44 protein-coding genes (2 of these 44 only partly in view) are annotated in these 57671 nt (G+C 46.9%); 17 read left to right on the top strand and 27 right to left on the bottom strand.

From position 1 onward, the window contains the following. Positions 1-1694, top strand: the 3' portion of a protein-coding gene (locus T495_RS0110700; RefSeq protein ID WP_033148696.1) for a SulP family inorganic anion transporter. The gene continues 4 nt to the left of window position 1, outside the view; the window shows 1694 of its 1698 coding nt (coding positions 5-1698); its start codon lies beyond the left edge, outside the window; the stop codon is at positions 1692-1694. Positions 1695-1710: 16 nt separating this feature from the next. Here the strand turns inward: T495_RS0110700 and T495_RS0110695 are convergent, their stop codons facing one another. From T495_RS0110695 to T495_RS0110685, 3 genes are read right to left on the bottom strand one after another with little or no spacing between them, the layout of a single operon-like run. Further along, on the bottom strand, positions 1711-2358 hold the full coding sequence (locus tag T495_RS0110695; protein ID WP_033148643.1) for an MBL fold metallo-hydrolase: 648 nt from the start codon (positions 2356-2358) through the stop codon (positions 1711-1713). After that, entirely contained in the window at positions 2355-2981 is a 627-nt protein-coding gene (gene rsmG, locus T495_RS0110690; RefSeq protein WP_028903101.1) for a 16S rRNA (guanine(527)-N(7))-methyltransferase RsmG, read from the bottom strand. Before rsmG ends, T495_RS0110695 begins: the two co-directional genes overlap by 4 nt. Beyond that, positions 2978-3745: an RsiV family protein gene (locus tag T495_RS0110685; protein WP_028903102.1), complete on the bottom strand. Its 768-nt coding sequence runs from the start codon at positions 3743-3745 to the stop codon at positions 2978-2980. Before T495_RS0110685 ends, rsmG begins: the two co-directional genes overlap by 4 nt. Positions 3746-3893: 148 nt before the next feature. Between T495_RS0110685 and T495_RS0110680 the strand changes: the two genes are divergently transcribed. Next, positions 3894-5069, top strand: a complete 1176-nt coding sequence (locus tag T495_RS0110680; protein WP_033148642.1) for an MFS transporter — start codon at positions 3894-3896, stop codon at positions 5067-5069. 4 nt (positions 5070-5073) lie between these two features. Further along, the gene (locus T495_RS0110675; protein WP_033148641.1) at positions 5074-5856 is read left to right on the top strand and encodes an ion transporter; all 783 of its coding nucleotides are present in this window, start codon (positions 5074-5076) and stop codon (positions 5854-5856) included. Here the strand turns inward: T495_RS0110675 and T495_RS0110670 are convergent. From T495_RS0110670 to T495_RS0110625, 10 genes are all read right to left on the bottom strand, one after another. Next, the gene (locus tag T495_RS0110670) at positions 5839-8472 is read right to left on the bottom strand and encodes a PD-(D/E)XK nuclease family protein (RefSeq protein WP_033148640.1); all 2634 of its coding nucleotides are present in this window, start codon (positions 8470-8472) and stop codon (positions 5839-5841) included. The genes T495_RS0110675 and T495_RS0110670 overlap by 18 nt on opposite strands. Next, a complete protein-coding gene (locus tag T495_RS0110665; RefSeq protein ID WP_033148639.1) occupies positions 8469-11690 on the bottom strand; it encodes an exodeoxyribonuclease V subunit beta in 3222 nt (1073 codons plus the stop codon). Before T495_RS0110665 ends, T495_RS0110670 begins: the two co-directional genes overlap by 4 nt. Then, positions 11684-13717 carry a DUF5686 family protein gene (locus T495_RS0110660; RefSeq protein ID WP_155993586.1) on the bottom strand — a complete coding sequence of 678 codons (2034 nt, stop codon included), beginning with the start codon at positions 13715-13717 and terminating at the stop codon, positions 11684-11686. The genes T495_RS0110665 and T495_RS0110660 overlap by 7 nt, the downstream gene beginning before the upstream one ends. 15 nt (positions 13718-13732) lie before the next feature. After that, positions 13733-16528, bottom strand: a complete 2796-nt coding sequence (gene uvrA, locus T495_RS0110655) for an excinuclease ABC subunit UvrA (RefSeq protein ID WP_033148637.1) — start codon at positions 16526-16528, stop codon at positions 13733-13735. Between the two features lie 6 nt (positions 16529-16534). Then, positions 16535-17974, bottom strand: a complete 1440-nt coding sequence (locus tag T495_RS0110650) for a tagaturonate reductase (RefSeq protein WP_028903108.1) — start codon at positions 17972-17974, stop codon at positions 16535-16537. A 112-nt stretch (positions 17975-18086) separates the two neighbouring features. After that, positions 18087-18680: a response regulator transcription factor gene (locus tag T495_RS0110645; protein ID WP_369699746.1), complete on the bottom strand. Its 594-nt coding sequence runs from the start codon at positions 18678-18680 to the stop codon at positions 18087-18089. Further along, complete coding sequence (locus T495_RS0110640) at positions 18677-19834, bottom strand: sodium ion-translocating decarboxylase subunit beta (RefSeq protein WP_033148636.1); 1158 nt, start codon at positions 19832-19834, stop codon at positions 18677-18679. Before T495_RS0110640 ends, T495_RS0110645 begins: the two co-directional genes overlap by 4 nt. 31 nt (positions 19835-19865) lie before the next feature. After that, positions 19866-20318 carry a biotin/lipoyl-containing protein gene (locus T495_RS0110635; RefSeq protein WP_028903111.1) on the bottom strand — a complete coding sequence of 151 codons (453 nt, stop codon included), beginning with the start codon at positions 20316-20318 and terminating at the stop codon, positions 19866-19868. A 5-nt stretch (positions 20319-20323) separates the two neighbouring features. Then, positions 20324-21349, bottom strand: coding sequence for an OadG family protein (locus T495_RS0110630; protein ID WP_033148635.1), 1026 nt, complete (start codon positions 21347-21349; stop codon positions 20324-20326). Between the two features lie 41 nt (positions 21350-21390). Continuing rightward, positions 21391-23082: a putative transporter gene (locus T495_RS0110625; protein WP_028903113.1), complete on the bottom strand. Its 1692-nt coding sequence runs from the start codon at positions 23080-23082 to the stop codon at positions 21391-21393. A gap of 226 nt (positions 23083-23308) precedes the next feature. Here T495_RS0110625 and mutA point away from each other — a divergent pair, with 226 nt between their 5' ends. From mutA to T495_RS0110610, 3 genes are read left to right on the top strand one after another with little or no spacing between them, the layout of a single operon-like run. Beyond that, the gene (gene mutA, locus T495_RS0110620; protein WP_033148634.1) at positions 23309-25171 is read left to right on the top strand and encodes a methylmalonyl-CoA mutase small subunit; all 1863 of its coding nucleotides are present in this window, start codon (positions 23309-23311) and stop codon (positions 25169-25171) included. A gap of 19 nt (positions 25172-25190) precedes the next feature. Then, positions 25191-27356 (top strand): methylmalonyl-CoA mutase, encoded by a 2166-nt coding sequence (gene scpA, locus T495_RS0110615; RefSeq protein WP_028903115.1) that lies wholly within the window; start codon positions 25191-25193, stop codon positions 27354-27356. Further along, complete coding sequence (locus tag T495_RS0110610; RefSeq protein WP_081773266.1) at positions 27357-28403, top strand: NAD(P)/FAD-dependent oxidoreductase; 1047 nt, start codon at positions 27357-27359, stop codon at positions 28401-28403. It begins immediately after the preceding gene. A 62-nt stretch (positions 28404-28465) separates the two neighbouring features. Here the strand turns inward: T495_RS0110610 and T495_RS0110605 are convergent, their stop codons facing one another. The 9 genes from T495_RS0110605 to T495_RS0110560 form a co-directional block, all read right to left on the bottom strand. Next, positions 28466-28699, bottom strand: coding sequence for a hypothetical protein (locus T495_RS0110605; RefSeq protein ID WP_155950052.1), 234 nt, complete (start codon positions 28697-28699; stop codon positions 28466-28468). A gap of 213 nt (positions 28700-28912) precedes the next feature. Then, positions 28913-29713 (bottom strand): polysaccharide biosynthesis/export family protein, encoded by an 801-nt coding sequence (locus tag T495_RS0110600; protein WP_028903118.1) that lies wholly within the window; start codon positions 29711-29713, stop codon positions 28913-28915. Positions 29714-29746: 33 nt separating this feature from the next. After that, positions 29747-30151: a BT0820 family HAD-type phosphatase gene (locus tag T495_RS0110595; RefSeq protein WP_033148633.1), complete on the bottom strand. Its 405-nt coding sequence runs from the start codon at positions 30149-30151 to the stop codon at positions 29747-29749. Next, a complete protein-coding gene (locus tag T495_RS0110590) occupies positions 30148-32703 on the bottom strand; it encodes a tyrosine-protein kinase (RefSeq protein WP_033148632.1) in 2556 nt (851 codons plus the stop codon). The genes T495_RS0110595 and T495_RS0110590 overlap by 4 nt, the downstream gene beginning before the upstream one ends. 235 nt (positions 32704-32938) lie before the next feature. Beyond that, a complete protein-coding gene (locus T495_RS15280; protein ID WP_051651997.1) occupies positions 32939-35242 on the bottom strand; it encodes a BT4734/BF3469 family protein in 2304 nt (767 codons plus the stop codon). A 164-nt stretch (positions 35243-35406) separates the two neighbouring features. Then, on the bottom strand, positions 35407-36096 hold the full coding sequence (locus T495_RS0110575) for a hypothetical protein (protein WP_155993584.1): 690 nt from the start codon (positions 36094-36096) through the stop codon (positions 35407-35409). Between the two features lie 38 nt (positions 36097-36134). Beyond that, positions 36135-36791 (bottom strand): hypothetical protein, encoded by a 657-nt coding sequence (locus tag T495_RS0110570; RefSeq protein ID WP_033148630.1) that lies wholly within the window; start codon positions 36789-36791, stop codon positions 36135-36137. 704 nt (positions 36792-37495) lie between these two features. Next, a complete protein-coding gene (locus T495_RS0110565) occupies positions 37496-37837 on the bottom strand; it encodes a HigA family addiction module antitoxin (protein WP_028903123.1) in 342 nt (113 codons plus the stop codon). Between the two features lie 7 nt (positions 37838-37844). After that, positions 37845-38162: a type II toxin-antitoxin system RelE/ParE family toxin gene (locus tag T495_RS0110560; RefSeq protein ID WP_028903124.1), complete on the bottom strand. Its 318-nt coding sequence runs from the start codon at positions 38160-38162 to the stop codon at positions 37845-37847. A 489-nt stretch (positions 38163-38651) separates the two neighbouring features. Here T495_RS0110560 and T495_RS0110555 point away from each other — a divergent pair, with 489 nt between their 5' ends. From T495_RS0110555 to T495_RS15275, 8 genes are all read left to right on the top strand, one after another. Next, on the top strand, positions 38652-39248 hold the full coding sequence (locus tag T495_RS0110555) for a hypothetical protein (protein WP_155993581.1): 597 nt from the start codon (positions 38652-38654) through the stop codon (positions 39246-39248). Between the two features lie 21 nt (positions 39249-39269). Continuing rightward, positions 39270-40505 carry a tetratricopeptide repeat protein gene (locus T495_RS0110550; protein ID WP_033148628.1) on the top strand — a complete coding sequence of 412 codons (1236 nt, stop codon included), beginning with the start codon at positions 39270-39272 and terminating at the stop codon, positions 40503-40505. A 13-nt stretch (positions 40506-40518) separates the two neighbouring features. Continuing rightward, on the top strand, positions 40519-41739 hold the full coding sequence (locus T495_RS0110545) for a sel1 repeat family protein (RefSeq protein ID WP_033148627.1): 1221 nt from the start codon (positions 40519-40521) through the stop codon (positions 41737-41739). 21 nt (positions 41740-41760) lie between these two features. Next, positions 41761-43389 (top strand): WG repeat-containing protein, encoded by a 1629-nt coding sequence (locus T495_RS0110540; RefSeq protein ID WP_033148626.1) that lies wholly within the window; start codon positions 41761-41763, stop codon positions 43387-43389. A 9-nt stretch (positions 43390-43398) separates the two neighbouring features. Further along, positions 43399-44196 carry a membrane lipoprotein lipid attachment site-containing protein gene (locus T495_RS0110535; protein WP_033148625.1) on the top strand — a complete coding sequence of 266 codons (798 nt, stop codon included), beginning with the start codon at positions 43399-43401 and terminating at the stop codon, positions 44194-44196. Between the two features lie 234 nt (positions 44197-44430). Beyond that, positions 44431-45216, top strand: a complete 786-nt coding sequence (locus tag T495_RS0110530; RefSeq protein ID WP_033148624.1) for a carboxypeptidase regulatory-like domain-containing protein — start codon at positions 44431-44433, stop codon at positions 45214-45216. Positions 45217-45235: 19 nt separating this feature from the next. Beyond that, the gene (locus T495_RS0110525) at positions 45236-46009 is read left to right on the top strand and encodes a hypothetical protein (protein WP_033148623.1); all 774 of its coding nucleotides are present in this window, start codon (positions 45236-45238) and stop codon (positions 46007-46009) included. Positions 46010-46013: 4 nt separating this feature from the next. Continuing rightward, positions 46014-47378 carry a caspase family protein gene (locus tag T495_RS15275; protein ID WP_081832095.1) on the top strand — a complete coding sequence of 455 codons (1365 nt, stop codon included), beginning with the start codon at positions 46014-46016 and terminating at the stop codon, positions 47376-47378. A gap of 14 nt (positions 47379-47392) precedes the next feature. Here the strand turns inward: T495_RS15275 and T495_RS0110515 are convergent, their stop codons facing one another. After that, positions 47393-48163 (bottom strand): hypothetical protein, encoded by a 771-nt coding sequence (locus T495_RS0110515; RefSeq protein ID WP_033148622.1) that lies wholly within the window; start codon positions 48161-48163, stop codon positions 47393-47395. A gap of 173 nt (positions 48164-48336) precedes the next feature. Here T495_RS0110515 and T495_RS16305 point away from each other — a divergent pair, with 173 nt between their 5' ends. Then, a complete protein-coding gene (locus T495_RS16305; protein ID WP_197020386.1) occupies positions 48337-49374 on the top strand; it encodes an NAD(P)/FAD-dependent oxidoreductase in 1038 nt (345 codons plus the stop codon). Between the two features lie 91 nt (positions 49375-49465). Here the strand turns inward: T495_RS16305 and pgk are convergent, their stop codons facing one another. Further along, positions 49466-50737: a phosphoglycerate kinase gene (gene pgk, locus T495_RS0110505; RefSeq protein WP_033148620.1), complete on the bottom strand. Its 1272-nt coding sequence runs from the start codon at positions 50735-50737 to the stop codon at positions 49466-49468. A 149-nt stretch (positions 50738-50886) separates the two neighbouring features. Then, complete coding sequence (gene radA / locus T495_RS0110500) at positions 50887-52269, bottom strand: DNA repair protein RadA (RefSeq protein ID WP_033148619.1); 1383 nt, start codon at positions 52267-52269, stop codon at positions 50887-50889. A gap of 75 nt (positions 52270-52344) precedes the next feature. On the opposite strand from radA, the gene T495_RS0110495 reads away from it, so the two are divergent. Together T495_RS0110495 and T495_RS0110490 are read left to right on the top strand one after the other, a co-directional pair. Next, positions 52345-53262, top strand: a complete 918-nt coding sequence (locus T495_RS0110495; RefSeq protein WP_033148618.1) for an ABC transporter substrate-binding protein — start codon at positions 52345-52347, stop codon at positions 53260-53262. A gap of 3 nt (positions 53263-53265) precedes the next feature. After that, entirely contained in the window at positions 53266-55452 is a 2187-nt protein-coding gene (locus tag T495_RS0110490; protein ID WP_033148617.1) for a tetratricopeptide repeat protein, read from the top strand. Here T495_RS0110490 and T495_RS15270 read toward each other — a convergent pair. Continuing rightward, complete coding sequence (locus T495_RS15270; protein WP_051651995.1) at positions 55406-56551, bottom strand: acyltransferase family protein; 1146 nt, start codon at positions 56549-56551, stop codon at positions 55406-55408. The two genes, T495_RS0110490 and T495_RS15270, sit on opposite strands and share 47 nt — an antisense overlap. An 8-nt stretch (positions 56552-56559) precedes the next feature. Then, positions 56560-57671, bottom strand: the 3' portion of a protein-coding gene (locus T495_RS0110480) for a phosphatidylserine/phosphatidylglycerophosphate/cardiolipin synthase family protein (protein WP_033148616.1). It continues 124 nt past the right edge of the window; only the last 1112 of its 1236 coding nucleotides appear in the window; its start codon lies off the right edge, out of view; it ends in the stop codon at positions 56560-56562.

The following is a 57671-nucleotide window of genomic DNA, read 5'->3' as shown; positions in this document are numbered from 1 at the left end:
CAACATTTGCATTCAAGCCGAAACTTTTGTCGACACTTCGGCACTACAACAAACAACAGTTTACCACCGACCTGCTGGCCGGTATCATCGTAGGTATCGTGGCACTGCCATTGGCCATCGCATTCGGTATCGCATCAGGTGTAACCCCTGAGAAGGGTATCATCACCGCTATCGTAGCCGGACTGATCATCTCGCTGCTGGGTGGATCGAAGGTACAGATAGGTGGACCTACAGGAGCGTTTATCATTATTATCTATGGTATTATCCAGCAGTATGGTTTCGAGGGACTGACCATTGCCACACTGATGGCAGGTGTGTTCCTGATTATGTTTGGAGTGCTGCATCTGGGCACCATCATCAAGTATATCCCATATCCTATTGTAGTAGGTTTTACCAGTGGTATCGCACTCACCATCTTTACCACACAGATCAAGGATCTGTTTGGTCTGACGATGGAGAGCGTGCCCAGCGACTTCATTGAGAAATGGGGAGCCTATATTGGCGACTTCGGCACAATCGACCTGTGGAGTACGGCTGTGGGTATTGGCTCTGTAGCAGTGATTGCTGGCTGGCCAATGATTGCCAAGTACAACAGTGTGCTGAAGAAACTGCCTGGATCGCTGATTGCCATCATCGTGATGACTATAGCTGCACTGCTGCTGAAGCAGTATGCTGGCGTGACGAGTATTGAAACCATTGGCGACAGATTCTCGATTTCGAACCAGTTGCCTGATGCAGAGATGCCCGCCTTGTCGTGGGACGTGATTAAGGGCCTGGTGTCGCCAGCCATTACCATCGCTATCTTGGGTGCTATAGAATCTTTGCTTTCAGCCACAGTGGCCGACGGTGTGATTGGCGATCGCCACGACTCTAATACAGAATTGATTGCACAGGGTGTGGCCAATCTGGCCAGTCCTATATTTGGCGGTATCCCCGCTACAGGTGCTATCGCGCGTACCATGACCAATATCAACAATGGTGGTCGTACACCTGTGGCTGGTATTGTGCATGCTGCCGTGCTGCTGCTCATATTCCTCTTCCTCATGCCGCTCGCCAAGTACATCCCTATGGCTTGTCTGGCTGGTGTGCTGGTTATCGTAAGCTACAATATGAGTGGATGGCGCTCGTTTGCCTCAATCATGAAGAACCCCAAGAGCGATGTGATTGTGCTCTGTGTGACCTTCCTCCTGACGGTCATCTTCGACCTCACCATCGCTATCGAGGTGGGACTGATCTGCGCTTGCTTGCTGTTCATGCGTCGTATGGCTGAGACTACCGATGTGAAGGTGATCAGCGACGAGATTGACCCAGAAGAGGAAGATAGTGACTTCCAGATGGGTAATCTGGAGCACCTGACCATCCCTGAGGGCGTAGAGGTGTATGAGATCAACGGTCCTTACTTCTTCGGTGCCGGTAACAAGTTCGAAGACTTGATGAGTACCATGGGGCACCAGCGTCCTAAGGTCCGTATCATCCGTATGCGTAAGGTGCCTTTCGTGGATTCTACAGGTATACACAACCTGACCAACCTCTGTGCCATGAGCCAGAACGAGGGTATCCAGGTTGTCCTGTCGGGGGTGAACCCAACAGTACAGGCTGTACTCCATAAGGCGGGATTGGATAAGATGTTAGGCGAGGAAAATATTTGCTCGCACATCAATATAGCATTAGAAAGAGCAAAAGAGTTGGTTTAAACACCAACTCTTTTTTTTATGCGTTCATATAAGGATTATACTGTTTCTCGTCGCCGATATTGGATTGCGGCCCATGACCAGTATAGACTCTGGTATCGGCAGGCAGGGCAGCAAGAACAGACTGCAGACTGTGCATGATATCGGCATAGCTGCCACGTTCGAAATCGGTGCGGCCTATGCTCATGCGGAACAATGTATCGCCTGTAAACACACTTTTTTCCTCGGCACAATAGAAACTCACGCCGCCTGGGGTGTGGCCTGGGGTGCGTAGTACCTGTAACTGGTGGGTACCGAAACGGATGACCTCATCCTGCCTGAAGTAACGGGCTGGCGCTGGATAGCTACGCTTGAGACGGATACCTGCCATCGCTTCGAACTGACCTGGAATATCGCTGATGAGCCATTCGTCATCAGCTGAAATCTCTGGCTGAAGACCATACTGCTGATAGATGGTGTCGATGCCGAAGTTATGGTCGAAGTGACCATGGGTACACAACAGATGGACAGGTTTGAGCCCCTCGTTGTTGATATAGTTGACCAGTGCCTGGCGCTCTTCTTCATAGTAGGCGCCACAATCAATGACAACACACTCGTGTGTATCGTCGCTCACCACATAGGTGTTTTCCTGAAGGAGATTGAAACAGAACGACTTGACGGTGATCATAGTGGCAGATAGATAATGTATTTCTCCTTAAACCACTCCTCACTGAAGAACTGTGAGATGTCCGTTGTCTCTACGATGCGCTGGAAAGGTTTCAATTCTGCTTCCAGATGACCACCCTTCAGACAGATGACACCATTGGGCAGTGCGTTCTGTTGGGTTTTAGAGACGTTCTTACGCATGAGCTTGACCAGATCGGATAGGGGCATCACAGCACGTGAGACAATGAAATCGTACTTGTCCTTCTCGTCCTCACCACGTAGATGGGTTGGGGCGCAGTTTTTCAGGCCGATGGCATTGCATACCTCCTGTGCCACACGAATCTTCTTGCCTGTGCCGTCGATAAGTTTGAACTGGCACTCAGGGAAGAGTATGGATAAGGGTACACCAGGGAAGCCGCCGCCTGTTCCAAAATCGAGGATGCGCGTGCCTGGACGGAAGTTTACAATCTTGGCAATAGCCAATGAGTGGAGCACGTGGTGCTCGTAGAAGTGGTCGATATCCTTGCGCGAGATCACGTTGATCTTGCTGTTCCAATCGCGATAGAGTTCGCCTAAGGCGGCAAACTGTTTCAGCTGTTCGTCACTCAGATGGGGGAAGTATCTGTAGATAATCTCTGCGTTCATTGTAGTGTCTTGATAAATGATGTCTTGATGAATTTCTGCATCTGGGCATAGGTGAGTACCAACTCGATGGTGCCCAGCTCGAGTGAGGCAATCTCTGAGGGATTGAAGATGAAGGTGATGGTATTGTCGCTCACAATCATATTCTCGGGCACGTACATGTCGACAGTGGTCAGATAGCCTTTCTCCTTCAGCTGGCTCAGGTCGTTGACCTCTGCTTTCTGCATAAGGGCTTCAAGTAGCAGGCGTGGCAACTGGGTCTCGTAGCCTGCCACGAAGATATCCTTTGGAAGAATCTCTTCGCCAGTGGCTGAGTAGAAGTTGAAAGGCACAAGTTGGTGAATGCTGTTGGCATGCCCCTCGCTGTAGTCGATGGTAGCCAGATAGGCTAATGTGCGGCGTGAGGTTTGTTCGGCTGTGGCATTGATGATGTAGTGGAACTCATACCACGAGCGTTTAGTGGTATCGGCGCGATCCTCGTTATAGAGTGGCAGCATGTGCTGCTTGTATGAAAGGGTATAGGCATCAGTATACTGATTCATAGCAGCCTGCATGCTGATGCCGTCCTGATTAAACAGACGGTACACGATGGTGCTATTAATCTTTTCGCCTACCTTACCACTCTCCTTGGTTGCGCAATCCATCTTCAGACTCACACTGCATAGCGGTGAGAGTTCCTCGTTAGAGAGTTTGACGCTCTTTTCCGCCTCCAGGCGTTCGAATGTGAGCTTGCCGTCGTTCTCGTTGCTACAACTACAGAGAACCATCAGTAAAAGCAGAAAAAACGTCCATTTTATTCGATAAGACATGTTGTTTTACTTATTTTTTGCGCAAAAATACACTAAAAATACGAAAATAACAAATTTCTCGCAGAAAATTACTAATTTTGCACCCGAAATAGTTTCAAATCGTAAAATGAATTCTCAGAACACGCCCGTACACATCAGGTTGTGGCATAAGGATTTCTGGCTGATGGCAATTGCCAACTTCCTATTGGCTATGACCATCTATATGCTGGTGCCTACCATGCCGCAATGGCTGCTGGAAGAACAGCAGTTCTCGCCACAGGATGCTGGCATCGCCATGGGAGCATTCGGCGTAGGACTTTTCGCACTTGGCGCATTCATATCGTATATGGTTCAGCACTATCGTAGAAATCAGGTGTGCATCATTGCGGTAATGGTCGAAGCTCTTTTAATAGCTACCTTGTATTATCTTGATGGGCTGCATATGCATGTAACTTCGCCTGTAGTCATCTTTGTGCAGCGATTTGCCTGGGGGGCAGTCTTCGGATTGGCACAGATGGTGCTGACAAGTACACTCATCATTGATACCAGCGAATCGTTCCAACGCACGGAGGCTAACCACTCGGCAGCCTGGTTCTCGCGTTTCGCCTTGTCGATGGGACCAATGGCAGGACTGCTGTTCTGGCGCATTGGTGGTTTCCACCTCGTAGTGACAGCCGCCATGGTGTGCGCTGTGGCTGTGATGGTGTTGGTATTGTTGGTGAACTTCCCTTTCCGTGCGCCTCAAGATGATATCCCAACGATGAGTTTAGACCGTTTCTTCCTGCCTCACGGATTCCCCCTGTTTGTCAATTTGCAGTTGGTGACTCTGGCCATAGGCCTGATCTTTTCTGTAGTGCTTTCAGAGCATTTCTACTCTACAATGATGATGGGTTTTGTGCTCGCAATCCTATCGCAGCGCTTCGTTTTCAAGGATGCAGAGTTGAAGAGTGAGGTGGTGACTGGCTTGATTCTGATAGGTGCTGCGCTGCTCATGATGATTACGCGCGACCTGCCTATTGTGATGGTGGCAGCTCCTCTGTTCATAGGCATGGGTATCGGACTGATAGGTTCAAGATTCTTGTTGTTTTTTATCAAGTTGAGTCGACACTGTCAGCGAGGCACTTCGCAGAGTACCTTCCTGCTTGGTTGGGAAAGTGGTATAGCATGGGGCGTGGGTATTGGCATAGCCTTGTTTCATGGCGATACCATCACAGCACTGATAGTAGCGTTGGTATTGGTAGTGCTGGCACTGGGCATGTACCATTTTACACACAGCTGGTTTACTAATAACAAAAACAGATAATACTATGGAGACAAATTGGAGAAAAATTGTGTACGATATCGTGAAGACACCCAGGCTGAGTGCACAGGCACGGATCTATAGCTTTGTGATGCTGCTGGCTATCGTGATTGGCGTGTTCCCACTCATGTTCAGACACTATAACAAGTGGTTCTGGTGGATGGATCTGATCTCCAGTCTCCTCTTTATCATCGATTATGTCCTGAGATGGGCTACTGCAGACTTTGAGTCGAAATACAAGGATTGGCGTGCGTATGTGGTGTATCCGTTTACGCCTATGGCTATTATTGACCTGTTGTCAATCCTGCCTGTCTTCAATATGATATCACCTACGTTCAAGGTTGTGCGTGTGTCGAGACTGCTGAAACTGTTGCGTATCTTTAAGGTGGTGCGTTACTTCGAACCGCTGATGCTTATTGTAGCCGTGGTGCGCAAACAGGGGAAAATATTGTGGACAGTAGCTTCGTTGGCTCTGTTCTATATTTTCATTACAGCTCTCATTATGTTTAATGCTGAGGATATCATTAATCCCATGACAGGGCAACCATTGTTTAGAAATTTCTTCGACGCCTTCTATTGGGCAGCATGTACGCTGACTACCGTGGGCTATGGCGACCTGTATCCTATCTCGAATACAGGACGTGTTATCAGTATCCTTTCGTCGATTGTGGGTATTGCCATCATCGCGCTGCCTTCTGGTATCATTACCGCTGGCTATATGGATGAGCTGAAACTGCGTAAGGAGCTGAAAGAACGTGAAGAGAATGCACCCTTAGCCTCGGCAGAGTGAGGCATAAGGGCATGACTCGCAACGATGACGATCATCGGTAGGACAGAAGGATATCTGTGGATTGAACATCTCGTCCAACTGACGCTTGAACAACGCGATGAATGCATCTGCATACGTCGCTATATCTGTGACCGTTTCTTTTCCGAGTTTTAAAGTGGGATCATAGTCCTCACTACCTGCATGCTGGATGAACAATAGGCAGGGTGACACTGGCTGCGCCGTATTAGAGCGTATGATATGGGCATATAAGAAGGTCTGTAAGAAGTAGTCGCTATGATCCTTGATGGCTTCCTGAGAGAAGATGGCCTCTACGTCAGGCATGGCCTTCAGGTGGCGCGCACCTGTCTTGTAGTCGATAACACGGATACGTTCCTCACCCGTCTCAGGATCGGTAATGCTGTCTAAACGGTCAATAATACCGCCTATCTTCCAACCTCCAATATGGATGTCGACCCACTTTTCGAGACCCAGTATGCGGAAGGGGGTCAAACGACGATCGGCCTCCACCAGTTGGCGCAGGTACTTGATGATTACCTCACGATTGATGAGTTGCAGACCATCGAGTGGAGGCAATGGACGCGAGGGATCGTTGATTTTGAAGAACTCCTGCTTGATAGCCTCGTCGACAGTGCGCTCAATGGTGACAGCCTCTTTTAGCAGATCATCGAGCATCATCGAGGTGATAGTGGTCGATGTCATGTTCTGGTACAGTAGCTGGGCGGCCTTATGGAAGATGTTACCAAACAGGCGATTGTCTATCAGATCGTCCTCTGTGGTATCAGGTTCAATCAGTTCACATACATAGTGGTAGAAGAAGCGTAGCTGACAACGCAGATAGGTGTTGATGGCCGTAGGACTGATACCGCCACGCTTAGGCTCGAAGCGTTTCTGCATCTGCAACATGACTTCTGGTGTCTTCTCAATAACCTTGGGGGCGTGAAGCTGAGGTGTCTGACCTGCCTTTAACGATTGATACGAAATAGGAATCTTGTTCTCAACCATCAGCTGTAGCATAAAGCGCGACATCTCGGCTGTTTTACCATCGCTGGTGGCATTGTTATACAGGATAGTAACATCTTTTGCACGTTGTAAAAGACGATGGAAATAATGTTCGTAGATAGATACCTTGTAATCGATAGTGGTCAAGCCGTAGGCCTTACGCAAGGCGTAGGGGATAAACGATGTGTCGTTAACGCCACGTGGCATGTTACCCTCGTTGCACGAAAGCAGAAGCACATGGTCGAAGTCGAGGTTTCGCGTTTCGAGCACACCCATCACCTGGATACCTTCGGCAGGTTCGCCATGGAAGGGGATAGAGGTGGTTGATATCAGCTGTACAATCAGGCGTTGTAGCGTAATTACATCAACCTGAAGATCGCCACTATCCACCAGTCCACTTAATCTATTAAGCAAGGTGTACATGCGGAAGAGGCTCTCTGTATCGAGTGGGGAGTCGATGATAGGACTCTTGGAGGTTGCGATGGTTTGTGTGAGACTGATGAGCCAATGCAGTAAGGGCTGGATATCGGTATAGCGCTGACTGGCAAAATCGTTGGGCATCAGTGTGGCGTAAGGATGACGCTTGATGCTCTCAACCCATCTACGCGCAAAGGTCTGCTTGCGCAACGAATAACCATGCACCTGCATATTGATGAGCGTATTAATGAGCGAGGCTATCGATGTCTGTCCAAGTGGATAACCTGTGGTGATATTGATTTTGTCAACATTCTCAGGCAGACAATGGATAACCGTTTGCAGCAAGCCCTCGTTGCAAAGCACAATGGCCGTTTTGCGACCATCGTTTATGCGATCGGCGTCCAACCATTCGCTGATGTAGCGTGCCTGGATATTCTCGGTAGGAGCCGAAATCAGGTTGATATGGCATGGTGGTACCTCAGCTGTATCCTGATAGAAAATGGCCTTGCCCTGCTTCTCTAATCGGCTGAAGAGTGTTTGCTCTACTTGCTGCAACAGGTTGAAACCAATAAACACATAGGTGTCGTATTCAAATTCCAACGTCTCGTCCGTTGCCACCTGGCGATAGAGGGCACCCTCGTAGGCCAGTTGCTGTTCGGCCAGTTTTTGGTTGAATTGGTGATAGATATCGCCAATATGGCTCCACAGGTGCAAGAATCGCTCCTTGAGCTCTGAGTTGTGCTCTTCTGAAAAATTACTGAAAAAGCGCTTAATCATCTCACGCTGTTCTGGGGTGAGATACGAGGTGTCGTCGAGTTCGTGGATATCGCGCAGGTTGGCCAATACCTTATCGGCAGGCGCCATATTCTTATCAAGATCGTCGAAGTCGGAAAGCAACAGCTGTCCCCAACCATAGAAATGGTCGAGCGTCTCGTCGATACCTGTACAGGCTGTAAACACACGGTGCAGTTCGCATACCAGCAGGATAGGGTCGGCTACCTGCAGTTTAGAGTGCGAGCGGAACAAATCGCTGATGGTAATATAAGCAGGGCTCCACAGGGGCTTCTGCGCCAAGCGTGCCAAGTGCTCGTTAAGGAACAACGATGCACGCTTGTTAGGGAACACCACAGCTACTCGTGATAGATTGGTGCCATATCTGGAAAGCAGGTCTTCTGCTACATGTTCAAGGAAACTTTTCATACTTCTTCAATCTTATTACTGTAAACATACCACAGGTAGCCTTTGATGTTCTGATGCCCCATCGACTGCAAAAGGTCCATATAACGGCGCACCTGGGCATGATAATCAGAGTTGGGGTGGCCGAACTTAAAGTCGACCACAATCCACTCGTTGCCATCAGTCATCACACGGTCGGGACGATGCTCCTTAACCTCGCCATCTTCAACAGAGAGAATGGTACACTCGTTAAAGAGCGTCCAGCGGGACGAGAACCACGAGGCTACACGTGGGTCGGCCAGACGTTTACGCAGCATGGTGGTAATCTTATCGGCTGTCATCTCCTCGTCGTACAGAATACCCTCGAACTGCAAACGCTGCAGAGCTTCTGGAATATCCTTCTCAGTTTGGATAGTGGAGAATATTTCGTGCAATACGCTACCAGCTTGGATGTAACGATGCTGCTGATCCAGCTCGTCGCCCTCGATAAAGTCGCGACTGCGATTACTCTGACGGAAGTTCACCTTACTTTCGAAGTTACGGATGGCCACATGCACAGCCTCTGATTTCTGTAGGAAGGGGTTCTGGCTGGGAGCTGTTTCTTCCTGCGCTGTCGGACCAATAGAGAACGAGCCCATAGAGAATACAATCGTCGCGTCATTGTTCTCCATACCCTCCAACTGGGCATCAGGCATATCGCCAGCCACTAAAGGCAGACAGAGCTCAATCAAAGCCGAACGTGAGGTCTTAGCACCACGCTTGCCAATTACAAACAGACTCTTGGCAGCACGGGTAAAGGCCACATACAGCAGGTTCAGGTTATCAACTATGTTCTGCAGGTGTTCGTGCAGGTAGTCGCCTTCGTAGATGGTGCCTATCATTGCCTTCTGACTATAGTCGATAGGTACGATGGGCAGGTCGTTGAAAGGTGCCTCGTCAGGCTGGCACCAGATGATGTTGTCAGTTGTTTTTTCCAAGGGCCAGTCGCAGAAGGGGATAATCACATGATCGAACTCCAATCCTTTTGATTTGTGGATGGAGATCAGACGGATACCGTTGGTTTCATCGCTTTGGATAGTCTTCTTGCAAAGCGACTCTTCCCACTCTGTCAGGAATGCCTGGATATCTGTAGTATTCTCGTTAACGTAGTTGGCCAACTGGTCGTAGAAGGCACACAGGTAGGCGCCCTGACCCTCTAAGCGATGTAACTCGAAGATAGCATATATCTTCTCGGCCAACTCGTAGAGTGGCAAGGTAGATAGCTCATCAAAGTGGGCTATATACGCCTCGGGCAGGTAGGCATCGAGGTCGGCACCTGCTATCATGAACTCGTTATCGCTCAGTTCCTTACCCTGAACGGTGCAGAGCCAGGTTTTTACAATGGCTGCCTTAGTAAGTTGGTCATCGGGCGTTAGCAAGAGTTGCAGAGCCAGAATCATCAGACATACAGCGCCCGATGCATCTAAACGGAACGCTTCATCGCTCACAATGCTTACTTCAGGCAGATGCTCCAGAAAATACTGGGCAATGATGGGGATATGGAAGTTATAGCGCACCAGGATGGCGATATCCTTCTGACTAACGCCTTGGTCGATGAGCTGACTCACGTTGTCAGTCATGTGAGCCAGAACTTCTTCCTGATACTCTTCGTTAGGAAGCAGTTCTATGGTAATCCTGCCTTCTTGTGGCTTGCTCTCAGGAACTTGCTGCGTTACGTCGGCATAGGCCTTCTTTAGCTGGTCGCGCTCGTTACAGTTCAACTCCTCGAGTGCTGCATACTCTAAGTTGGCAGCATGGGTAAAGAACTGGTTGTTGAACTCGATGACGTTACGTGTAGAGCGGTAGTTGGTTGAGAGCGATTTTATATCCATGAGCATGGCGTTGAACTGGTGCTCGATACCATTCAGTAAGCGCCAGTCGCCTGAGCGCCATCGATAGATACTCTGTTTTACATCGCCCACAATCAGGTTGCTCCCATCTTCATGACTCATGGTCTCTGAAAGCAGCACCTTGAAGTTCTGCCACTGGATGGTAGAGGTGTCCTGAAACTCATCGATCATCACGTGCTTGAGTTGGGTGCCTATTTTCTCGAAGATGAAAGGTGAGTCGCTGCCATCAATGAGCGAGTGGAGCAACTGCTGGGTATCGCTCAGCAGAAAGCGGTTATCTGTCTCGTTAAGTTCGCGTACCTTTTTCTCAATACTGCTTAGAAGGCGTAGCTGGTTAAGATGGCGTAAGGTGAGGTTGGCTGACTGATAGACTTTCCATTGCTGTTCGCGCGCATCTACTGCATATCTGAGTATTTCACCCAGTGTGCTTTCGGCTAACTGGATAATAATATCCCGCTTGGGATGTGTCTTGGCACACCATTTCTCTGGATTCTCAAGGTGGTTGGCTACGGTAGTGTTGACGATGCTGGGATCGAAATCGCCTCGCCTCAGTTTGTTGAAGAAACTGGCAATGCCGCGTTGTTTGTTCGACAGATCGTCGGGGGTAAGCCCTTCACCTTCGAGCGTGTCGAAAAATGATTCGCCAATCTCCTTCATGTGCTCCTCGGTCGAGTGGCGTAACTCGCGCAGGCAGTTGGTATAGTTCTCAAAGAATCCTTCCTCGCCCATCTTCTGTTCGAGGGTGAGACTCACCTCTTTATAATAGTCCTTAAAGATGTTCTGACCAAACTTTTTAATCTGTGCTATCACGTTCCACGATTTATCATCAGAGATGTTCTCCATGATGTACTTCAGAATCCATTGCAGCATCACATCTGTTGTGGTCAGATCTTCTATCAGCTGATCGACAGCCAACTCTTCTACCTGATAATCGTTCAATCCAATACGTAGGTTGGTGGTCAGGTCGAGTTCGCGAGCCATGTTACGCAGCACGCTTTGGAAGAATGTGTCGATGGTCTCCACACGGAAATAGTTATAGTTGTGAGTCAGATTGTTGAGTGCCAACCCGGCTCGCTCGCTGATAACCTCTGGCTTAAGACCTGTTTTCGCTTGGATGTTCTGCAGATAGTTGTCTGACTCAGGCAACTGTTTCCAGATGCCATACAGCTGACTGAGAATACGCATTTTCATCTCTTCTGTGGCCTTGTTGGTGAAGGTCACTGCGAGAATGTTGCGATAGCTCTGCGGATTCTCTACCAGCAGACGGATATACTCTGTAGCGAGCGTGAAAGTCTTACCGCTTCCAGCACTGGCCTTATATACTGTGAGTGATTTCTGTGTTTCGTTTACCATCTTCTGAAAAGTTCAAATTCCACCTCTATGCCAATGCGGTCGAAGTGGGTGTTATGGAAACTGGCAAAGGCACCAACAGAGATATACCTATTGGTAAAACCATAGCCTAATTCGTAATAGGGACGCGAATCCTGAAGCAATACTCCACTCAGGTAAAAGCGCTCTTTCTCAATATATTTTCCCAAGTAGGGAATCCATGTGGCCACCAGCATGGGCGATTCATACGACACGTTGCCACGCAGATAGTAATCTGACTGGTTGTACACACGACTACGTAGCAGTTGGAAGTTACCACTCCAGTCGTCGTCCCATCCTTCTGGCAGGTTTTCATCGCGGAAGTTCGCATAATCCACAAACAGGTTGTCTTTCTTATTGGTATAGAAACCTGCACCAGCACGCATGTTGAGCAATCGCAAACCAGGAATCTTTTTCTTCCATTGGGCATCAAACTCCCAGCGTTCATATTCTAAATCCGACTTGTTAACACCCTTAACACCTCGTTCGTAGTCGGCCGACAGAACAGGGCCACGATTCAGCCAAGGCGAGAATTTCAAACCGATGCTCGGGGCAAAGCTGCGATATTCTGTTGGCATGTTGTAACACTTCATCAACTCTTTGTTAACAGCTGAACGGCGATGGTATATGAAACCTGTTTCGATATCCAACCAGTCGAACAACATGATATTGTTGATGATGCTGAAATGCTGGTCCTTAAACTTGTCAATATCCGTATTATCGAAGTTGATGGTGTCCTGATGGGCTGCGTTAATCACATCCATCACCGTAGATGTACTGATGCGGTTACCATTACCAAACACGACCTCGGTATATCCGTTACGTTTTGGGTTATACGTCATACGGAGTGGGGCCGTAAAGTAGAATTGATGGTCCTTGAAGGTGTAACCAAACGTGGGGTTGAGCGTTAGATAACGATGGGCCGAAAAGTTGTATTGCGAACGGAAGCGCATCTTATAACGCACACCACGGGCATGACTGTAACTTACGTACATCGGGTTGATGATGGGCGACATGCTGAAGTTGGCTTCCTCCGATTCTGCCTTGATAGGAGTAACCAGGTTCTCACCAATGGTATCCCAGAAAATCTTCTTCCAAAGTCGCTGTTTCTTGGGGAGCGTGTCTTGTACCATCGAGTCATGACGGTTTTTCTGGTCGTAGGCTTCATAGATCAGCCTGTCTGTTTCTGTAAGCGGTATGGGACGAACCTCGTCCATCAAATCTCTGCTGTCCTGTTTCCCGGCAGAATCGGGTAGCGACTTTTCGCAGTTATAGTTGGCATCGAACAGGGCAGAAATCCTGTTCCCCATGAATCGGAAAGTGGCTACTGTAGTACATTTGGCTGGCATGATGGAGCGCCCGCCTTCTTCGCCTTGTGTAATCTCTGTGCGGAAGGTAAGCATATCATACTCGCCATTCAGTAGCGTGCGGATAATGCGTCCTGTATTGGTGTCAACAATGGCATAACCATTCAGCAACTGCGTGTTGTATATCTTCGGACGGAACTCCAGACGGGTGGTGCCGTCGTGTTGCAGCTTCTGGGTAAAACGGTAATACCTGCGATTGCATTTATTGAAGGGCGAGAGCATGTGCCCATTGTACAGGTCGATATCGTAGATGTTGGGCGTCATGTAGTCGAGCAGGGTAGGTAGTGCCTTGCGGTTACGACGGATGGTGCCTGACAGCAACTGGTTGGAGATGTTGTAATCGTGCGCATTCTTGAATAATACCTTGCTGTACGACTCACGGATATAATCCCTCTCGTCCTTAGCCATCACATACATAGAGGGGATGAGCCACAATACGGCATTGCGTTTGTCCACATGGTAGCGGAACTTGGCGTACACCTGATCCTCAAGACTGTCGATGGCTTCAGTGTTGGCCTGCTGGTAATTATAGATACGATTCAAGATATTCAGCGAATCACGTTTGTTGTTCGCTGAAACACTCATGACCATACTCGTAAGTATGGCGGCCAGTAGTGTTTTGGTGAATAGTTGATCGTATCTCAAAGTTGTTATTCTTTTTTATTCCAGTTTCTCTTTCAGGTATTTTCCTGTCAGACTCTCTTTGCATGCCACCACTTGTTCGGGCGTTCCGGCTATCACTAAGTTACCACCCTTATCGCCACCATCTGGTCCTAAGTCTATCACGTGGTCGGCACATTTGATGACCTCCATGTTGTGCTCAATTATCAGGATGGTGTGTCCGCGGGCTATCAGGGCGTCGAAAGCTTTCAACAAGCGCTGTATATCGTGGAAATGCAGACCTGTGGTTGGCTCGTCGAAGATAAAGAGCGTGGGCTCCTGTTTCTCCTGTCCGATGAAGTAGGCTAGTTTTACACGCTGGTTCTCACCACCTGAGAGTGACGATGAGTTCTGTCCCAGTTTGATGTATCCTAAGCCAACGTCTTCAAGCGTCTTCAGACGTTTAACGATAGTAGTTTCGCCATGCTCTTGGAAGAAGGATATGGCTTCTGATATGGTCATATTCAGAACATCATCGACGTTCTTGCCGTGATAATTCACATCAAGAATCTCTTTCTTGAAGCGGTGACCATGACATGTTTCGCACTCCAGTACCAGATCGGCCATGAATTGCATCTCGACGGTAATGGTGCCAGCGCCCTTACACTCCTCGCAGCGTCCGCCATCAGCATTGAACGAGAAGTACTGTGGGGTGAATCCCATCTGTTTGGAGAGTGGTTGCGCAGAATAGAGCTCACGGATGGCATCGTAGGCCTTGACATATGTAGCTGGGTTAGAACGGCTGCTCTTACCAATTGGGTTCTGATCAACAAACTCGATGTGCTTAATAGCATCAACGTCACCTTGCAACCCCATGAATTCACCAGGTGCATCACATGCATCACCGAGACGACGTCGCAAAGCTGGGTAGAGGATGCCTTTTATCAGACTTGATTTTCCTGAACCAGATACGCCCGTCACTACTGTCATCACATTTAGTGGAATCTTGACATCGATACCCTTCAGGTTGTTCAATCGAGCGCCCTTGATAGCAATGAATCTGTTCCATGGACGTCGAGACGTTGGTACAGGTATTTCTTCCTCGTGTAGCAGATATTTGACAGTATAGCTCTTGGGCCATTTTTTTAAAGAGGCTTTGTTTACCTCTTTTGCATCACCATCAAATACAACCTCTCCTCCCAGACGTCCTGCATCAGGACCAATATCTATCAGGTGGTCGGCAGCGCGCATAATATCTTCATCGTGCTCAACTACTACCACCGTATTACCTAACGATTGCAGTTCCTTCAGCACGTGAATCAAGCGGTCGGTATCCCTGGAGTGCAAGCCAATACTGGGCTCGTCGAGGATATATAACGAGCCAACCAGCGAACTACCCAGCGATGTACAGAGGTTGATACGCTGACTCTCACCACCTGAGAGCGAGTTCGACAAACGGTTGAGGGTAAGATACCCCAGACCCACATCGAGCAGGAACTGCAGACGACTCCTGATTTCTATTAGCAGACGCTTACCAATTTCGGCATCGTGCTGGTCGAGTTCCAAGCGCTCAAACCACTCCTTTACCTTTACCACAGGCATTTGTACCAGGTCGGTAATGCTGCGTCCGCCAATCTTCACGTAGTCGGCTTCGGGCTTTAAGCGTGTGCCATGACACTTTGGACAAGTGGTCTTGCCACGATAGCGTGCCAGCATCACACGGTATTGTATTTTGTACTGATTCTCCTGAACCATCTCGAAGAAGGCATCGATACATGGACGCTCCTTCTTGCCTTTATCTGAGGGCAGTCCGTGCCAGAGCCAGTCCTTCTGTTTCTGAGTCAGGTTCATGTATGGCTCAAAGATGGGAAAATCGTCCTTGGCCGCATGGCGACAGAACCAGTCGAGCCACTCTTTCATTTTCTCGCCATGCCAACAAACCACACAACCATCGTAAACAGATAGGGTGGTGTTGGGGATGACTAATTTCTCGTCGATGCCAACAATACGTCCAAAGCCCTGACACTCAGGACAGGCACCTGCTGGTGAATTGAACGAGAACATTTGGTCGGTAGGCTCTTCAAAGGTCATACCATCAGCCTCGAACTTCATTGAGAAATCGTAGAAGATGGTTGGTGGGAATAGCAAGCGTAACTCACCATGGCCTTCGTAGAAAGCAGTCTCGGCAGAGTCGACCAAACGGGCAATCACATCCTTGGTGTCGTCTACGCTCATGCGATCGATGACCAGATAGATATTCTCATCGTCGAACTTGCCTGCTGCCAGATAATCATCTATGCGCTGGAAATCATTGTTGACGTAGATGCGGGCATAACCTTCTAACTGGTAGGTCTTGAGTTGTTGCTCCATAGAGCGCCCCTCGTGCAGATGGATGGGGGCCATCACTACGAATCGAGTACCTTTCGAGAACTCCAGCATTTTTTGTACAACATCCTCGGTAGAGTGTTTCTTCACCTCGCAGCCACTGATGGGCGAATAGGTGTGACCTATGCGGGCAAACAGCAGGCGTAGATATTCGTAAATCTCTGTGCTGGTGCCCACAGTGCTTCGTGGATTCCTTGATATCACTTTCTGCTCGATGGCAATGGCAGGCGGTATGCCGCGAATGAAATCACACTCAGGTTTGTTCATTCTTCCAAGGAACTGTCGGGCATAGCTCGACAAACTCTCTACATAACGGCGTTGGCCCTCGGCATACAATGTGTCGAAGGCCAAAGATGATTTGCCGGAGCCACTGACTCCGGCAATCACAACAAATTGGTTTCGGGGAATCTTAACATCAATATTCTTAAGGTTATTGACGCGTGCCCCTTTTATCTCTATTGAATCACTCATTCATTATTAAAGAATACTCTTGACGGCCTCGAGCATGCCTACGCTCTTAATGAGGTCGAGATCCTGCTTCACCATAGCGTTCAGACCTGGAATCTTGTTCAGATCCTCCTGCCAGATGAACTCGGCGCCCAGCACACCATCGGTAACCTTCTGTGTGTCGCCTGTTGCCCAGAGCTCCTTCAGCAGGTCCATAATCTTCTGGTCGTCGTTTGGTACAATCTCAACACCATCCTCGCGCTTACCACCCTTATAGTAGGTGATGATAGCAGCCAGACCGAATACCAATCCCTTAGGCAGCTCGCCCTTGCGCTCCAGGAATGTCTTTACGCCGGGTAGGTCGCGAGCCTGGAACTTGGGGAATGAGTTCAGCATGATGCTGGTTACCTGGTGGTCAACATATGGATTGTCGAAACGCTCCAATACGTCGCCAGCAAACTTCTCGAGCTCGTCCATAGGCAGGTCGAGTGTCTGCATCAGCTCTTCAAACTGAACTTTATGGATATATTTGCCAATCACCTCGTGGTTGCAGGCATCGCGTACGATGTTAACACCACTCAGGAAAGCAACAGGGCTCAATACGGTGTGAGGACCATTTAACAGGGTTACCTTACGCTTGTGGTATGGTTCTTCTGATGGAACGAAAAGAACATGCAGGCCAGCCTTGTCTGCTGGGAACTCCTTCTCTACTTCCTTTGGAGCTTCGATGACCCACAGGTGGAAGTTCTCTGCCTGTACTACCAGATTGTCGCGATATGAAATCTTTTCTTGGATCTCGGCAATCTCCTTACGTGGGAATCCTGGTACGATACGGTCAACGAGGGTAGCATATACGCCGCAAGCCTCCTCGAACCATTTCTTGAAGTCATCGCCAAGGTTCCACAGTTCGATATATTTGTAAATACAATCTTTCAAAACGTGACCGTTCAGGAAAATCAACTCGCATGGGAAGATAATCAGTCCCTTGGTCTTATCGCCATTGAAAGTCTGATAACGGCGATACAACAACTGAACCAGTTTTCCAGGATAGCTGCTTGCTGGTGCATCCTCGAGCTTACATGAAGGATCGAATGCGATACCTGCCTCTGTAGTGTTAGAGATGACGAAACGAATCTCGGGCTGATCGGCCAGTGCCATGAAAGCGGCATTCTGGGTGTATGGGTTCAAGGCACGACTAATCACATCAATACGCTCCAGAGTGTTGACGGGCTTTCCGTTCTCACGTCCCTGCAGGTTTACATGGTATAGACAGTCCTGAGCGTTCAACCAGTCTACCATGCCTTTCTCGATAGGCTGTACGACTACTACTGAACCATTGAAGTCGGTCTTCTGGTCCATATTCCAGATAATCCAATCTACAAATGCACGGAGGAAGTTACCTTCGCCAAACTGAATAACCTTTTCAGGCATAACGCTCTTGGGAGCAAACTGTTTGTTTAGTGGTTTCATTTCTAAATATTGTTTTAATTGTTATTATTTGCGAGTGCAAAGATAGACGAATTTTGTTAAACTTCCAAATTATTACTCACTAAATCCTTAAAAAACCACGAAAACCTTTGCGCTAGATTTTGTTGATATCTACATACCCATGCATCACGGCATAGATGGTCAGAGCTGATACGCTTTTCAACCCTAACTTATCCATGATATTTCTTCGATGGGTAATAACAGTTGCCAGTCCGATATTCAGTTTGTCCGCAATTTCTTTGTTGATATATCCTTGTACAATCAACGACATCACTTCTATCTCACGATCCGAAAGAATCTTCTGACTCAAGATAGCTGGCATAGGTGGCAGATTCTCTCCCTTTCCATGGGCATGTTGTTCCAGCATCAGAAGCGAGCGAACCAACTCTGATTCTGGTACGTTGATACATAGGCAATGGAAATCAGACAGTTGTGACATAGTATCGAGCGAAAGGGTTAGCACGATGGTCTTGCGTTTACGTTCATCAAAGAACTGTTTGTTCTCCAATACAACAGGCATAGCTGTAAAATAGTGGAAATAACTATCGGGCTCGTTAGCCTCTAACTCTGATATTGATCCGAAAGTGTCAACTGTCATGATAGGCATGACATTCTGCAGAATAGCCTTCAACCCCAATGCCGAGAGGGTATTGGGGTCGATGATTGCTATCTTGGGTCTATTCATCATGATAAAAATCCTAATAATGCGCCTGCTGCTACAGCCGATCCGATGACACCAGCTACGTTTGGTCCCATAGCGTGCATCAGCAGGAAGTTATGACGGTCATATTCCAGACCGAGATTGTTTGATATACGTGCTGCCATTGGTACGGCACTAACGCCCGCATTACCAATGAGCGGGTTAAGTTTTTTACTTTCTGGCAGGAATAGGTTCATCAGCTTGACGAAGCATACACCTGATGCGGTGGCAATCATAAATGCCATGGCACCTAAGGCAAAAATCTTGATGGTGTTGAAGGTGAGGAACTCGCTGGCCTGTGTAGAACAACCAACGGTTAAGCCTAACAGCATTACAACGATGTCGTTGAGTGCAGCACCAGCTGTCTTTGCCAGACGGGTGGTCTTGCCGCTTTCCTTCAACAGGTTACCAAAGAAGAGCATACCCAGCAGGGGCAGGCCCGATGGTACAATAAAGGTAGTGAGCAGCAGGCCGATGATGGGGAACAGAATGCGCTCTGTCTGCGATACCTCGCGACCTGGTTTCATCTTGATGACGCGCTCCTTCTTAGTGGTGAGCAGACGCATGATGAACGGTTGAATCACTGGTACCAGTGCCATGTAGCTATAGGCACAAACAGCAATAGCTCCCATTAGGTTGGGCGACAGCTTTGAACTGAGGAAAATAGCTGTAGGACCATCGGCACCACCGATAATGGCTATACCTGCAGCCTGTGAAGGTTCGAATCCCATAGCCAATGCAACCATATAGGCTCCAAAAATGCCAAACTGGGCAGAAGCACCAATGAGCATCAGCTTTGGATTGGCCAACAGAGCCGTAAAGTCGGTCATAGCTCCAATACCCAAAAAGATGAGTGGTGGATACCAGCCTTGTCGCACACCTTGGTAGAAAATGTTCAGTACGGAGTTGTCCTCGTAGAGGCCTATTTCCAAGCCAGCATCTGCGCGGAAGGGGATGTTCCCCAGAATGATGCCCAGTCCGATGGGGACGAGCAGCAGTGGCTCAAAGTCTTTTTTGATGGCAAGCCAGATAAAGAAGGCTCCAACGGCAATCATGATCAGGTTCCCGACCGTTGCATTGGCAAATGCTGTATAGGTCAGGAACTCATGAAAGTTCTGTATGATAAACTGTCCTAAATCCATAACTATTCATTATTCGCTAATCACTTTTTTATTATCCAATAGTCATAAGGACAGAGCCTTCCATCACGCTCTCACCAGATTTAACGGTGATAGCGGTAACGGTACCTGCAAATTCGCTCTCGATGTTGTTCTGCATCTTCATTGCTTCGAGCACAAGAACCACATCGCCTTGCTTCACAGTATCGCCTACGTTTACCTTCAGGTCGATAATGGTTCCTGGCAGTGGTGCCTTAATGGCCGAACCTGTACCAGCAGCCATAGGTTTGGCGGCTGCAGGAGCTGCGGCTGGTGCTACAGCTGGACGGGCTACCGTCTTGGGAGCTTCCACGTGCACCTTTTTTAGTGTACTTGTGGGGTTGATGGGCTGCTTCAACTCTACGTCGAAACGCACACCGTTCACTACCACTTTGGCTACGTTGCCTTCTACTTCTTCTATCTCAACGTCGTAATCAACGCCTTGTACTTTATACTGATATTTATTCATATTGTTCAATGGATTTCTGGGGTTGTCGGGATTTTAGGTGCATTATGCTTGGTTGGAATTACCGGTCTTGAGAAGTGGGTCATCTGACTACCTTCGTCCGACCATCCTGTATCGCGGGTCTTGATAGTGATGATGCCGCTTTCTACATCGTGCACATCGTCTTGATACTGTTTCAGGGCCATAGAGATGACAGCGATATAGACCTCCTTATCGATACCCTTTGTTTTCAGACCGTCCTGAAGGATGTTACCTGTGGCGTGAGCCAGGTCGTGGGTAACCTCAACGGTCTTGGTGATGGGTTTGATAGGTTGGGTATGAGCCATTTTCTTGGCCATCTCGAGGTTGCGCATGATAAGGCCGAATACCCAGAAGAAAATGAATAATACAGCCAGACAGAAAAAAACGATACCCATGGCCAGAAGGGTTATTCCAAAACCATGCGGATCCTCGCGCTTTAGTTTGGCATCTTTTGTTTCATCCGTTTTGATGAAATTTTCGATACCAGGGGTTACATTCCCGGCTGATTTGACTACCCATGTATTGGTGGTCTGACGAGCGTAACTCTGGTCAGCGGCCAAAGCGGGGATGCTAACCGAATCGATAAGTTCTGTGGCATTGCCATTGAAAAATCCCAGCCAGAGAGGCTCTGACATTGGAACGTTGAGAGACAGATGCAACTTACTCTGTGCAGGGTTTGAGTTGCAAAAGAAGATCAGATGCTGGCGACCGCCGATTTGCGTACGTGTATCACCACTTGGGATGACGCTCATACGTTTGATACGTTCAGGAACGCTCATTCTGGGATCGAGTACGGAACGATCAGTAGTAAAATACATGCCACGCACGTTATAGGTGGTGAACGAGGTGTTCTCCAACTCAATCCATGCGTGGCACTGTCCGTAATCATCCTGAATGCTGGCGGTATTGTTGGTCAGCACCTCGTTGATGCGAATGTTCTTGGCTCCTTGTGCCATCATCGCTGTGGTGCCAGCCAGCAATAGTCCGCTGAGCAGGATTTTGGTTCTTTTCATTTTGTTGGTAATTATTATATAAGTTTCAATTGTCTACTCCGTTAGCCGCAGAAGAACAATACCACGATCTGCGCAGTAAAGATTCTGAGGAACATCGCCAGCGGATAAACCGTTGAGTATCCCAATGCAGGAGCTTCCTTTGAGCAGATGCTGTTGGCATAAGCCAGTGCGGGGGGATCGGTATAGGTACCAGCTATCATACCTGCCAGGGTGAAGTAGTTAAATCCAAACTTCCAGCGTGCGATAGGTCCTACGATGAGGATAGGAATGATGGTGATGAGGAAACCTGTGAGAACATAGAGCAGACCATCGCCCTGAACTACTGTCTCGAAGAATCCTGCGCCAGCTTTGATACCTACTGATGCCAGGAAGAGTACCAAGCCAATCTCACGTAACATCATGTTGGCAGATGTAGTGGTATAGGTTACCAGATGTATCTTATAGCCGTAACGGCCAATCAGGATAGCGATGATGAGCGGTCCACCAGCCAGACCAAGCTTAACAGGTACAGGCATGCCAGGGATGGCCAATGGGAACATACCGAAGATCAGTCCAATGAAAATACCTACGAAGATGGTGGCGATGTTTGGTGCGTCCAAACGACGGATAGAGTTACCCATCTTGCCTGCCACGTTATCGACAGCATCCTCAGGACCAACAACCATGATACGGTCGCCTACCTGCAATGGCAGTGTGGGAGAGGCGAAGATGTCCATACCGTGACGGGTTACACGAGTGACGTTTACACCATAAACGCTTGAGAAGTGGAGTGATGCCAATGTCTTACCATTTACCTTAGGGTTGGTAATCACGATACGCTTTGATACCATAGGCTGGTCCTGCTGCTCAAAGTCGATGTCAAGCTTAGGACCGATAAAGGCGGTGATAGCCTCCTGGTCAGCCTCGGCACAAACAATCAGCATCTGGTCGCCCAGGTGGAAGATGGTGTCGCGGTTAGGGATGAACAGTTCTCCCTCATGTACCAGTCGAGATACCACAAAATCGCGGTTCAAGAAGTCATGAACCTGTAAGATGGTCTTGCCTTCCAGATATTTGTTGGTCACCTCGAGGTGCATCTTGTAAGGCTTCTTATTGGCGTTGGTCTCGTCGAGCGCTTCCAACTGCTTCTCCTCTTGGTCCAGCTTTACCTTGCATATATATCTTACCAGAATAACAGCGCCGATGATGCCGAGAACACCCAAAGGGTAGGCACAGGCATAGGCTGATGCTATCTGTGGTGCATTGCTCCCGAATACGGTAGAGAGAGCTTCGTTGGCGGCACCAAGTCCAGGTGTGTTAGTCACGGCACCATAGAGCGTACCAACCATCATAGGCAGATTGGTCACGTTGTTGGTGTCGAAGAAGATGTAGTAACAAGCGAACATCACGAGGATATTCAGCAGGATGGCTGTGGCAGCCATGGCATTGAGCTTGATTCCCTGTGTACCAAAACTCTCAAAGAAACCAGGACCTACCTGCAATCCGATCATGAACACGAAGAGAATCAGTCCGAAGTCCTGTACGAATGTTAGAATGGGGGTTGGAGCAGTGAATCCGATGTGTCCGGCCAGAATGCCAGCAAACAATACAAAGGTTACTCCGAGTGAGACACCAAAAAACTTAATTTTTCCTAAATAGACACCAATCGCTATCACAATAGCGTAGAGTAACGCGATATGCGCTACTGAGTCTGTCGTTGTAAAAAGGTCACTTAACCACTGAAATGATTCCATAAATAAATCTTAATAATACCTATTCTATAAAAAGTCTCAAATTTCGACTGCAAAGGTACTTAAAAAATGCTCATCTTTAGCATTTTTGTGCATCTATTTTTGGATAAATAGTGATTTTTTATTTCTTTCACACTTCAAAATGCTGTTTTGCATAAAAAAGTTGTAACTTTGTCAGCTGATAATAGCAACTTAAAACAACTTATATAATAATAAACGTATCAAATCTATGGCAAACAAAGAAAAACTCTTTACCGAGTTCACAGCGCCGACCAAACAGGAATGGCTCGACAAGATTGAGGTCGACCTGAAAGGTGCCGACTTCCAGAAGCGCTTGGTATGGAGAACAAACGAAGGTTTTAACGTACAGCCCTTCTATCGTCGCGAAGACTTGGCGAATCTGAAGACACCAGACGCTTTGCCTGGTGAGTTCCCTTATGTTCGTGGTAACAAGAAGGACTCCAACGAGTGGTATGTCCGTCAGAATATCGAGGCCAGCGACCCCAAGGCTGCTAATGCAAAGGCACTCGATATCCTGAACAAGGGTATCGACTCTTTGGGTTTCAAGATTCCTGGCAATATGGTGTCGATGGATACTGTTGAGACACTGCTCGATGGTATCTATTGCGAGTGCATCGAGGTTAACTTCTCTACCTGTCAGCGTCATTCGCTTGAACTGGCAGAGATCCTGAAGGCCTATTGGCAGAAGAAGGGCTACGACAAGGATAAGATTGTGGGCTCTATTGAATGGGATCCCATGAAGAAGATGGTTCTCAAGGGTAAGGATGTTTCGCCTGTTCTGGCATTCGGACCTAAATTAGCCGAGTCGCTCAAGGAGTATCCGAACTTCCGTGGTATCGTGGTTCATAGTGATGCCCTCAATAATGCTGGCGCCTACATCGTTCAGGAGTTGGGCTATGCGTTGGCTTGGGGTAATGAGTATCTGCAGCAGCTTACTGATGCTGGTGTTGATACTGATACAGCTGCAAAGAGCATCAAGTTCAATATGGGTGTAAGCGAGAACTATTTCATGGAGATTGCCAAGTTCCGTGCAGCCCGTTTGCTGTGGGCTCAGATTGTGAAGCAGTACGAGCCCAAGTGCGACTGCGCTTGCAAGATGATTATCAACGCTACCACCTCTACTTATAATCAGACGCTGTTCGACAGCTATGTCAACCTGTTGCGTTCGCAGACCGAGGCTATGAGTGCTGCCTTAGGTAGTGTTCACTCGATGGTGGTAACGCCATTCGATGCACCTTACGAGGAGGCAACCGATTTCTCTGAGCGTATTGCTCGCAACCAGCAATTGCTGATTAAGGAGGAGAGCCACTTCGATCGTATTGTCGACCCATCAGCAGGCTCATATTATATTGAGCACCTGACAGATGCTTTGGCTACAGAGGCTTGGAAGATATTCCTGAAAGTAGAAGAGGAGGGAGGCTTCCTCGCAGCTATCAAGGCAGGAACTATTCAGGACGATATCAATGCTACCAATGTGAAGCGTCATGGCGATGCTGCCAAGCGTAAGGAGTTCCTGCTGGGTACTAACCAGTTCCCTAACTTCACAGAGAAGAGTGAGGGCAAACGTGCCTATAAGCATAACTGTGGTTGTGGTGGTGTGCACCATCATGGTGAGGAGAGCGTGCCTTTTAAGGCTATCGAGAGTACTCGTCTGGCTGCCGATTTCGAAGACCTCCGCATCCATACAGAGGAGAAGAAAGTTCCTATTGCATTCATGCTGACCATTGGTAATCTGGCCATGCGTCAGGCTCGTGCACAGTTCTCGTGCAACTTCCTGGCTTGCGCAGGTTATAAGGTGATTGATAACCTGGGCTTCAAGACCGTTGAAGAGGGTGTTGATGCTGCTTTGGAGGCTAAGGCCGATATCGTGGTTATCTGCTCGAGCGACGATGAGTATGCCGAGTACGCTATCCCTGCCTTTAAGTACCTCGATGGTCGCGCCATGTTCGTAGTTGCTGGTGCGCCTGCTTGCATGGAAGACCTGAAGGCCGCTGGCATCGAGAACTTTGTTCACGTGAAGTGCAACGTGCTTGAGACTTTGAAAGAATATAATCAGAAACTTGGTATTTAAAGAATAGGAGACTTGAATTATGCGTAAACAGTTTAAAGATATTGATATCTATGCAGGCATCAAGGCTCAGGATGGTGCCAAGTGGATTAAAGATAATGGTATTGAGGCCAACTGGAAAACCCCAGAGCACATCGAGGTTCGTCCAGTTTATACAAAGGAAGACCTTGAAGGTATGGAGCACCTCGACTTTACAGCTGGTATCCCTCCCTATCTGCGTGGTCCGTATTCGATGATGTATCCCTTCAAGCCTTGGACTATCCGTCAGTATGCCGGATTCTCTACTGCTGAGGAGTCGAATGCCTTCTATCGCCGTAATCTGGCTTCGGGTCAGAAAGGTCTTTCTGTAGCCTTCGATTTGCCTACACACCGTGGTTACGACCCCGATAACGCTCGTGTAGTGGGCGATGTGGGTAAGGCTGGCGTATCTATCTGTAACGAGGAGAACATGAAGGTGCTCTTCAGTGGTATCCCCTTGAACAAGATGTCCGTTTCAATGACCATGAATGGTGCAGTGCTGCCTATCCTGGCATTCTACATCGTAGCCGGTCTGGAGCAGGGCGCTCAGTTAGAGGAGATGGCTGGTACCATCCAGAACGATATCCTGAAGGAGTTCATGGTGCGTAACACCTATATCTATCCCCCTGCATTCTCAATGAAGATTATCGCTGATATCTTCGAGTATACCTCGCAGAAGATGCCTAAGTTCAACTCTATTTCTATCTCGGGTTATCACATGCAGGAGGCTGGTGCTACAGCTGATATCGAGCTGGCTTACACCTTGGCCGATGGTATGGACTACCTGCGTACGGGTGTGAATGCTGGTATCGATGTGGATGCTTTTGCACCTCGACTCTCGTTCTTCTGGGCTATCGGTATGAACCACTTCATGGAGATTGCCAAGATGCGTGCAGGCCGTCTGTTGTGGGCTAAGATTGTGAAGAGCTTCGGCGCCAAGAATCCTAAGTCGCTGGCGCTGCGTACCCACTCGCAGACCTCTGGTTGGTCGCTCACCGAGCAGGATCCATTCAATAACGTAGGTCGTACCTGTATCGAGGCAATGGCTGCTGTGCTGGGTCACACCCAGTCGCTGCATACCAATGCGCTTGATGAGGCTATCGCTCTGCCTACCGACTTCTCGGCTCGTATCGCTCGTAACACCCAGATCTATATTCAGAACGAAACTAAGGTGTGCAAGCAGATTGACCCATGGGCTGGTTCTTACTATGTTGAGACCCTGACCAATGAGCTGGTTCACAAGGCTTGGGAGCATATTCAGGAGATTGAGAAGCTGGGCGGTATGGCTAAGGCCATCGAGACTGGTCTGCCTAAGATGCGTATCGAGGAGGCTGCAGCCCGAACTCAGGCTCGTATTGATAGTGGTGTACAGACCATCGTTGGTACCAACAAGTACCGTTTGGAGCACGAGGATCCTATCGATATCCTTGAGGTGGATAACACCGCTGTACGCAAGCAGCAGGAGGAGAGCTTGGCTCAGGTTCGCTCTACGCGCGATGAGGCCGCCTGTCAGGCTGCACTCAAGGCTATCACTGAGTGTGTACGCGACTTCAAGGAAGGTCGCAAGAGCGAGAACAACCTGCTCGATCTGGCTGTAAAGGCTGCTCAGCTGCGTTGTACTCTGGGTGAGATTTCGGATGCCTGCGAAGAGATCGTAGGTCGTTATAAGGCTGTAATCAGAACAATTTCAGGCGTGTATAGTTCAGAATCAAAGAACGATAAGGACTTCGAGGAGGCCAAGCGCCTTACCGATGAGTTCGCTGAGAAGGAAGGTCGCCGTCCACGTATCTTCGTTGCCAAGATGGGTCAGGATGGTCACGACCGTGGTGCAAAGGTAGTGGCAACAGGTTATGCCGACTGTGGCTTCGACGTGGATATGGGACCGCTGTTCCAGACACCAGAAGAGGCTGCGCGTCAGGCTGTTGAGAACGATGTGCATATTGTAGGTGCTTCGTCGCTCGCAGCTGGTCATAAGACGCTGATTCCACAGCTCATTGAGGAACTGAAGAAGCTGGGTCGCGAGGATATCATGGTTACCGCTGGTGGTGTGATTCCTGCTCAGGACTACGACTTCCTCTACAAGGCTGGCGTGGCTTGTATCTTTGGTCCTGGCACCCCGATTCCTTATTCGGCTATCCAGATGATGAAGATCCTACTTGATAAAGAATAAATGAAGAAAGTTGAAGTATTGATTATTGGAGCCGGCCCGGCCGGCTCCGTTTGTGCGAATTTACTCTTGAAGGCTGGTGTTGACTGTCTGCTCATCGACCATTGTACTTTCCCACGTGATAAGATCTGTGGAGGTGGTCTGACATCCAAGACGTGGCATCTTCTTGAGCGTCTCATTCCTGGGGTTCCTTACGAGTATAACCCCGTGTCACACATCCGGCTCAATGTCGACAACCAAGCCCGTTGCGAGTTTGACATTGACGAGCCCATCCGTATCGTACAGCGTAAGTATTTCGATCATGCGTTGCTTAAGCACTATCAGGATCATGGTGGTGAGTTCATTCAGGGCGCACCTGACAAGATAGAAGAGCGCGATGGCCAGATTTTTGTTACGTTGAAGGATGGAATGCAGATAGCATGTCACTATCTGGTAGGTGCCGACGGCACGAATAGTTTTGTGCGCCGTTATTTGAAGCCTGATACTGACCGTGGTATTCTTGCGATGGAGCAATATGTAGAGAAGAGTGGTGATAACAGCATCGACGTTACGCTCTCGCAAAGCTACTGCATTGGCGGCTATTTCTATCGTTTCCCTAATAAGGAATACGATATTGTAGGGTTCGGCGATGCAGCTACAACGCCAGCCAAGTTCCGTAAGGTGATGAACGATAATGGTGTTCCTGAAGGTAAGGCTCGTGGTGCTTTTATCTACCTGTCGAATGACTATCCACTTCACGATCATATTATCTTGATAGGTGATGCGGGTGGATTTGCCAATCGCTCTACTTGTGAAGGACTCTATGACGCCATGAGAACGGCTGAGAATGCTGCTAAAGCCATCACGCAGAATATTCCCTTCCGTCAGGTGAATGCAGGTATCTTCCGCAAGATGCGTAAGGAGATGTGGGTTACTAAGGTGTTCTTCAGTGGCTTTGGTTTTGCTATAGTGAAATGGCTGTGCCATCATCCAGGTGCCGTCAAGTGGATTTTTGATACTAAGATGAGGCGTGAAACATGGCTCAAGAAAAAGGATGATTCTGCACGATAAGGCACAAAAAGTAAACCCCGCTGTTTAGCGGGGTTTTTCTTTGCATCTCTTACATGAATGAGTCAGTCGCATTCGTCAATCTTATACGCTTTGTTATCCTCCTTCAAGTAGATCTGCAGATCGCTGAAGTAACCAGTTTTCTGGATTTCTGCCAGTTCCATCTGCGCGTCTTCTTCCTGCAGATATTCTTTGGCGCTGGCCAGAAGGCTTGTAAACTCGAGTTTCTTCTTGTCTGTGTCCAGAACAGATATCCACTCATCCTTCGAACGGTCTCCGATAACAAATCCTTTACTCATAGCTGTTACATTTATATATTCGATTCGTAGTTTGTCGTATGGTCTTCCTTGCTTCTCTCTCTTGTTATCAGTTGCAAAGATACGCACTTTCCGCCAACAATGTATCGTCACCCCTCGAAAATCTTATGTAAACGTTTGAGTAAACGGGCTAAAAAAGAAGGTGCTAAGCATGAATTTGCCTGCACCTTCGATATTAGATAATGAAAAATGGTCTTATTTCAGGATGTTGTACAGCAGCGAGGTCAGTGAGATCAGAATGCTGGTTGCGCTGAACCAGAGGGTGGTCATGCTACCTACACTCGAGTTCTGTGCCTTCACCTTGTTAGGCTCTACATATACTACATCGTTCTGCTGCAGATAGTAGTAGGGCGAGTTAACGATGTTGGCGTCGTTCAGGTTCAGGGTGTGCATTTCCTTTTTGCCGTCGGCATTCTTACGAATCAGCTTCACCTTGTCGCGCACACCATAGATGGTGAGGTCGCCTGCCTGAGCCAGAGCCTCGAGGATGGTGATCTCCTCGCGCGATACCATGAATGTACCAGGGCGAGCCACTTCGCCAAGTACTGAGATAGAGTAGCTCGACATCTGTACGGTAACCACTGGGTTTTCGTTTTCTGAGAGATATGGACGAATCTTGTCTTCAATCATCCTTTCGCACTGGCGCTTGGTCAGTCCTACCACCTTCAGGGCTCCGATTATGGGGAATTTGATGTAACCCTCATTGTCTACGAGATAGGGCATTACGGTACCACCACCACCAGAATTAAGGTTACGTCCCTGGGTATAGGCGTTCTGCATGATCAGGTTGAATGCACTCGATACTTCTGGATCGGTGGTGTTGACGGTGATGGTCAACTGATCCTTAGGCATAATCTTGGCATCGTAAAGACGTCGCGACTGACTGAAGTCAATGCTGTCGCTATTCTTGAAATAGGCCACATTCTTAGTGCTGCCACACGATGACATGATAGTGGCAACTGCCAAAACAACAAAAAGATAATAAAACTTCTTCATATCTCTATTTTTTTTATTTTTACTTTGTATGGTTTAAAACTGCCACCAGTGCTTTTTGGGCTTGCGGAGGTGTTCTTCTTTGGGGTTGGGGCCCGTCTTGTGGGTAATCATCTGATAGATGTCGCCCCAGTCGGGCAGCCCGCCAATGTTACGGTCGTCAATAAACAGGTCGGCTTTCAGCTTTCGTGAGAAGACGGGGTTGTTGTCGAAGGTCTCCTCTGGATAGTCGCGATTCACGGCATAGAATTCTACGCCTCGCTCGCGGCACCAGGCTAACGCATCGTCCAGCAGTTTACCCTCGCGGCAAGTCCACAGAATCAGCTGGTGACGCTCCTTGATAAGCATTTTCAGCGTATCGGTAGCAAAATCACGCTCATCGCCAATCTCAGGATACTTGTTTTCAACGATGGTGCCGTCAAAGTCTACTGCTATTGTCATTTCTTGATGCTATCGTCGTCCTTATTACCATAGCGTGAGTCGGCATAGTTTCCATAAGCGCCATAGCGTCCGTAGCCACCGTAACCGTATTTGCCATAGCTGCCATAGCCGTAGCGGCCATATTTACCATACTTACCGTAGGTGCCATAGCCGTAGTAGTAGCCGTACTTCTTCTTCGACATATCTACACCGTTCAGTACTACGCATGGATTAGGCAGCTTCTGCTCGAGAGCCAGGCTGTTCACGATACCGACATCGGTCTTAGGTGTATAGTCGGCACGGGTTACGTAGCAGCATACGTTAGCAAACTTAGCCACCTGGAGTGTATCAGTTACCAAGCCCACAGGTGCTGTATCGAGGATGACATAGTCGTACTTCTCTTTCAGGATGTCGAGTGTATCTTTCAGGTTCTCGCGAGCCAGCAACTCGGTTGGGTTGGGGGGGATAGGACCAGCCAACAGCAGGTCGAGGTTGTCGTTAATGCCCGATTTCACTACCTGATCGTTAATCTTATCCAGTGTTACCTTATCGGCAGCCAGCAACTTCGAAACACCAACTTTGCGCTCACTCTGGATATCGAACAGCTTACCCAGGGCAGGTTTACGGATATCAAGTCCGCAAAGGATTACCTTCTTGCCCAGCAATGCGAACGATACAGCCAGGTTGGCTGCGAGGAAGGTCTTACCTTCACCACTGGCCGATGATGTGAAGAGAATGGTGTTCTCGTGCTCTTTGAGCATGAACTGGATATTTGTACGCAGCGAACGGAATACCTCGTCCATCTGGGTGTTCTTGTTTTCGTGAACCACAATACCAGCGGCGGTCTTGGCGCTATCGCTGGCCACAGGCACATCGGCAATGATAGGCAGCTTGGTGAGCTTCTCCAGGTCGTCGTGACCTTCCAGTTTGTATTTGAACATCTGGATAACGAACAGGATACCGAGTGGTAATGCCAGACCCAGGATGAATGCTGCCATCATGATGATAGACTTCTTAGGCTTAACCTGTCCTAGTGACTGAGGATCGTCAATCAGCTTACCCTTATCGGCTGTGGCAGCCAGTGAGATGCTGTTCTCCTCACGCTTCTGGAGCAGCATCAGATACAGACCAGAGCGAACCTCCTGCTGACGTCCGATTTCTGTGAGTACGCGCTCCTGCTCAGGTGTGCTTCCCAAGCGGCCCTGATACTTGGCATACTCGTTCTGAATGCCTCGGCGCTGGATATCGGCAGTACGGCGTGCCTGAAGCAGCGCTGTACGGATAGACCCCTGCAACTCGTCGAGTGTAGAGGTGAGTATGATTACCTGTGGAGCCTGATCGCTGGCCACCTTCAGCAGGCGGTTACGTTCCTGAACGGTCTTGTTGTAGCTCGAGATGAGTGATGTTGAAGCACCATCGGTCATACCTACGTTCGATGGGATAATCTTATACTGATTGGATGGATTGTCCACAAATTCGCGCAGATAGTCGAGCAGCTGGATCTGCGAGTTAGCCTCGGCCAGCTTGGTGCTGTACTGGGTTGACATCTGGAGCGACTGCGAAGCATCCATCTGCAGGTTGGTAACAGTATTCTGCTTCTTATACTTCTCGAGTGATCCCTCGGTGTGTCCGAGTTCTTCGTTGATTTTCTTGATACGGTCGTTGATGAATTCCTCAGTCTTCAGCGCTACTTCGTTCTTATCGGCATTAGCCTGACGGTTGTAGCTTACAACCAGTGCGCGGAGGAAGTCGAGACCTCTGCGTACATTGGCGTCGTTGAAGGTGAGCTGGGCGATAGAAGTCTGCTTCGAGGTAGCAGCTACTGAGAGGTTGCCCAGATAGCCTGCTGCCACCTGCATAGGAGGCATGATCACTACTCTATAGTCGGGTATTTTACCATCGGCAGGGGCAGTGTATTTAGGATTCTTCTTGAACGACAGGGTACCATAGTCAGTGCGATAGGTAGCAGGGAGTTGCTTGGGCTCGAAGGTGAAGTTTGATACTACCACACCGTTTTTCAGCAGGGCTCCCTCAATTTTGATGCCCTCGTCGTTTGAAGATATGCGCATATCGATGCTGCGGCTCTCTTCGAGCAGTACTTTATCCATGTTGTCGAGGCTTGTCTCATCGATATCCACGATGCCAGGCTGGGTGCCATATACAATCTGCTCTTTGACCAGACCCTTACTGTAATAATTGGCATAGAGTTTGAGGTCTTTCACGGCATCACGCACCAAGATGCGCGACTGCAGGATCTCCATCTCGTTCTCAAAACCCGACGAGTTGGACATAAAACCAAAATCCTGCATGTTGGCCAGCAGGTCGCCACCACGTCGGCTCTGTTGTTTGTCGTCCTTGATCAGCATCTTTGCTGATACGGAATAGACGGGGCTTGTGTACTTAAGATAGACGTAAGCGCCGACAAGGAACACAACGAGTGATACTGCAAACCACTTCCAGTTAAGGATGAAAAGTGTATAGAGATTCTGGAAATTGAACCATGATTCTCCCTCTACTTCGTTAGTTGATAAATCTTCGATTTCAGCTAAACTTAATTTCTTTTCTTCTGACATATTTGTTAATAATAATAATTCTTATAGTCACACCTTTCCTCGTCGAAATTCGCGAGTCCGATGTTTATTCGGTACAAAATTAGTGTTTTTTTTTAAATCGGATGCATTTTTTTACGGAAAAATGAAAAATAAGTGTGTTTTTTTGGTTTTATGTCATGAGATTGCGGTGGTGTACTGCCTTTGCAGCAATCCCAGCACCCCTGATAAACTGGGATACTGGGATTTGGGATACTGCTCAGGCTACCGGCTTGGGATAGACTTCGAAGTAGTAGGCGGTTTTGTGGTAGATGCCCGTCAGAGGATCCTGTTCGATGAACTTGCGAGTCTCGCCTGTCCACAGCATCTTCCTGGGGTTGGTGTTCTCGCTGCCTAAGCGTTCCAACAGCCGCTGTGCATCGTCGAATGTGAACTCGTCGGGCAGATACTGCAGACGGTTGCCAGGGCCGCGATGCGAACTAACCTTCTCGCCTGCCATCTGCTTGCGGATGCTGTCGCCATAGTAGGTCATCTTCACCCACATGTCGTACTTGAACGACCACATGGCAAACTCCTCGATTTCCTTGCTCCACTTGCCTTCGGCTATGTAGAGCACCATGGCGCGCAACCAGGCGAGCACTACAGCACGGTGGCTGGTGTCGAAGTAGGCCTCGTCGCCCGAGAGGCGATAAGTGTCGATGGACTCCTGATGGATGCGCTGAATCAGGTCCTGCGCCTTTTTCAGGTCGTAGTTGCCCTGAGCTGCCACCAAGCGGTCGATATACACCTTGAGTCTGGCCATGAATCGGGCGTCGTAGAATCCGTGCTTGGGGATGGCTTCGTCATCGATAGGCATGATGGTAGCAAACGACATGCGGTTGAATGAACCATCGGCGAGGAAGGGAGCATAGAAATCCTGCGCACGAACGATGGTGCTCGATGAGTTGAAGTTGTAGTGCAAGCGGAATCGTGCTGTCACCGATTTCTCGCCTACGCGCTCCTGGCCGTACCAGGCGTTATCGAAGGCGCACTGGATGATGTTTCGCAGGCGTCGCTTCTGCTTAGATGCATCCAGCTGGTCGAAAAGCTCGATTTCATCGAGTTGTGAGTAGATGAAGTGGCCATCGGCATCCTTGCCCTTCTGCGCCAAGGCGGCAGGGGTGATATCCGTCAGCAGGGTCTGCACTATCAGGTCGTCAGGGCGATCGGGTGCCTGCTGGTTGGTGCCCTTCTTGGCGCATTCGTCCTTGTAGTCCTGTTCGCGTTGGCGATTGATTTCATCGCGCTCCAGGATGTCCCTCATGATGCAGTCGCACACACGGCTCACGCACGACTTACCTGAGGCTGTCTTGGCCATCGTGTGGTGCATGAATGTGGCCTCGTGGTAGGTGTTGTCGGCATAGAGGAAGTGTACATCGTAGAGATGGGAGCCGAGTGCAGGGAATGCGCTGAGGGCGATGGCTGGATGCAGATGCTCGGGCTCCTTGCTGCACAGCAGCTTGATGAGCTTAGGCATCTTTTCGGGCATTGCGGGGGGCAGGCATCCCAGCTGTTGACTCGTCAGCTTCTTAGGTGCGCTCTGCTCTTGCTGGGCCTGCTTGAAGAGGGTGCGCAGGCTCATGGGCATGGGGGCGTTAACCTTGGTGTACTTGTCGTAGAAGTCGGCCACCAGTCGCTGGCAGTCTGCCTCCTTCGAGTAGTTAGGCATGCGGGTGGCCAGTACATCCATCATGGCCTGCTGACTCATTAAGCGGCTAATGCCAACGGTTAGTATGGCTACAAGCGAAATGTGCCAGTTGTGCACGCCTACCACGTCGATGTCGTCGGGCTTCAAGCCTGCCTCTTTCATTGCCAGGTCGAAGATGCGCAGGTTGCGCTGGTGTTCGGGCGAATCCTGTAGGATAGCAGGCGAGGGGAGTAGCACAGTGGCGGTTGCTGAGGGCATTGCCTCGTTTGGGGTCTGTGCTCCCGTTTTCACAGCTTCGGCTTTCACCTCTCGCTCCTTCAGCAGCTCCTCCTCATCTAAATATAATATGTACGCGCGAGGTACGAGATACGAGCAGCGGGCATAGTCCTTCACCGAGCCGTCGTAGTTCTCGTCGCCCAACTGCTCCGACATCCACTTCTGTGCCTGTGCCAGCGTCATGCCGGCAGGCATCTCGAATATCAGTCGCAGCCCTTCGGTCGAGGGTGTCACATGGGCCATGTTGATGCCCAGTTCGCTTATCCGGTCCTCTATCATTGTGTGATAGTAACCACGGGGATTCTCAATGTGGTCGATGTCGTACATCGAGAGTCCAGAGGGAATGGCTTCGGCATTCTTGCGTTCACCGTTCTTAAAGATGGCGTGAGGAGTCAGCACAGGCAGGTGCTTCTTCATCGCCGTCTTGTAGTCGTCAAACTCGGTGCGGGTAGCCTGGCCAGCTTTCACTGCCTCCAGCTTGCGGGCAATCTGTCCGCACACGTTCATTACTTCTGCTGAATCAATGGCTGAGTTCAACAGTTCAACTGTGCAAGGCACTACCTTGCTGAAGTTGTTCTTTCCAAATCCTAATCTGCTCATACGCTTAAAAAATTAATGTTTCTGAGCACAAAGTTACAAATAAAATAGGTAGGAGGACGGGTTTTTTCGCCCTATTCAGAGGCCTTTCTGGGCCAGCCGAATAAGGAGCTGAAAAGTAGCCGAATGAGCCGAATGGATTTAGAATTCCTGCCGAATGAAAAAGATTATCTGTTGCTTAAAAGTGCTGCAAAAGCCCTGTAAAAATCCCTCACCAAGGCCTGCATGTGCTGGATGGTTTTCCATGTGTTTTTGTATTGTCGGATCCACTCTTCGTGTGCCCAAACCTGCATAGGTGGCAGTTTGCCATCGGCCACAGCCCATAGCTTGTATTCGTAGGATAGCATGTCGCAGTAAGGTTTCAGTCGGCGGTTGCCAGGCAGGTCGTTGCGCACATTCTTCAGCAATCCAGGGAACAGTGCGTCGATATCCGTAAACATATCCACGAATCCGCCTGTCTTTTCGTGTTCCTTCTGGTAGTATCGCCAGGCAGCGTAGATGCAGAACCACTCCTTCTTGCCGTTAGTGTTAATCTTGGCTATGCACTCGCGCAGCACCTCCTTGAATTCTGTAGCGTCGGCATCGGTCACTTGGTGGAAGAACTTGAACTCAGGTGTTTCTGGTGTTTCTATAATAGTAAGCGGCAGCTTCTTCTGTTGCTGCAAGTCGTTATCGGGCTGTGGGTTCATTAATTTGAAATGCTCTCTAACTTCCCATTCGGCTTGCTTTGCTGCATCGAGCGCATGATGCTCTATCCCCCAATCCTTTATACACATCATGATTGGGAGTGCATCTCTAAACGTGGGCAACTGCTTACAGTAACCCACCAGATATTGCAAGTCTATCTGGCTATTCATCGTTATCCTTCGCGCGCGCTCGTACCTATAATTATGTACTAGAGATGAGGATTGTTGTTTAGCTCATCTATCAGATACTTAACCTCGGGCTGTCTATTTTGGAAGGTGATATCGAATTTGCGATCCTTAAACGCTTGGTAATACTCACTACGCATCTCGCGGATATAATTTAGCAATGCCTTATCGCTCTCCATTTCTCTGGCATCGAAACAAAACGATAGCGCACTGCTCTCGGCCCACCAGCCACTTTCTGCCTTTCCCATCGATATTGGAACTACGATGTGATCTTCATCTTCGTCGGTATCAAGTCCGTCGGCATCTTTCTTCTTAGGCCAATCGATGGTAAGCCCAAGATGGTGCAAACGCCAAATGATAAATTCTGGGCGCTCATTGAATATCTTATGGTTGAACATGCTCAGATTATTGTGGATGATTGAATGCAGCTCGTGCATTGACAGTGGCGAGGTCAATATCTCGCAGTCTTCGAGTTCTAATTTCTCATACACCACGCCGGCATAGTTGTTTTCGCCATAATCCACCACAGGGTGACTTATGGTTTTGATGGTTTCCTCGCCCGTTTTGCGGTCTACTACGGTGTGTATCTCAATCAGCGTAGCCACGTGGCGCGCCAATACACCTTTCATATTAAGTACTGGATACGGTTGATCCAGTTTCATCAGATGAGTTTGTATCATTTTTTAGTTTCTTATTTTCTGGGTGCAAAGATAGTGCAAATCGAACGAAAAACCAAATTTATTTGAGTTTTTCTGAGATGCAGCCTATCTTCGAGCGAAGCTCAGAGATAGTGCAAAATTTCGATTTAGCCAACAAGATGAGAATTTATTTTTATTCTTGCGCGTGAGAAATTTGTCTTCGCGTCGAGTTCGGGCTGAGATGTCGTCTGTCCCAGTATCCCAGTGTCCCAGTTTTTTTTCAGCTACCTGACCCCTTATAAACCTTTTATAAATGTTAATATATGTATATTTATATAAAGATATGTGTATTTCTAAGAGGCAAGGTGCGTTTGGAAAACTGGGATACTGGGATATGTGACGATTTTTATGCGTAAACACTCGAATAGATAGTACGTCACTTTCAGGTGGATTACCGTAATCTTTCAGGTGAGGAAAAATATTCTTTCCCACGAGGAAGTTACGGCTCTCTTTTCTTTACAAAATCGCCCATTTTTACCACATTCTGCCATCATCGCCCAATTTCTCACCACCCCAAAATCGCCCCAAAATCGTAGCCAAATCAGTTCAAAACTTACCAAACTCATCCATAAAAGCACAGATTATACCAAATCTAACCAAATCTGAAGACATTGATTTTAACATCCGTTTACAATCACCTCATCCCAAATCCCAGTATCCCAGTTATTTAGAGGCAGGGGTGCAAGCTAGAATATTGCTGCTATCTTACGAATTTTCTCTAGACGCGACATGAACGATTTGTCCTGCTTCATCTTCTGCATGTTGTATTCCGCCTGCAGACCAAGCCAGATGTTGGCATCAGTACCAAGAGCAGCTTCTAATAATAGGGCATACTCAGTAGTAACAGGACGCTTGCCATTAAGAATCTCGTTAAACACAGTATATGATACACCCATCTGTTGGGCCAAATCTTTCTGAGTAAGGCCACGCGCCACAATCTCATCCTTAATCATCTCACCAGGATGAATCAACATCGATGAAGCCATGTTGTTAGCAATCTTTTCTGCTGAAAAACTATTCTTAGCCATGCCTTATTTATTTATAGTGATTTGACAATTCCATTATATTACATATCGTTACTACGGGCTCATCGTCAGTTTCCTCCAGTGTGAATTCTATTCGATACTGATCGTTTGCCTTGATTGAGAAACGCCCCTCTTTATCGCCATGCAAGGCTTCGAAATGAAGAGACTTAAAGGGAAACAAATCCTCTTTCCGCTTAGCCTGTATCAGATATTTTATTCCCTTCTGATATCCTCTTACTATCTGTGGCTGAAACCGGAGTTTTTTAACCCCAGTCTCACCCATAGTATAGAGCTTCTCCAGATATTCCTCGTTGAATGTTACTACCATTACGGTTACTATTTTGGGTGCAAAGATAATACAAATATTTGAAATTCGCAAAAAGTCGAATTGATTTTTTTGTTTTTAATCACATTTTTCTTTTAAAACATTTGGTGATTTCGTAAAATATGCTTATTTTTGTAGCCGAACTCCATGCAATTGGAGAGACATATTGATGAAAAAGCGTTTATCTGACGCTTTGTCTTTGGCAGACCGAATCTAGCAAATTCAAAATCACAGTCAAAGAGCAAAGCAGCGATAGATGCCTATTAGGGTGTTTATAAGCAGCCCACGCCCCTGATGGGGCTAGGGGAGGCTATATACATCAGCGTGGGCTTCTAGAGTTGCTCGTTCTACTGTGAATGGCAATGCTAGAGCCTAGGTTTGCGGGACGAGTAACAGGTAGTTGCCCCGCTTTTTTCGTCTCTATGGGTTACCAATAGCTATTTAAAAACGTCTTGTGATAGGGCAATAGCAGGATATAAAAACTATAATGAGATGAAAAGAGTAATTAGTCGTTCGATGATTTTAATTTGTTTTGTAGGATTAGTTTGTGTAACTTTAATGTCCTCTTGTTCAAAAGAGGAAAAAGACGAAGGCCCAAAATACAGTGAAGAGCAATTGTATGTACGTCCTTGGCAGGAGTATCCTCAGTCATACATCAAGTTCTTTGATTATCGTATGACATTCCGTCTGCTTAACATCCAGCGTAATGGTTCTGCCCTACAGGTAGATTATGTTTTGACCAACACTGGATTTAATCAGGAAGTTGAATTGCTGTTTGAGATGCCAGATATTGCTGCTCACGATGATTTAGGAAATTCGTATAGTGGTAAATTCGGCAATAATGCTGATGTCGTTTCGACCATCAACGGAGAATCTTTCTCAAGTTATGGATATGCCAAGCGAGTTAAGTTCATGCCTAATCAGGCAATTAAAGGCAGCTTCACCATTAAGAACTTTGATATAAATGCTGCTCAGTTCTCGTATACTTGCAAAGTCTCTTTGGGCACAACAAAGGGAATCACTCTGGTATACAATCGTATAGATTTTGTGAACATCCCTGTTGAAACAGGCGAATATCAGAATATGTAAGAATTAAAAACCTAGATTCTTATGAAAGCATTAATTAAGTCCTTCACAGTATTCATGTTGACAGCACTGCCCCTTATGGGCAGCGCCCAGTCTGTAAATTATGCGAAATCCCTCATAAAAGAGGGTAAATACCTTGAGGCTGCTAAACAGTTAAGGCCACTTGCTGATGGAGGCAATGCTGAGGCACAATATATGGCAGCAAAACTGTTTTTTGAGGGGAAGGGTGTTGCCAAGAATGTGAACCAAGGTATAAAATATGCTACGTTATCTGCAAATCAGGGATATGAGATGGGGGTATGTGCTTTATATGATTATTACAGTTCTGCCAATAATAATATTAAAGCTTTTTCTGTATTAAAGAGCTATACTGACCGATTTCCTGATTTGAAAGTGGCTATTTTTACTGGCTTCCGTTTGTTTAATTGTTACCTAGAGGGAAAGGGGACTACGAAGAACGAAGAGCTAGGATGGGAATTGTTTGAGAAGAATAATGATTATGAGTGGAATATGAAGAATATGGCCGGATTTGGCGAAAGGTATTGGAACTACAAAGCAGAACAAGATGGAGTCTCCGATATGTTTGACTATGCAGATTATCTTTATTGTAATTACTATAAAACAAAATACTACGAACTAGAAAAGTTTATTAGTGAAGAGAAATGCAAAACTAAAACAGATTGGGCTGAAGAAGCTGATAATGGTCATGCTTGGGCAAAAGCTAAGTTGGCCGAAATTTATCTGAATGAAAACAATCCTCAAAGAGCTTATGCATTGGCACAATTAGCTATGGGGCAAGGTTCTTGTTTAGCCAAAGAAATATTTGAGCGTGCTGAAAAAAGTATAAATAGAATGATTCAGAGTAGCTCAACAAATAATAATTCTAGCAGGGCTTATAGCTCTGGCATTAATTCGTCGGCCAAGACAGGCTTTTACAAAGTTAATAAATATCGAACTAGTGCTACAGATGTTATATTGACTAAAATTGATGTTGGTAAGTCATATACTACTATTACGTTGAAATATCGTAATAATACAAATGGCGCACGTCGTCTGACAATAAATCCCAATACTCATGTTGAATATAATGGTAGAACTTATAGGATGACGGGAAATAGTGTGCCCCCCTCTGGAATAATGGTAAATGGAAATGGTTCATACGAGTTCACAATATCATTTCCTCAGATACCATCTAATGGTTCCGATGGCTTTAACCTAATAGAGAATGGCTCTTGGAAATTTTATAATATAACCTATTAACAACTGGTTTGCAATGAAGAAAATAATTACTTTGCTATTATTGGCGTACTGTACTACAATTTACGCTCAGTCTTTGAGTAGTATAGAGTCTTTACTTAAGCAGGGAAGGTATACAGAAGCAGCTAAACAGCTACGTCCTTTAGCAGATAGAGGAAATGCTACAGCACAATTTTGGGCATCCATCTTGTTTTTTGAAGGAAAAGGTGTGAACAAGAGTGAAGTGCAAGGAATTAAGTATGCTAAACTGGCAGCATCACAAGGCAATGATGATGTTGCAGAGTATATGATGCGAGTTTGGCGAGAAACTCAGTCGAATACTTTAAGAACTGCTATTTCACAGTTAATAAAGGATTATGTGAAGCGTTATCCTTCAACCAGGGATAATAGTAAAACGTGGGTATTATATGCATATTACTCAATCGTAGGTTCCCGAGCTCCAGAGTGGGGATTTACTACCGACGAAGATCTCGGTTGGAGTATATTAGAACAAACCAAGATTAAAAATGTGCTTGAAGAACTTGGATTCAGCCCTAAAGCATATTTTGATTATGTTCTTAAAAAGAGTGGATGCTCTTCAATGACTCAATATGTTAGTCAACAAAGTTATGTGTCAGATTTCCTTCTTGATGTCATTGTTATGGATTTAAAAAGAGTATCAGGCTCGCCTTTAAATGAGAGGTTAAACCCTTGGTATCCTATGGCAAGAGGTGGTAATAAATATGCATTATATATTTGTGCTGAAAAGTTTTATGATTATTATAATAAGCAGATAGACAAATTTGGAAAAGGTAGTGCATGTATAACATTTGCTACTAGCTATTCAAGGAAAGCCTTTAGAGCAGGTGTCCAGAAAGCAAAATATTTAGCTGATATAACAGAAAAATACCACATAGGCCTGTCAATAACTCATAAAGGAAATATTTATACGGTCTTTTATGTTGGTAATGGTGGTGCAAGAGATTATCTTGCAGCTAGTAGTGATTGTAAAATGCTAACTTATTCAGAAGCGCAACAGTGGACAAGAGATGCTGGTGTTTACTTGGCAAATAATGAATTGCATATGAAATATCTAGTAGCAGAATTAGCAAAGAGTGGCAAGGATGTTTCAGGAGGTTATTGGATTATCAATGGCTTATGCGAATTTGACAGCAAAGGAAATTTCATAAAATTCTACTTGCCACAAGATGTTCCAGCCAGACTTGGAAATAGACATAAAACATACTTGATTCTATAAATAAACAAAAACCATACAACAATGAGAAAGATTAAAATCAATATGCTGTTAACAGCCAGCATTATTGTAGCAACATTGCTATTTAGTAGCTGTGGAAAGGAAAAGAGTGGTTACAATCTTGAATATTTGGCTGTTCAGATGTCGAAGGGTGACTCATGGAGCATTATCGACAAAGATGGAAATGAAGTTGTTAAGGAAGAATATCCTTCAGATTCAAAAATATCTGAGATTCACAATGGTGTATATTGGGTGAAATCTGATAGTAAATATCAACTCTTCAATATTGAAAATCCCAAAAAACCTGTGGTTGATGGAGAGTTTGCTGAAGTAACACCTTTCTATTCTGGAGTTGCTGTCGTCTCGAACCCCAATCAGCCAATACAAATTATTGGGAAAGATGGTAAAATTGTAGCTACACTAGGAAAAGATATTAAACGTTGTTTCAGTATATCGAAAGAAGGTTATGGTATATTCTATAACCAAGAAAAAAAATATGGCGTAATTAACAGCAATGGTCAAGTAATAATACCTCCAGCATACTCATCAATTTATTGTTGTAATGAGGGAATCATATTGGCCCAAAAGAGTGAGGATGATAACACACTGCTTATTTTGGATATGAAAGGAGAAAAGCAAGGAGAAATAGATACTAGGAAATATGAAAAATTATTTGGAAATTATAGTGAAGGGAAGCTTGCTGTTAGAAATGCAGGAGATGAAAACGGTCAGGTAATAATCCTTGATAAAACTGGTAAGAAACTGTTCGAAATAAAAAAGTCAAGGGCGTTATATGCTTACCTTTGTTATAATAGTGGCTACTTGGTTTTTGAAAATGGTGATTTTAAATGTGGTATTGCAAATGATAAAGGCGAAATAGTAATTAGACCCAAATACGATAAAATAAGAAATATATTGGGTGGTGGACTGTTTTTCGCTAAAAAAGGAGATAAATGTGGTGTAATTGATGCTGAGGACAATACTATAATCGACTTTGATTTTGATGATGGAATCTTGGGAATGGGAGACAACTTCTTAATGCAAGATGGCGAATCATATTCATTAATTAATAAAGAGGGTAAAGAAATTATTGCTTTCGACAATATCAGTAATGAGGAAATTGGATATGTTGATTATGTGGATTTGGAATCTATAAGTGCTTCTATTCTTAAAAGTATTGAGGAGTTTGAACAAGCTACACCTATTTCCCAATCAGTAAAGACTATTTTTAAAGAATTGGATATTAATCGGGCAGGTTATTCACGTGGTATAACGCATCGTACAACACTTGACGATAAAGTTAATGTTATTTTAGAGATAACATATGATAATAATCTTGCAGAAGAGAAATTCCATACAGAAAAGGTAAATGATGGATGGTTTACTTATGATAGAAACGTAAGTGATGGTGTTCATTGGACCAATGCTGTTCCTGAAAGAATATCAGGAACGATCTCTTTAACAGATGCCGCGGGAATCAATATTCCCGATTTATACAAGGCACTACTTGCAAAGCTTTCAGATGGACGCAAGAAACTATCGGACACAAAATTCTCTAAGATTGTAAAGAATGCAGGGCAGACATTAGAGTGCCAGACTTCTCTAGAATTAGAAGATTCTAACATAGAACTGGTAATTGTTCTCAGTAGATAGACTTAGAATATGAAAAAAATATTATTATTTCTATTTTCGATAATAATATTGGCGGCTTGCGTTAATGGCAAGTCGTCAGTATCTGCAGATGATAACGATGAATCGTCAGATTCTGCAACGGTTGAAGTGCTACAAGATCAGACTACCAAATACGATGCTACTGATGCTCAGAGCTTCGGCCTGAATGGTATGGTGAAGAATGTAGAATATCAAATATACTCTACTTATGAGGAGGATGGAAAAATTAATCAGGGTAGTTTGTATGAACGTGGTGACATTGCCTTTGATAAGTATGGGCACATCCTTGTTGATGAGTGGTTGAATGAGTATGGTTATGACGAGGAAGGTGAATTATATCGTGGAAATCATTTATATACTAAAATTCAGCGTGACAAAGACGGACGGTTGTCAAAATATGACGATGTTGACCCTACAGGAAAAAGTGAAGTCTATAATACATACGTATTTAAATACGATAAAAACGGAAGGCTATCATCAGTAAATCTTAAAGGTTGGACTGAAGAATGGACGGAAAAGAGAATATATAAAGGCGGTAATATTTATCCAGAATCTGTAAGTAGAGTTGGAACAATCAAAGGCAATGGCTCGTTTTCTTCGAGCCAGAATTATGTATACCAACATTTTGACACCATCGGTAACTGGACTGAAAGAACTATAGTTCAGTCCGATGCTGGTGGAGAGGTAGTTGCAGATAGCGTAGCTCTTAATGAAAGTCAGCAGGTTAGAGAGCAAAAAGTCCAGGAACAAATAAAAATAGAGAAACGTATAATAACATATTATGAATAGAATGCTTATAATGCTGGAATTCAGATAGGAAATTTTTAGGTGTCGAGTTACAATCGCTCGGCATCTTTTTTATCATCCCAAATCCCAGTATCCCAGTTATTTGGGGGCTGGACAGACCATTCGCAATATCTGTAATATTCGTAAATGATTCTTTTTTACTAAAATATTTGGAAGATTCGAGGATTATTCCTATATTTGCCACAGAAATTGAACTAAAAAACCTATTGTGTAAATATGAAAAAGAAACTATTAACAGCATGTCTGATGGTTGTATGCTTAACAGCGTCTGCGCAGTATGTAACAACGGGACAGGTAGTTGACAAGGCTGGTAATCCAATTTCTGGAGCCCGTGTTGAGGCAATGGGTTCGAAAGTTTTCTCAACGACTGGTATTGACGGCCGTTTTAAACTTGAGACACCAAAGGCTGTAGAAAAGGTAAAGGTAAGTAGCGCTGGCCGTCTTACGAAAACTCAGGGAGTATCGGGCAATATGTCAATTACGCTTGAGAACTCTACTTGGTGGACGCGCCCAGCTACCCGTTATCAGTTCTTTGTTAGTCCGCAGGTAACTGTTCCCAGTACAGATGGCAAAGATATTCCATTTGGTTTGATGGTTGGAGTGGTTAAGAACATCGGTATCTATGCCAGATATGTGCAGAGCTCAATGCCTTCAACATCTGCAGAACTGGATAATAATGATGTGTATAATCCATTTTGGATCGATAAAAAGACTGGCTATCAGGCAATTACGGGAGGATTAATTCTACGTTTGGGTAGTCCTCTTTATCTTACTGTCGGTGGTGGTATCTCGAACCGCAAAGTTGCTATGCAACACCAAACGGGAACGTGGTATGATGTAAAAGGCTATTATAACCATTCGGATTTGTCATATAAAGGCGTTTGTGCAGAGGTTGGCCTGATGATGAAGATTGGCCATGTGATGATTAATGGTGGAAGCACTATGTGGAATACTAAGAAGCCATACTTTGGTGCTAATTTTGGTGTTGGCTATATGTTCTAATTGTAATAAACAAGGAATTATGAAAAAGTTTAGTTTTATAGGGCTCCTTTTGGTGTCAATGATATATGCTGGTTGCGAGAAACTTCCTGCTATTGATGGAAATTCCACTTTGAATTTGTATTATTATCCAGATGCTGATTATTGTTTATGGTTTACCACACAAAATACCGCAGTATTCAGAGATTGGGGCGAAGATTATTATAATTCTGTTCAGTTAAACGATAACAAGGATTTTAATGGAAATAGCTTGGCTGGTAGTTATAATAAAAATGTTGGTACTATTGTTTTTAAAAATCTTAAGCCCTCGACAACCTATTACTATAGGTATATTGACAAAGATGAGCTCGGAGGATGTAAAACTGGACCGGCTATAAGCTTCCAGACGAAAGATGAGAATTACAACTTGGTTTCTGCTAGGGAAGACCCAGACAATACAGGTTGGAGTGATTATAGTTATTATCAAAAGTACAATAAATATTTTCTAACGGTTAAATATAGTATTGACAGCAAAAACTATCCTTCTGATTATAATTATGGCTATCTCTTAAGTTGTAAAGGGCGCTTATTCTATACGCTCTCGTCAGAGAATAATTCGGAAACTCACTTCGTGGATAATAGTAACAGAGACGAATTAACTTTCTCATTGGATTTTGATTCTGCGGTATCCGGAACTCTTACCTATTGGGTTAAAATATATGGTTATGTGGGTTATGAGCAACAGATAACAGACACGAGTGATGACGATATTGTATTTAAAAGTGAGACGAAGACTATAGATATTCCAAAATACTAAAAACATGAAGAGGCTGACTATTGTTATTCTATGCATGCTGGTTGCAACTCTTTCTGCACAGGCACAATCTGATGAAGAATTGCCCAAAAACAGTAAAGAATGGAAGGCACTGAGAGAGCTGGCCCAAACCGATCTGCATGCGCAGTATCTGGTGGCGTACTGTTATCTGACGGGTATTAAGGGGGTAGTAGCACAACAGCACGAGAAAGGAAAAAGCATACTTCGTAAAGCTGCTGATGCTGGTAGTCCTGATGCTTGTAGAGTGATGTATAAGATGGACCCGCAGAAATATTATAGCTATAGGCAGCGTGCTGAGCAGCTCTACACGGAAGACGGAGGCGGTGAGGCTTGCTACTATATGGCAGAATTGTTGGTAGACGATAAACGAACCTGTCAACGCTGGTTAAAAACATCTTTAATTAAAGGCTATCGAAGAGCTCAAACCGCCTTGGAAAGTATCTACAATAACGACTGGTCGGGTTCTTCTACTTCGTTTGAGAACTGGGTGAATGGTATTCTCGCTATAGGTGAAACCGATAACACAGAAATACAGTTGGAAAAGCCAAAGGCAGAAATTAAGTACTTGAGCGAGGTAGATTTGAATTTGCCAGAAGACACATTACGCAAAAATGTGAATACGATAGCGTTGGTAGTGGGTAATGAGAACTACAAATCGGTGCCTCCTGTAACTTTTGCTCTTAACGATGCGTCTATGTTTGCAGAGTATTGCAAAAGAGTTCTTGGACTGCCTGACCAGAATGTAGTTTATCTTCCTGATGCCACGTATGGTTCGTTGGTAGGTACTATGGCAGATATTAAATATCTGGCTACAACTTTTCCTGACTCAACACTCAATATTATTTTCTATTACGCAGGGCATGGTGTGCCAAACGAGAAGACCAAAGATGCTTACTTGATGCCTGTAGATGCTGACCCACAGAGAACAAACATCTGTTATTCGATAGGAAAACTAATCAGCGATTTGGCATCAACCAAGGCGCGTTCTATAGTATTGTTTATTGACGCTTGTTTTAGTGGTGCTTTGCGTGGTGAAGGTGTGTTGGCAGAGAATCGTGGTGTCGCAATTAAAGTTAAAGATACAGTGCCTAAGGGCAATATGGTAATGTTTTCATCGGCAATGGGAGATGAAACGGCTTGGCCATATAAAGAGAAAGGCCATGGTACGTTTACATACTTCTTGCTGAAGAAACTTCAACAGTCAAATGGCGAAGCATCGCTTGATGAGTTAAGTGATTATTTGCTTATGAATGTCCGTCGCCAGTCTGCACTTAATCTTAAGAGGCAAACGCCATCCATCGTTCCTGCAATTGAATTAGGAGAAGAATGGCGCAATTGGAAAATGAAATAGACTTTTAGGAGGTTTTACCATGCAGGAGTGGGCTCATCGGGCGCGAGGGCGGCTCCAAGGACTACCAGACCGGCTGCTGCGGTAAGGCCCAGGGCTTCGCCAAGAACGGCGCCACCTGACTTGCCACTGCGGAAGGCGAAGCAGGGATGGGGGAAAAGGCGTGGGTTAACCAGCTTGCCATGCTTATCTACCCACATGTTCGAATCTACCTTGATTGATTCTACATAGTCGGATACCTTTACTCTGGGTTCGGCATCGCCATCATAGGTAAAGCGGTATTCGATGTCGGCTGCCAGCGCCAATGGGGTGGTGCGGCGTGTGTAGCGGCGCTTGTCGCCCTTGTGGAACTTCTTGTTGGTGTCGAGAAACCTTCCCTTACTGGTGTTGCCCCAGCTCTTTGGCTCGCCCACATAGATCATCTGTGGGTTGAGCAATAGCGGCAGTTGCTCCCAGGCATAGATAGTGTTGACGCCATGAGGCGCAATCGACACCCAATGCTCTTCGGCTTCGAAGGGCGGAATGCGAGGGTCGTTGAGCGATGTGGATGCGCCGTTTACCCAAACAAACGAGCGACGGCGGTCGATATACATCACCTGGTCGGTAAGGTTTTCAACCTCAAGCAGGGCTGTGCCATCGATGGTGAGTACTATCTGCAGGCGGATATCCTGGTTGCGATACATCTGGCTGCCTTCGCTGCCCATCGTGCAGTAGACGCCTACCTGACTGGCTGAGGCGCTGAGCACCCCAAACAATACTAACATGGATATGAGTGTACGTTTGAACATTGTTATTTGAATTTTGTTGGTGCAAAGGTATCAATAGTATGACACATAAAAAAGGGGATTCGCCTATCAGTTGATAGGAATTTTCCTATTGTGTTCGAAAACCGAAGAATCTTTACTGCAAAAAAGTTTGGTTATTTCGAGTATTATTTCTACCTTTGCACGCAATGGATAAAATGAGAACATATGATGTGCTGATAGTTGGTGCAGGACCAGCGGGATCAGTGTGTGCGAGCCTGTTGAAACGGGCTGGCTTGGAGTGCTTGTTGATTGACCATGCCTCGTTCCCTCGCGACAAAATCTGTGGTGGTGGACTGACTCCTAAGGCGTGGCAAACGCTTGGGCGCCTGTTTCCTGACTTCAAGTATGAGTATATGCCGATTACTAACTTCGGGCTGATTATCGACGGTGAGCATTGCGGCTATCTCAGATTGGACGACATGCAGCGCATGATACGTATCGTTCGCCGAAAGGACTTTGACCACCTGCTCCTGCAGCAGTATCTTGCAGCTGGTGGCGCTTTCGAGCAGGGCGCATTTGCCGATTTCAGCGAGGATGCCGCACGGAAGGATTATCCCGTAGTGGTTACTCTGCGCTCGGGCGAGCAGATTGCCTGCCGCTATCTCGTGGGGGCCGATGGCGCTACCAGTCAGGTGCGTAAGCGCATTGCTCCGCACAGCTCCAACGGATTCCTGTTCTATGAACAGTATCACGATCGAGCTGCCGATGTGGAGCCTATGATTACGCTCAGCCTCTCAAACAGCTACAGTCACGGCTATTTCTATGTGTTCCCCAACAAGACCCACGATGTGATAGGCTTCGGCGATGCACATACCAGCAAGGACAGCTTTAAGCGTGTGCTGAAGGAGCTGGACTATCCGTATCTCACTGACAGACCTCTGCGTGGTGCTTTCATCCCCCGTGCCTCGGTAGTATCGCCTTCGCCTCGTGTGATCCTGATCGGCGATGCAGGCGGATTTACCAACCGTGTGTCGTACGAAGGACTGTATTATGCGATAGCTACAGCCGAAAATGCCAGTCGCGCTATCATCGAGGGCAGGGACTTCCGCGAAGTAAACAGGAAAATCTTCCGCAAGAAGCGTAAGGAGGATATTCTCGATAAGATTGTTTACAGCAGGTTCGGCCTGTCGGTCATTAAGCGGATTGCGCACTTCCCCAGGTTCTTCGCCGCCTGCTATAACTTCTACGTATAGGAAATCACATTCCCGACAGTATATAAAAAGCGAAATCTCCTATCAAGCGATAGGAGATTTCTTTTGCATAAACAATAACGAGGGCTCGTTATTACTCGCCCTTGATAGCAGCTACGCCTGGGAGGACCTTACCCTCAATGGCCTCGAGCAGAGCGCCACCACCAGTTGAGATGTAAGATACCTGATCGGCCAGACCGAACTTGTTAACACATGCTACAGAGTCGCCACCACCAATCAGTGAGAACGCACCATTCTTGGTAGCCTCAGCAATAGCGTCGCCGATGGCACGTGAACCAGCGGTGAAAGCGTCGCACTCGAATACGCCGGCAGGACCGTTCCACAGGATGGTCTTAGCACCCTTGATAGCCTCGGCGAATGCCTTCTGGCTCTCTGGACCAGCGTCAACACCCTCGAAACCAGCAGGAACCTTGTTGGCAGGGCAGGTGATGATCTCTGCACCTTCCTTAACGCTCATAGTACCGAAGTCGAGACCGTTAGTAGCTGTGCAGTCAGAACCCAGAACGAGCTCTACGCCGTTCTTCTTAGCCAGCTCCTCAACACCCAGGGCTACATCCAGCTTGTCGAGCTCAACGATTGAATCGCCAATCTCACCGTTGTGAGCCTTAGCGAAGGTGTAGGTCATACCACCGCAGAGGATGAGCTTATCAACCTTACCCAGCAGGTTCTCGATGATACCGATCTTAGAAGATACCTTTGAACCACCCATGATGGCAACGAAAGGACGCTTGATGTTGCTCAGTACATTGTCAACAGCCTGAACCTCCTTCTCCATCAGCAGACCCAGCATCTTGTTGTCAGCGTCGAAGTAATCAGCGATAACAGCAGTAGAAGCGTGCTTACGGTGAGCTGTACCGAAGGCATCCATTACGTAGCAGTCAGCGTAGCTGGCCAGAGTCTTGGCAAACTCCTTCTGACTGGCCTTCATAGCCTTCTTGGCCTCGTCGTACTCAGGAGTACCCTTCTCTACACCTACGGGCTTACCCTCTTCCTCAGGATAGTAACGCAGGTTCTCGAGCAGCAGAGCCTCACCCATCTTCAGAGCCTTAGCAGCATCAGCAGCCTTAGCGCAGTCGGCAGCGAAAGCAACGGGAACACCCAGTGCCTTCTCAACAGCCTCGCGAATCTGACCCAGAGACAGCTTGGGGTTTACCTTACCTTTGGGCTTACCCATGTGGCTCATGATGATAGTAGCACCACCATCATTCAGAATCTTCTTCAGGGTAGGCAGGGCACCGCGGATACGGGTGTCGTCTGTGATCTTACCATTCTCATCGAGGGGTACGTTGAAGTCTACACGTACGATTGCCTTCTTACCGGCAAAGTTGAATTCGTTGATAGTCATAATTCTATAATATTAAAAATGTAATAAACTTCATTTTAAAATGCGACTGCAAAGATACTAAAATTCATTGAACATTGACCATTGGACATTGAATATTTAAATCTTTTTTGCGTATAATTATTGATAATGTAAGGCTGAGTTTACAATTATCAGCCAAACAAAGCACGCAGGGCCTCTTCGACCTTTCTGACGGGGTGCAAACGGATTGAATATTTATTCTTATCGAAGCCCTGAAGGTTGTATTTTGGGATGATCATATCGGTAAATCCTAACTTCTCAGCCTCGGCAATACGCTGCTCGATGCGGTTGATGGGGCGCACCTCGCCACTCAGTCCTACCTCGCCAGCCATACACCACCCCGACTCGATAGGTGTGTCCACATTCGATGAGAGTACGGCGGCAATCACACTCAGGTCCATTGCCAAATCAGTTACACGCAGCCCGCCAGCGATATTCACAAACACATCCTTCTGTGCCAGCTTAAAACCCACGCGCTTTTCGAGTACAGCCAGCAGCATGTTCAGTCGGCGTTGGTCAAAGCCTGTAGCTGAGCGCTGAGGGGTGCCATAGGCGGCTGTTGAAACAAGCGCCTGAGTCTCGACTAAGAACGGCCGGATACCCTCGATGGCCGACGTGATGGCAATGCCCGAAAGGCCCTCGCGATCCTGCGTCAACAAGAGTTCTGAAGGGTTGGACACCTGTCGCAAACCGTTCTGTAGCATCTCGTAGATACCTAATTCGGCCGTAGAGCCAAAGCGGTTCTTGATGCTGCGCAGTATGCGGTACATATAATGCTGGTCGCCTTCGAACTGGATGACCGTATCCACGATATGCTCCAGGATTTTAGGACCGGCCAAGGTGCCCTCTTTGGTGATATGACCAATCAGGATAACAGGCACACCGCTGGTCTTGGCAAAACGGAGTAGGGCAGAGGCACACTCGCGCACCTGGGCGATAGAGCCTGCACTCGACTCCACATCCTCGGTAGAGATGGTTTGTATCGAGTCGATCACGATCATTTCGGGCTGTACCTCCTTGATATGATCAAAGATGGTTTCGAGCGAATTCTCAGTCAGGAGCATGAAATTCTCATTTTCGCCACCCAATCGTTCTGCGCGCATCTTCAATTGGTGGGCACTCTCCTCACCACTCACGTAGAGAATCTTCTTTTCAGGCATGTTCAGCATCGTCTGTAGCGAGAGGGTGGATTTGCCGATACCAGGCTCGCCACCCAGCAACACGATACTGCCAGGAACCAGTCCGCCGCCAAGCACACGGTTCAGCTCGGCATCGTGCATATCGATACGGGGGTCGTCCTTCGAACTGATATCGCGCAGGCGCAACACCTTGTTATGTCGCAAACTATGACCAGCAGTAGCTGCAGCCGTAGTGGCTGCCTGCTGTTTGGTGTCGGCAGCTATCTTGATCTCCTTGAAAGTATTCCACTGTCCGCAAGCGGGACATTTGCCAATCCACTTCGGCGATTCCTGGCCGCAGTTGGAACATACGTATGCTGTTTTGTCTTTTGCCATAATGGCAGCAAAGTTACAAATAATAATTAAAATAAGATGTTATTTTTCAAAAAATAACTATCTTTGCAGGCGATTATGAAGAAATTATTGTTAGGAATCATAGCTCTTCTGGTGTTCGTAGGCTGCGGACAATCGTACGAAGAGACCAAGCGCCTGACTCGTCAGCAGCGTTTGAAACTGTGGCGTGAGGATTCGGCTGCATTCAAGGTGGCCGTGATGCCCACATTGGATTGCCTGCCTGTATTCGTGGCCAAAGAGCGCCAGATGTTTGATACGGCCGTAGATATCCGCCTGAAGCGATTCAATGCCCAGATAGATATTGACACAGCCCTGATCCGAGGCCGTGCCGAGGCTGCTTTCACCGATCTGGTAAGAGCCGAGAAGATGATGAAAGAAGGTACACCCCTGCGTTATATTGCTGCCACCAATGCCTACTGGCTCATGATCAGCCAGCGCCAGCTCCGTATCACCAACTTCAAGCATCTCGATGATAAGATGCTGGCTATGACACGTTACTCGGTTACCGACCTGCTGGGCGATATGGCTGTGGATAGTGCCAAACTGGCTTCAGAACGCGTGTTCCGTATCCAGATTAACGATGTGAACATACGCCTGAAAATGCTGGAGAACAACGAGATGGACGCCATGCTGCTGACAGAACCTCAGGCTTCGCAGGCCTTGCTGAAGAAGCACTATGTGATGCTCGATACGCGCAAGCTGGACATGCAGATGGGGGCACTCGTGTGCCGTACCAAGAATATGGACGATAAGGCACGCCAGCATCAGATGGAGGTGTTTATGAAGGGCTACAAGCAGGCTTGCGACTCAATCAACCACTTTGGCGTGGCCCACTACAAGCAGATACTCAAAAAATACTATAAACTGAACGATCAAGCCATCCAAGCGCTGCCCGATTCGCTGAAATTCACCTATCAGGCAACAAGACAAAAAGACATAGACTGCGCTAAGCGTTGGCTTGATAAAAAGAAGTAGCATATGTTTCAAGACGGCACACTAGACAATGTTTATGATCATCTTGCAGAGAAAAACCTGCAGGGTGCTGTCAACCAAATGGAAGACTATTTGGCTCTGCATCCGCATCAGATAAACTCCGACCGTTTGTATGCCATCAAAGCCGACTATCAGATGATGATCGACTACTGGCGAAAAGGCTTTAAGGACCCACAGCTGCCACAGCTATACCAAAAGCTGCTGCATCGCATGTATGTGCTTTATGCCAATATAATAACCAATGCACGCGTACTGAATTCACCCATACTGTCATCGCTCATGATGAAAGCACGACTGAGTACTCGCGACTGGTCGATTCAGGTCATACGTGAGCAGCTCGAGTCGTTTGTATCTGATGTCGCCATGCTTGGGTTGGAACCGCAGCATACCGTTCAGGAGCACAGAAAGCAGGTTTACCTGCAGCATAACCAGTTGATATGTGAATTCTTCGCCCATATCATGACTGCCGACCTGTGGACAGACGGACAAGGCGAGGCCATGAAGCAGTTGCTCCTATCGCCCACTATTGACTCTGCCGACCAGCAACTCATTATCAGTGCTATGATGCTGGCTACTATGAACTGTTTCGATATCGTGAAATACCGTACAATGGTGCAGGTATATCTGAATGCAACAGATGAGTATGTGCGCCAGCGCGCATTGGTGGGATGGGTATTCTCCATCGATCTTGAATTGGCGAATAAACTCTATCCTGAGGCGAACCAACTGGTTAAGCAGGTACTCACATCGGCCGACAATATGAAAGAGCTGGTAGAATTGCAAAAGCAGCTATTCTACTGCAAGAGTGCTGAGGAAGACCGCGACACTATCCAGAATGAGATTATGCCCGACCTGCTGAAGGGGCAGAACATACAGAATATGCGTGCCGAATTCATGGAGCAGGATGAGGATAGCGTACTGAACGACATCCTGAATCCTGATGCCGAAGAAGAGAAACTGGAGAAGATGGAGGCTGGATTCCACAGGATGATTGATATGCAGAAGCAGGGAAGCGACATCTATTTCGGCGGATTCTCGCAGATGAAGCGATTCTCTTTCTTCAACGAAATAGCCAACTGGTTCGTACCGTATTATATTGACCATCCAGGCATCGCAAAGGCGAAGGATAAATTCGCCGATGTTGAGTTCCTGAAGGTGATTCTGGAGCGTGGCCCTTTCTGTAATAGCGATAAATACTCGTTTATGCTGGCCTTTGATAGTGTACTCAACCAGATACCTGAACATGTGCGTGGCATGCTCGACAAAGGTGAGGCTGCTATCGTGCAGAAACTGGATGCGGCTGAAATGAATACTCCTACCTATATCCGTCGCATCTATCTGCAGGACTTGTACCGATTCTTCCGTCTGCATCCTGCTCGTGGCGAATTCGATGATATCTTTGCCGACGATGCGTGCTACAGTTGCTTGTTCCTGAAGCAGCCTGTATACAAAGATACTGCTATCTGCGATTATTATAAAGATGTGGCTACCTTCCTCGCTAAGCGCAATCGTTACGACGAAGCTGCATTCTTGTTGAAGGGGCTGAAAGATGAGAATAAACGGGACTATGACTATTATATGCTGATGGCTTGTTTGGATGAACGACCAGAGGAAAACTATCAGCGGGCATTAACGCTGAAGCCCAAGGATGAGCGGGCCTTGATGGGGTTGGCCAAGACATTGTTTAAGAATTACAAGTTTGAGAAGGCTCTCGATGCTTATAATCAGCTGTTGGAGTTGAGTCCTGATAAACTGTCGTACCTGATTCACAAAGCCGTATGTCTCACCAATCTGCATCTTTATGCTGAGGCAGAGCAGATACTGTTCAAACTTAATTATGAGGATCCTGACAACCTGAATGTGGCTCGTGTGCTGGCATGGGCGCTCACGGGTAACGGAAAATACGAACCAGCCGGACGATTGTTCGAACAGCTGGTGGATGGAGAGCAACCATCGGCTAACGACTTCGTTAACTATGGCTTCTATCTGTGGCTGACGGGCCAGTTAGACGAGGCTGCCAGCTGTTTCCGCTCCAGCGTGGACTATGCCGAGGATATTGAAGATGAACAGGATTACTTTCACCAGATTATCTTCAACGAGCATTCTTTGCTACATGCGAAAGGTATTACTGACGAGGAGATGCAGATGATGGTCGACATGATTTGCGCTTGAGCTTCCATTGCTCTATCAGCCAGGTGACAAGTAATGGGATACCTACACCAGCAATGGTGTAAGGTATCCAGAACAAATCTTCTTTCGAGTGTTCGTGAATCACCATGTGGCAGCCTATCTGTTGTATGTCCAGACCATAGTACCATATCTTAATCAGACTCACCACCTTATACGAAATAATGTGGAAAATGAAGATGTTGAGCGTGTGGTCGCCAGTATAAATCAGGAACCGCTTCAGCCAGTTCTCCTTCTTGTCGAGCAAGGTGCTGATGTTGTATATCATCAGGAATCCTAACAGGGCTGGGATGGGTAGCGAGAGGAAATGGGTATAGTCTGAACGCCAGTTCATATTGGCTTCGAGATAATGCGAGAATAGATAGACGGTGATGCCAAACAATACGGTTGTCCATACGATGGCATAGTATCTCTTCATGAGTGCTTGATAGCTATCCGCATATTGGCGGAAGATGAATCCACAGCCAAAAAAGAAACAACCCATCATATCGCGATAGCCGCCCTGAACCAAGGTGATAACCCTGATTCCCTCGTAGGTTTTCCAGCCGCAGAGCAACAGCAGAATTACACAGATCATGTAAGGAATATATTGCTTCCAACGGGATGACTTGATGGTGCTATCCAGCACCTTATATATAATAAGGTATAGGATACTGGCAACGAACAATCCACGGAAGAACCAGAATGCGCCGCATAGGAAGGCATCGTAGCCGCCCATTGCCGTGAAGATATTCCAGAAGTTCTGCTGCATCTGATGCCAGCTGTAGGGATGGGTCACGCCGCCCATTTCGTTGCCATAGGTCTCGTTCAGAATGCCAATCTTGAACATCAGGTTGTGAATCAGCAGGAAGAACACACTCCACTTGACAAATGGCAGATAGAGACCCTTTACACGCTTCTTCAGGAAAGTTGCCTCGTTGTGAAGATACTTCAGCGAGAAAAAGTAGCCGGCTGTGATGAAGAACAACGGCATGTGGAACTCGAAGATAAACGACTGGAGTGCTCCTGGAGCCTCTGCATGACCTATCACCATCAGGATAATAGCGATACCTTTACAGATGGATATCACGGTGTTTCTGTTCATCGGCAATCTTACATAAATGGGGTAAACAACTGGGCAAACCAACCACGGAACTTCTGCCAGCCTGTGCGGAATTTGTTCCACTCTTCCGGGGTTAGCAGCACGCTCTTATGAGTGTCGCGAATAAACATATCCTGCAGTTCCTGAGTCACCCGTTTGTTGATAATCAGTGCATTCACCTCGTAATCATATCGCAGACTGCGAGCATCAAGATTGGTACTGCCAACGGTACAGAAGCGTCCATCAACCATCATGATTTTAGAGTGATGGAAGCCTGACTGGTAGAGCCAGATGTTGGCACCTTTCTTCATCAGTTTGTGAACATTATAGTACACGGCATCGGGTGTCAGAGGAATATCGCTCTTGGCCGATACCAGTATATCTACTTTGACACCACGCTTGATGGCACGATGGATAGCTTTTTTGATTGAAGGGGTGAGGGTGAAGTAGGGGTTGATAATCTGGATGGAATCCTGCGCATCGTCCAAGGCATTGATATAGAACTGGCGCATGATCTTGTTGGTCTTGTTGGGTTCGCGATTGGCGATTCCCACTAGCATGTTGCCGTGCTCCTTGCCTTGAAAGTATTTGGCATCCTGCAGTTGCTCCTTGGTCACTTTCTGCCAGATACGGGCAAAGATTTCCTGCAGCTCGTTGACCACAGGACCCTCTATGCGACAATGCATATCGCGCCATTCGCCCACCTGCTCTGTACCCACAATGTAGTAGTCGGCCACGTTCATACCACCCGTGTAGGCTATATGCCCGTCTATCACCACAATCTTGCGGTGGTCGCGAGGCCAGATGTGATTGACCCAGGGAAAACGTACAGGGTCGTACTCGTGGATATCTATACTGTCTGCACGCAGACTCTTGAGGTGGTGCTTCTTTAGTGGCTGATTGTTGGAGTCGTTGCCAAAACCATCAAACAGGGCTCTTACCTCAACACCCTCCTTGCGCTTTTCGCGTAAAATGTCAAATAACAACGAGGCTATCGAGTCGTTGCGGAAGTTGAAGTACTCCAGATGCACACTGCTCTTGGCGTTGCGGATATCCTCAAAAAGCAGGTTGAATTTGTCCTTACCCGACATAATGAGCTTGACATCATTATGCTGGTAGAAGG

The sequence above is a fragment of the Prevotella sp. P6B1 genome, assembly GCF_000702825.1.
Taxonomy (GTDB): Bacteria; Bacteroidota; Bacteroidia; order Bacteroidales; family Bacteroidaceae; genus Prevotella.
This window is presented reverse-complemented; position numbering and strand designations above follow the sequence as displayed.

What these genes read in the sequence shown, in the direction of transcription:
- T495_RS0110570 (WP_033148630.1), bottom strand. Translation starts at nt 36,791, where the DNA reads ATGATACAAACTCATCTGATGAAACTGGATCAACCGTATCCAGTACTT.
- T495_RS0110555 (WP_155993581.1), top strand. Translation starts at nt 38,652, where the DNA reads ATGAAAAGAGTAATTAGTCGTTCGATGATTTTAATTTGTTTTGTAGGA.
- T495_RS0110535 (WP_033148625.1), top strand. Translation starts at nt 43,399, where the DNA reads ATGAAAAAAATATTATTATTTCTATTTTCGATAATAATATTGGCGGCT.
- T495_RS0110515 (WP_033148622.1), bottom strand. Translation starts at nt 48,163, where the DNA reads ATGTTCAAACGTACACTCATATCCATGTTAGTATTGTTTGGGGTGCTC.
- T495_RS0110670 (WP_033148640.1), bottom strand. Translation starts at nt 8,472, where the DNA reads ATGAAAAGTTTCCTTGAACATGTAGCAGAAGACCTGCTTTCCAGATAT.
- T495_RS16305 (WP_197020386.1), top strand. Translation starts at nt 48,337, where the DNA reads ATGAGAACATATGATGTGCTGATAGTTGGTGCAGGACCAGCGGGATCA.
- T495_RS0110565 (WP_028903123.1), bottom strand. Translation starts at nt 37,837, where the DNA reads ATGGCTAAGAATAGTTTTTCAGCAGAAAAGATTGCTAACAACATGGCT.
- T495_RS0110590 (WP_033148632.1), bottom strand. Translation starts at nt 32,703, where the DNA reads ATGTCAGAAGAAAAGAAATTAAGTTTAGCTGAAATCGAAGATTTATCA.
- T495_RS0110490 (WP_033148617.1), top strand. Translation starts at nt 53,266, where the DNA reads ATGTTTCAAGACGGCACACTAGACAATGTTTATGATCATCTTGCAGAG.
- scpA (WP_028903115.1), top strand. Translation starts at nt 25,191, where the DNA reads ATGCGTAAACAGTTTAAAGATATTGATATCTATGCAGGCATCAAGGCT.
- T495_RS0110645 (WP_369699746.1), bottom strand. Translation starts at nt 18,680, where the DNA reads ATGATGAATAGACCCAAGATAGCAATCATCGACCCCAATACCCTCTCG.
- T495_RS0110560 (WP_028903124.1), bottom strand. Translation starts at nt 38,162, where the DNA reads ATGGTAGTAACATTCAACGAGGAATATCTGGAGAAGCTCTATACTATG.
- T495_RS0110550 (WP_033148628.1), top strand. Translation starts at nt 39,270, where the DNA reads ATGAAAGCATTAATTAAGTCCTTCACAGTATTCATGTTGACAGCACTG.
- rsmG (WP_028903101.1), bottom strand. Translation starts at nt 2,981, where the DNA reads ATGAACGCAGAGATTATCTACAGATACTTCCCCCATCTGAGTGACGAA.
- uvrA (WP_033148637.1), bottom strand. Translation starts at nt 16,528, where the DNA reads ATGAGTGATTCAATAGAGATAAAAGGGGCACGCGTCAATAACCTTAAG.
- T495_RS0110650 (WP_028903108.1), bottom strand. Translation starts at nt 17,974, where the DNA reads ATGAAACCACTAAACAAACAGTTTGCTCCCAAGAGCGTTATGCCTGAA.
- T495_RS15280 (WP_051651997.1), bottom strand. Translation starts at nt 35,242, where the DNA reads ATGAGCAGATTAGGATTTGGAAAGAACAACTTCAGCAAGGTAGTGCCT.
- T495_RS15275 (WP_081832095.1), top strand. Translation starts at nt 46,014, where the DNA reads ATGAAGAGGCTGACTATTGTTATTCTATGCATGCTGGTTGCAACTCTT.
- T495_RS0110595 (WP_033148633.1), bottom strand. Translation starts at nt 30,151, where the DNA reads ATGACAATAGCAGTAGACTTTGACGGCACCATCGTTGAAAACAAGTAT.
- radA (WP_033148619.1), bottom strand. Translation starts at nt 52,269, where the DNA reads ATGGCAAAAGACAAAACAGCATACGTATGTTCCAACTGCGGCCAGGAA.
- T495_RS0110575 (WP_155993584.1), bottom strand. Translation starts at nt 36,096, where the DNA reads ATGAATAGCCAGATAGACTTGCAATATCTGGTGGGTTACTGTAAGCAG.
- mutA (WP_033148634.1), top strand. Translation starts at nt 23,309, where the DNA reads ATGGCAAACAAAGAAAAACTCTTTACCGAGTTCACAGCGCCGACCAAA.
- T495_RS0110630 (WP_033148635.1), bottom strand. Translation starts at nt 21,349, where the DNA reads ATGAAAAGAACCAAAATCCTGCTCAGCGGACTATTGCTGGCTGGCACC.
- T495_RS0110675 (WP_033148641.1), top strand. Translation starts at nt 5,074, where the DNA reads ATGGAGACAAATTGGAGAAAAATTGTGTACGATATCGTGAAGACACCC.
- T495_RS0110540 (WP_033148626.1), top strand. Translation starts at nt 41,761, where the DNA reads ATGAGAAAGATTAAAATCAATATGCTGTTAACAGCCAGCATTATTGTA.
- T495_RS0110610 (WP_081773266.1), top strand. Translation starts at nt 27,357, where the DNA reads ATGAAGAAAGTTGAAGTATTGATTATTGGAGCCGGCCCGGCCGGCTCC.
- T495_RS15270 (WP_051651995.1), bottom strand. Translation starts at nt 56,551, where the DNA reads ATGAACAGAAACACCGTGATATCCATCTGTAAAGGTATCGCTATTATC.
- T495_RS0110525 (WP_033148623.1), top strand. Translation starts at nt 45,236, where the DNA reads ATGAAAAAGTTTAGTTTTATAGGGCTCCTTTTGGTGTCAATGATATAT.
- T495_RS0110600 (WP_028903118.1), bottom strand. Translation starts at nt 29,713, where the DNA reads ATGAAGAAGTTTTATTATCTTTTTGTTGTTTTGGCAGTTGCCACTATC.
- T495_RS0110495 (WP_033148618.1), top strand. Translation starts at nt 52,345, where the DNA reads ATGAAGAAATTATTGTTAGGAATCATAGCTCTTCTGGTGTTCGTAGGC.
- T495_RS0110635 (WP_028903111.1), bottom strand. Translation starts at nt 20,318, where the DNA reads ATGAATAAATATCAGTATAAAGTACAAGGCGTTGATTACGACGTTGAG.
- T495_RS0110545 (WP_033148627.1), top strand. Translation starts at nt 40,519, where the DNA reads ATGAAGAAAATAATTACTTTGCTATTATTGGCGTACTGTACTACAATT.
- T495_RS0110685 (WP_028903102.1), bottom strand. Translation starts at nt 3,745, where the DNA reads ATGGTTCTCTGTAGTTGTAGCAACGAGAACGACGGCAAGCTCACATTC.
- T495_RS0110625 (WP_028903113.1), bottom strand. Translation starts at nt 23,082, where the DNA reads ATGGAATCATTTCAGTGGTTAAGTGACCTTTTTACAACGACAGACTCA.
- T495_RS0110605 (WP_155950052.1), bottom strand. Translation starts at nt 28,699, where the DNA reads ATGAGTAAAGGATTTGTTATCGGAGACCGTTCGAAGGATGAGTGGATA.
- T495_RS0110695 (WP_033148643.1), bottom strand. Translation starts at nt 2,358, where the DNA reads ATGATCACCGTCAAGTCGTTCTGTTTCAATCTCCTTCAGGAAAACACC.
- pgk (WP_033148620.1), bottom strand. Translation starts at nt 50,737, where the DNA reads ATGACTATCAACGAATTCAACTTTGCCGGTAAGAAGGCAATCGTACGT.
- T495_RS0110530 (WP_033148624.1), top strand. Translation starts at nt 44,431, where the DNA reads ATGAAAAAGAAACTATTAACAGCATGTCTGATGGTTGTATGCTTAACA.
- T495_RS0110640 (WP_033148636.1), bottom strand. Translation starts at nt 19,834, where the DNA reads ATGGATTTAGGACAGTTTATCATACAGAACTTTCATGAGTTCCTGACC.
- T495_RS0110665 (WP_033148639.1), bottom strand. Translation starts at nt 11,690, where the DNA reads ATGGTAAACGAAACACAGAAATCACTCACAGTATATAAGGCCAGTGCT.
- T495_RS0110680 (WP_033148642.1), top strand. Translation starts at nt 3,894, where the DNA reads ATGAATTCTCAGAACACGCCCGTACACATCAGGTTGTGGCATAAGGAT.